This window comes from Anaerococcus senegalensis JC48 (genome assembly GCF_000321005.1).
Classification (GTDB): Bacteria; Bacillota; Clostridia; order Tissierellales; family Peptoniphilaceae; genus Anaerococcus; species Anaerococcus senegalensis.
The window spans coordinates 976,399-1,034,069 of record NZ_HE578907.1; the positions used below are offsets into that span (position 1 = coordinate 976,399).

Below are 57,671 nucleotides of genomic sequence, written 5' to 3' on the forward strand. Positions count from 1 at the left end.
TCATTTTTTATATCTAGAGTGTATGCGATAACACCTATATTTAGGAAATTTCTTTTTAGCTCTTCTGCCAAATTTTTTTGAATATACCCTGTATATATTAAATATATTTTATTCGTATTATATAAGCTTTCAAATAAGCCATCTAAATTTAATCCTTTTATCATGTTCATAGATAATGATATATCGTTATAAGTATAGTCTATTTCATTCTCATCAAAATCAACTATTTTTTCTCTTTCCCATTTTATTAGATATTTTAATTCTGAATATCCATCAAGACCTATTCTATTAGCAAAGTTTACTATGGATGATTGACTAAAGTTCGATTTTTCTGAAAATTCTTTTAAAGTTTTTTCTACAAAATCAGTTTTTTCCTGCATTATATATGAATATAAGTTTATATCATTTTTGTCTAATTTATTATAATTATCTCTTATTAAATCATTTATTTTCATTTTTAATCCTAAATTCTTGATATTTTATAAAGAAATTTTCTATTTCTTCTAATTTTTTTGCAATTGAATTTATTTTATTTTTCTCTAATTTTTTTATATGTATAGTATAATCTGATAAAAATGATTTGGAATACGAGTCTGTTATTAGGATTTTTTTAGTATTTAAGTTTGATATTAAACTTAATAATTCTAAGCTGTCCGGATCTTCTGATAAGTCAATTATAAATATTGTTGAATCTTTTAGTGAATTTTTGTTGAAGGTACTAATTTCATCCCTTCCTTGAAATGTTTCTGATAGTTTACCTAAATCTTTTAGATAGGATTTTATAGAATTTTTTATTATATCTTCAAAGTCTCCATTTCCATAAATAAAAATATTATTAGATTTGTCTAATTTTTCCAATATTTCATTTATATTTTCATCATTTTCTTCTGTTTTTTCATCTTCCCTTTTTACTTCATTTTGGTTTAAATAATATTTAAATTCACTATAACCATCAAAACCAATTTTTTGGGTAAATCTTAATATACTAGTTCTTGATGTAAGACATTTTTTTGCAAGTTCGTTTATAGATAAATCTAGTTTTTCATTCTTTTCATCTATTAGAAAATCTGCTATAGCGAGGTCTGTCTGAGTAAATTTTTCTTTATTCTTCTTAATTATTTCTTCTAACTTCAATTTTATCTCCTAAATAAATATTTCAATAAAAAAATCCTAGTAACATTATACTGCTACTAGGATTTATTTTTAATGAAGTTCTGGCCAGAAGTCTTTGTTTGCTTCGATTAAATCGTCTAAGATTAATTTTGCAACTTTCGCACTTGGAACTGTTTTTGATAAGGAGATTGCTTGCCATAATTTTTGGTAAGATCCTTCAATCCAAGCTTCTACTGCAAGTTTTTCTACTGAAACTTGCTCTTCCATCATACCTTTTTGGAATTGTGGAATTTTACCTTGACAGATTTTTTTGTACCCAGATTTGTCAACTATACATGGAACTTCTACCATTGCTGTTGGATCAAAATTTGATACTGCTCCGTCATTTTCTACTATTAATAAGAATACTTCTTTTGTATTTTCAGCTAGAGCAATTGCAAGGTCAACTATATATGATGCGTGAGCGTCAATTTCAAAGTCGATTCCTTCTGCAGTTCCTCTATCTGTTATTGTCTTACATAAACCAAACACTTCTTTTTCTCTTCCTTCTTTTACTTCATCAACTCTTGTGTGGTTAATGTCTGTATGTTCCATTACAAAGTCTGGATAAAGATAGTATTTTAAATATGTGTTTGGAATTGTTTCAGGATCTAGAGCATATACATCTTTTGCTTTTGTAAATGTTTCAACCCAAGATTCATCAAGGTGTTGTGCTGTTCCAATTCCATCAGCAAATCCTGTTTTTGAAACGTGTTCTTTGATTTGTGGCATCAAATCATTTCCATCTTTATCTTTTATATCTGTAAACCAACCAAAGTGGTTAAGTCCATAATAAGAGAAATCTAAATCTTTCCAATGGTTAAGTCCTACCATATCTGCCATTTTATACATTAAGTCAATTGGCATATCACAAATATTAATGATTTTTGAATCTGGTCTTAATCTTCTTGTAGCTTCTGCAACTATAGCTGCTGGGTTAGAATAATTTAGCATCCAAGCATTTGGAGAATATTTTTCCATATAATCTAAGATTTCAATTACTCCACCGATTGATCTTAATCCATAAGCAATTCCACCTGGTCCACAAGTTTCTTGTCCGATTACACCATATTTTGGTGGGATTTTTTCGTCTTTTGATCTCATTTCATATTTACCAACTCTGATTTGTGCCATTACAAAGTCTGTATCAGTAAAAGCAGTTTCTGGATCAAGGGTATGAACAAATTCAATTTCTGGATGTCTTTCTTTCATAAATATATGGAAAGCATTTCCAATTTTATCTTGTCTTTCTTTGTCGTTATCATATAATTTTATAGATCTAATTGGGAATCTATCAAGATTGTCCATAAGCATTAGAATCATTCCTGGTGTAAATGTTGATCCACCACCTGCAATTGTTATAGCATATTTTTTCATCTTTTTTCTCCTTATTTTTATTTTTTATTATTCCTTCTTTTCTTACTCTTTTTCTTTTCTTATTCGTTTTCTAAAATTTGTCCAAATTCATCTGCAACATATTGGATATTTGTTCCAACAATTACATGGACAGAATTACCGTTTCTACTTGTACCGTAAGTTCCAATTTGCTTAAAGTATTCATTTTCCATAACTTTTTCAGGATCTTTTACATTTACCCTAAGTCTTGTTACACAGTTTGTAAAATCTTTAATATTTTCAGCTCCACCTAGTCCAATTAAGATTTCATCAGCCATAACTTGAAATTCGTCTTTTGCATCGACTTTTGTAGCATCTTCTGCCTTAGCTCCACCTTTTTTAGCCCTATAATCTTTTTTAGAGTATAGCTTAACATCACTTTTAACCTCTCTACCTGGTGTTTTGAAGTCAAATTTTTCGATTAAGAAAGTAAATACTAAATACCAAACTGCAATAGCAACAATTCCAACTATAAGCATCTTCAAATAAGTTGACCAGTGATTTGCCATAAGTGGTATCCAGTTTAAAGAAGCCATCTCTATTGCTCCTCCTGAAAATACTCCTACAACTCCCAAATAATACATAACTGTTGAAAGACAAGCCGCAAGAACAGCATGAACAACAAATAATGGTGGTGCAATAAACAAGAATGTATATTCTATTGGTTCAGTAACTCCAGCCATTACAGCTGAAATTACGATTGGAATCAAAAGTCCTGCAACTTTCTTTTTATTTTCAGGCTTTGCAGTTTTATAAAAGGCAAGACCAATACCAACACAACCAAAAAGTTTTGACCAACCAGTAGCTGTAAATGCAGCATAAGGAGCAAGATCCAAAAGTGGTTTAGTACTTGCCGCAAGCTCTGGAAGTTGTTTTGCCCAAGCAGCATAAATTCCGCCAGAAACTAAAACTGAATCATAATATAAAGGTGCATACAATAGATGGTGTAATCCAAAAGGTATCAACAATCTTTCAAGTAAGATAAATACCCATACTCCAAGACCTCCAGAACTTGTTACAAATCCTTGGAAACTAGAAATTCCCATTTGAATTTTAGGCCATATTAAACAAGCAAGAAGAGCTATTGGGATCATAACAATAAATCCGAGCCCAACTACGAAAGCAGATCCTCTGAAAACTCCAAGCCATTCAGGAAGTCTTGTATCAAAATATTTATTATGTAAAAATATTGCAAGTCCTGAAATTAATAAAGCCCCCATCATACCCATATCTAGGGTTTTAATATTGGCAATATTTGCAAGTCCAGAATCTGCCCCTGCTTCAAGTGCATAATCAACACCAAAAACTGATCCCCAAGTTCCTAGTATGGAAGCTACATAATAATTGAATATTAAATATATAACCAAAGATTCCATACACGCTCTAGCATTTTGTTTATTTGCAAGTCCAATTGGAAGTGAAACTGCAAATAATAGTGGCAACTGATTAAATACGGTCCATCCACCAGATAAAACCATATCCCAGAATCCTCTCCAGAAAGTTCCTTCTGCTGCGATAGATCCTAGTATTTGTTCATTAGTAAACAATATTCCAAAACCAATAAGCACTGCTGAAACAGCAAATAACATTACTGGAGTAAACATCGCTCCTCCGAACTTTTGAATTTTCTCCATCATTTTTAAGTCCTCCTTAGGTAAACGGTATCTTATGCTTATATAATATCCTCTTAAAATATTAATGTCAATAATCATTGAAATTTAGATATTCTTAACATCTTTATAAATTTATTTTTAAAATGTGAATATTCACATAAAAAAGTAATCACAGTTCCGGTATAATTTTCTTATAATTAAAGAAAGGAAAAATTTATGAACACAAAAGAAAATTATAGACAATATATTTTAAGCTTACCATTCACAGCAATTTTAGTCTTATTAATTCAATATTTAGCTTATTTTTACATTTACAATAACAATCAAGCCGATTCATTTAAGAGATCTCTTATTTTTTCTATAGGTTTTTTAATTTTTTCCTTATTTCTAGCAAAAGTTCAAAAAGTTAATTTTAACTTTAAAGAAATGAAATATAAAAAATCTACACTAATCTTATTACTTATTTTTATAGTTTTAAATATCATAAATACAATATAAAAGAGCCGGCAATTGCCGACTCTTTTATATTATTCATTCAAAGTTTCTTTTTCTTTATTTTCTATTTCTTCTATATTCATTTGAATTTGTGCATCTTCAAGATCTTTATTTTCATAGTCGATATTAAAGTCATTATAAACTTTCATACCTGTACCTGCTGGTATTAATTTTCCTATAATTATATTTTCTTTTAGACCTTTAAGATCATCAACTTTTCCTTTAATAGATGCATCTGTAAGAACTCTGGTTGTTTCTTGGAAAGATGCTGCTGATAACCATGATTCTGTAGCAAGTGATGCTTTTGTAATTCCAAGAAGTTGTTGGCTAAATTCACATGGTTTTTTGCCTTCTTTTTCCATTTTTTCATTTATAACTCTTACTTCTCTAATTTCTTGTAAAGAACCTGGTAAAAATTCTGTATCTCCAGCTTCTTCTATTTTTACTTTTTTAAGCATTTGTTTTGCTATAACTTCTATATGTCTATCATCAATTTCTACACCTTGAAGTCTGTATACTTTTTGAACTTCTTTTGTGATGTAATCTTGAACTCCAACTTTTCCTAGAACCTTTAATACATCGTGTGGATCAAGGGAACCTTCTGTTAGTTGTTGTCCTTTTTCAACTACATCGCCTTCTGATACTAAAAGTCTTGCTCCAAATGGTATATTATATTTTTTAGAATATCCATCTTCTGATAAGATTTCAACGTCAGTTTTCTTTTCATTTTGAATTAGTGAAACTGTTCCAGAGTTTTCAGCAATAAATGCAAGTCCTTTTGGTTTTCTTGCTTCAAATAACTCTTCAACCCTTGGAAGACCTTGAGTAATTCCTACTCCTGCGATTCCTCCTGAGTGGAAAGTTCTCATTGTAAGCTGAGTACCCGGTTCACCGATTGATTGGGCAGCTATAATTCCTACAGCCTCACCAATATTTACCTTCTTACCAGTTGCAAGGTTTCTACCATAACATTTTTCACAAACACCATGTTTTGATTTACATTCAAGAACTGAACGTAATTTAACTTCTTTGATGCCGCTTGCAACAATGTTATCTGCCTTATCTTCATCAATAATTTGATTTTTAGCAACTATTAGTTCCCCATCATTATCAAAAATATCTTCGAATGATGTACGACCTACAATTCTTGTGTACAAGTTTTCTATTAACTCGTTTCCATCTTTAAATTCACGAGCTATTACATATCCATCTGTACCACAATCATCTTCTGTTACTATAACATCTTGAGAAATATCTACCATTCTTCTTGTTAGATAACCTGAATCGGCAGTTCTTAAAGCTGTATCAGTAAGTCCCTTACGAGAACCGTGAGTTGAAATAAAGTATTCTTGTACTGAAAGTCCTTCACGGAAGTTAGCCTTTATAGGAATTTCTATGATTTTTCCATCAGCTCTTGACATAAGTCCACGCATTCCACCTAATTGTCTGATTTGGTTTGTAGAACCACGGGCTCCGGAATCTGCAAATATTTTAATATTATTATCAGATTTCAATTCATCAAGAAGAGCTGCTGTTACATCATCAGTAGCTTCTCTCCAAATATCTATAACTTTTTCATATCTTTCGTTATCTGTTATAAAACCACGTCTATAAAGTTTTTCATACTTATCAACTTCACTATCAGCCTTTGATACTATATCCCATTTTTGGTGAGGGATTGTAACGTCTGACATAGAAACAGTAAGTCCAGAAAGAGTTGAGAACTTATAGCCTGTTGATTTTATATAATCTAGGACTGAAGCAGTCTTTATATTTCCATGTTTTCTAAAGCAACGATCAACAATTTCTTTTAAAACACCTGATGATGTAACTTGATCAACTTCTAGTGAGTATGGATCTTCTTTTCTATTAACATAACCTAAATCTTGTGGAATTCCTTCGTTATAGATAAATCTACCAACTGAAGAATTTACAATTTTTCCAGGATCATTTTCATCTTTTCTTATCCTAACTCCAACTTTTGTTTGAAGGGTTACATTGTGGTTTAGTAGGGCTTTTTTCATTTCTGAAATATCTTCAAAAATCATTCCCTCACCCTTAGCGCCTTCTTTTATAGTTGTAAGATAATAAGCACCCAATACCATATCTTGGGATGGAGTTGTAATAGCTTTACCATCTTTTAGACCAAGAATGTTATTTGTTGACATCATTAGAAGTCTTGCTTCGATTTGTGCTTCATTTGATAAAGGTAAATGTATTGCCATTTGGTCCCCATCAAAGTCAGCATTGAAAGCAGGACAAGCTAATGGGTGAAGTTTCATCGCCTTTCCTTCTACCAAAACTGGTTCAAAAGCTTGAATACCAAGTCTATGAAGTGTAGGGGCACGGTTTAATAAAACTGGATGATCTTTAATAACTTCTTCTAAAATTTCATAAACCCTAGGGTCTTTTTTCTCTACCATTTTTTTAGCAGATTTTAAATTATGGGCAAGGTCTTTTTCTACAACCTTATTCATAATAAATGGTTTAAATAATTCTAAAGCCATTTCTTGAGGCAAACCACATTGGTTAAATTTAAGGTTAGGTCCAACTACAATTACAGAACGACCAGAATAATCAACCCTCTTACCAAGTAAGTTTTGTCTAAATCTACCACTTTTACCTTTTAGTAAATCTGATAGAGATTTCATATTTCTATTTGATGCACCTGTTACGGCACGACCACGTCTACCATTATCTATTAAGGCATCAACAGCTTCTTGAAGCATTCTCTTTTCATTTCTTACAATAATTTCTGGAGCTCCAATATCAAGAAGTCTTTTTAATCTATTATTTCTATTTATAACTCTTCTATATAAATCATTTAAATCACTTGTAGCAAATCTTCCACCTTCAAGTTGAACCATAGGTCTAAGTTCAGGTGGCATAACTGGAAGAACATCAAGTATCATCCATTCTGGTTTATTTCCACTTGTTAAGAATGAATCAACTACTTCAAGTCTTCTAGAAATTCTTACTTTCTTTTGTCCCTTTGCATCTTCAAGTTCTTTCATCAAAGATTCATATTCTTTTTTAAGATCCATGTTAGCAAGAAGCTTTTTAACAGCTTCTGCTCCCATTTCAGCTTGAAATTCTGTATCATCTGGATAATTATCTAGAGCTTCTGAGTATTCACTTTCAGATAATTCTTGTTTTTCATAATATTCAGTTTCACCTGGGTTTATTACTACATATGATGCAAAATATAATATTTTTTCCAAAACTCTAGGACTCATATCTAATAAAAGTCCCATTTTTGAAGGAATTCCCTTGAAATACCATATATGACTTACAGGAGCTGCAAGTTCAATATGTCCCATTCTTTCACGTCTTACTTTAGACTTTGTTACTTCAACACCACATTTTTCACAAACAACACCTTTATATCTTATTCTCTTGTATTTACCACAAGAGCATTCATAGTCTTTGGTAGGTCCAAAAATTTTCTCACAGAATAAACCATCTTTTTCAGGTTTTAGTGTTCTATAATTAATAGTTTCTGGTTTTTTCACCTCACCATGGGACCATGATCTGATTTTTTCAGGAGATGCTATTTTCATCCTCATAGCACCAAATTCTTGTAATTCTGACAAAAAATCCCCCTTAATCTTCTAGCTCTTCTACACCTTTATTTGTAGATTCTGTACTTTCTACTGTTTCTTCTTTTTTAGAAAGATTTGCTCCACTAAGTTTTTTTGATTGACTTCTAATTTTTGATGCATCAATTTTTTCAACTTCAGAGAACTTATCTTGCTCATCTATATTTTCTTTTATTTCAATTACATTTCCATCTTCATCTAAAAGCTCAACATCTAGGGCTAGAGATTGTAATTCTTTTACCAATACTTTGAAAGATTCTGGAGTACCTGGTTCTGGTACATTTTCTCCTTTAACAATAGATTCATAAGTTTTAACTCTTCCAGTAACATCATCTGATTTTACTGTTAAAATTTCTTGAAGAGTATGACTTGCACCATATGCTTCTAAAGCCCAAACTTCCATTTCTCCAAATCTTTGTCCACCAAATTGTGCTTTTCCTCCTAGAGGTTGTTGAGTTACAAGTGAATAAGGTCCTATACTTCTTGCATGAATTTTTTCTTCTACCATGTGGTGAAGTTTTAGCATATACATTACTCCAACTGTAACTGGATTTTGGAACTCTTCTCCAGTTCTTCCATCACGAAGTCTAATTTTTCCTGTCTTATTTACATATGAAGCAGTTTTTTTAGCTTCTTCTAAAGCTTCTTCTATTTCTGTATCTAATGCCCCATCAAATACTGGAGTTGCTATTTTCCATCCCATAGTTCTTGCTGCAAGACCCATGTGTACTTCCAAAACTTGTCCGATATTCATACGTGAAGGGATACCTAATGGGTTAAGACAAATTTGAATTGGAGTTCCATCTGGTAAGAAAGGCATATCTTCTCTTGGCATAATTCTTGAGACAACACCCTTATTACCGTGTCTACCACACATTTTATCTCCAACCATAATTTTTCTTTTGGTTGCTACAAAAACTCTTATTACTTTATTTACACCTGGTGATAATTCATCGCCATCTTTTTTGTTGTATTCTTTTACGTCGACAACAATACCACTTTCTCCATGTGGAACTGTAAGAGATGTATCACGAACTTCACGAGCTTTTTCTCCAAAAATTGCTCTTAATAATCTTTCTTCTGGAGATAGTTCTGTTTCTCCTTTTGGTGAAACTTTTCCTACTAAGATATCTCCACTTTTAACTTCAGCACCGATTCTTATTACACCATTTTCATCGAGATTTTTCTTCATGTCATCTCCGACATTTGGAATATCTTTTGTAATTTCTTCAGCACCAAGCTTTGTCTCTCGAGCTTCACATTCATGCTCTTCTATATGAACTGATGTAAGAACATCATCCATTACTAATTGTTCATTTAAAAGCATAGCATCTTCGTAGTTATATCCTTCCCAAGTTGTAAAGGCAATAAGAATATTTTTACCTAAGGCAAGCTCACCTTGTTCTGTTGAAGGACCGTCCGCAATTATTTCATTTGCATCTACATGTTCTCCAAGTTTTACAATTGGTCTTTGATTAATTGTTGTTCCTTGGTTAGCACGTCTAAATTTAAGAAGTCTATAATAATCAATTTCTCCATCTGAATCTCTTTTGATTCTAATTTTTTCATCTCCAACATACACAACTTCTCCGGCGTTTTTGCTTACTACGCAAACTCCAGAATCTTTTGCAGCCCTATGTTCAATTCCTGTAGCAACTATTGGTGCTTGGGATTTTAATAATGGAACTGCTTGTCTTTGCATGTTGGCACCCATTAGAGCACGAGTTGAATCGTCATTTTCTAAGAAAGGAATCAAACTTGCTCCAACTGATACAATTTGTTGAGGAGAAACGTCCATATATTCTACGCTTTCTCTTGGATAAATATCATTCTCACCATTAATACCACGGCCTGAAACACGATCATTTATAAATCTATTGTTTTCATCAAGTGGTTCGTTGGCTTGAGCAATTATGAAATTGTCTTCAATATCTGCTGTTAGATAATCTATTTCATCTGTTACATGTCCATCTTTTCCAACTTTTCTGTAAGGAGTTTCTATAAATCCGTACTTATTAATTCTTGCATAAGTTGTTAAAGATGTAATTAGACCTATGTTTGGTCCTTCTGGAGTTTCTATTGGACAGATCCTTCCATAGTGAGAATCGTGAACGTCTCTTACTTCTACTCCTGCCCTATCTCTTGAAAGTCCACCTGGTCCTAATGCTGATAATCTTCTTTTGTGAGTTAGCTCACTCATTGGATTTGTTTGATCCATAAATTGTGAAAGCTGACTGGATCCAAAAAATTCTTTTATAACAGCTGTGACAGGTTTTATATTGATAAGTCCTTGAGGTGTTGCAAGATCAGGATCTTGTGTTGTCATTCTTTCTCTTACAACTCTTTCCATTCTAGCAAGACCAATTCTAAATTGATTTTGTAATAATTCTCCAACTCCTCTTACTCTTCTATTTCCTAAGTGATCAATATCATCAACCTCACCTATTCCTTCAAATAGGTTAAATTGATAATTAACTGCTGCAAGGATATCAGATTTTACAATATTTTTTGGACAAAGTTCTTTTTTTCTTCTTTCAATTTCATTTATAATTGATTCTTTGTCTTCATTTTCATCAAGTATTTCTCTCATAACTGGATAATATACTTTTTCTGATAATTCAATATTTGAAAGATCAATTCCTTCTAATTCTTCAAAGGAATTTAAATAAACAAAGTGGTTACCACAAATTCTTAATTCTTTGTCCTCACCATCTTCTTGTTTTACAATGATGTCTACAACATTGATTCCACTTTTTTCTATATTAAGGGCAGTTTGTCTATCTATCATTTCGCCTGCCTTAACAAAAAGTTCTCCTGTTTCATCATCAATAACGTCTTTTGCAGAAATTTGATCAATTAGTCTATCATGTAAGGCTAATTTTTTGTTGTATTTATATCTTCCTACTTTAGCAAGGTCATATCTTCTATCATCAAATAAAAGATTATTTATTAAATTTTGTGCAGATTCAAGACTGGCTGGATCACCTGGTTTTAATTTTTTATAAATTTCTATTAAAGCTTCTTCGCTTGTTTCTGAATTTTCTTTTTCTAAGGTATTTCTTAAATGCTCTGTATCTCCTAAAGCTTCAATGATTTCTTCATCATTTTCGAATAATAAAGCTCTTACAAGAGTTGTTGCTGGAAGTTTTCTTGTACGATCAAGTCTTACATTTACTGTATGAGATGCATCTGTATCGAATTCTATCCATGCTCCCCTGTTAGGTATAACTGTTGAAGAATACATTTTGTTTCCTGATTTATCAAGCTCTGATGCATAATAAACTCCAGGACTTCTTACTAGCTGACTTACTATAACTCTTTCAGCACCATTAATTACAAAAGTTGCTGAATCAGTCATCATTGGGAAATCTCCCATAAATACTTCTTGTTCTTTTACTTCTTCAGTTTCCTTATTAATAAGTCTAGCCTTAACTTTGAGGTCTCTAGAATATGTTGTATCCTTATATTTTGCTTCTTCTATTGTATATTTTGTTTCATCATCAAAATCATAACCTACAAATTCAAGTATTAAATTGCCATTATAATCTTCAATTGGGGAAATATCTTCTAAAATTTCTCCTAAGCCCTCTTCTATAAACCACCTATAAGAATCTTTTTGTACTTTCAATAGGTTTGGCAAATCAAGAACTTGAGGAAATTTAGAAAAGCTAACACGTTCAGTTTTACCAAATAACTCTTTATGATATTGCACTATAAATTACTCCTTTATCTTGCTTTTAGCCTAAAACTTTCTTTTGACTTTTATGTAATTTTAGGGCTTTTCAAACTTTCTATAAGCCTTTTTTACATAAATAAAAAAATCTCGCTAAATTAGAATTCTAGCAATTGTTTATTATATCACTACATGCTAGTAAGTGTCAAATAATTTAGGAGATTTTTTATCTCGATTTATGAGTTTTTCTTACTATATTTTTTTATTTATTTTTGTCAAATAATTTAATCGATGTAGTTTGTTTTGATTTTATGATTTTTCCCTTTTAATTCTTCTTTAGGATAACCTAAAATTAATCCGTGAACTGGATAAAAATCTTTTTCTATATTTAATTTTTCTATAAATCTTGCATTTTTATCAAATCTTTCAAACATTCCTCTTATATAGCATGATCCAATACCTAGATCTGTTGCTTTTAGGGACATATTTTCTATAATACATGCTGTATCTTCAAGTTTTGTAACGTGGCCCTCTTTTGCTGAAATTATAATTAAATATGGTGCAGAATATATAGGGTTTGCTTTTGGATCATTTGCAATTTCTCTTGCTTCTTCTAAAATTTCTCCAATAAATTCTTTATTTGTTATTACAGTAATTGCCATATTATCATATTGACTTCTACCAACCGGAGCTTTTATTCCAGCTTTTACAATTTTTTCTAAATCATTTTTTTCAATTTTTTTGTCTAAAAATGATCTTGTTGAAACTCTTGTTTCTATTACTTTATCAAAATCCATAATATCTCCCTTCTTTATTTATATTATACTATAAATAAGCCTTCAAAACTTGTTTTTTGTCTTCATAATTTTTAATTGTTTTGGTATAATTAATTAAATAGGAGGATTTGATGAAAAAAATTAGTAAGTTTTTCTTAAAATTAGCATCAATTTATTATTTGTTTATTAGCCTTGGTCTTTTTTTGATATCTTTATTTTCTTTGTTTGTTGATAGAAAATATGTTTTTGCAATTTTTGATCTATTAGGTTTTTCTAATATAACTCTTGAAATTATTAAACCAATTTCTTTTGTTATGCTTTTTTTATTATTTATAATTTTTACTTATATATCAAAAAAGATTTTTGATTCTATAAATAAAGAACAAAACTATCTATTTAATATTTTTTCAGGTTTTTTCTTTATTTTTGTTTCTGTTATAGGGCATATTTTTATAAGAGATAATATTTTTATTATTTCATATATTTTTAATGTCTTTTTAATTATAGGTTCTATGTTAGCGCTTAGAGAAAAAAATAAGTTTTACCTTGACGATGAAATAGAACAGACTAATGATGTTAAATATATTAGTTATAATGAAGTTAATAATGATAAAAAGGTTGAAAATAAGAAAGAAAAACTTGAAAATCCTGATAACACTTTAAATGTAGAAAAAAGTTATGAAGATAATAAATTAGAAACAAACCAAGATTCTAATGATCAAGTAGAAAATAAAAAATCAGAGTATAATTCTGAAAGTTAAAATTTGTAGTTTGTTATGTACTAAAAAGTGAGGTTTACCTTGCTTTTTTTTGAAACTTATGAAAGGGTTTTTTATGAATGAAAAATATTTAAATATTTTAAGAGAAAACTATCCAAGTAGAACTGATTTAGTTGACGAACTTATTAGCTTAAATGCCAAGCTTTATCTACCAAAAGGAACTGAATACTTTTTTTCTGACCTTCACGGTGAAGCAAAGGCTTTTATTCATCTTTTAAGATCTGCCGCAGGAAATATAAGAGATAAGACTAGGCAATATTTTGGTGATACTCTTGTTAAAAAAGACCAAGATGATTTAGCAAATTTAATTTATAATCCTCAAAGAGAACTTGTTAGACTTAAAGAAAATAATATTATCGACGATGATTGGTACACAATAAATATCCATAGGCTTGTGAACTTATTTAGGTTTGTTTCTACAAAGTACCCAAAAGAGATTGTAAAGGAAAAATTTCCTTCAACTTATAGAGAAATTATCGATGAGCTACTATATACAAATGATTCTGAGTTTAATAAAAAATTATATTATGAAAAAATAATTGAATATATAATAAAGTATGAATCTGCCGATGATTTTATTATAGTTTTGTCAACCTTAATCCAAAGAATTTCTGTTGATAGTCTTCATATAGTAGGTGATATTTACGATAGAGGCCCAAGTGCCCATATTATTATGGATGAATTAATTTCATTTCCAAATGTTGATATACAATGGGGAAACCATGATATGGAATGGATGGGAGCCTGTTCTGGAAATAAAGCCTTAGTTGCTGCTTGTATTTGTTCTTCTATTTCTTATAATAATTTTGATTTTCTTGAAGAAGGTTATGGAATTAATTTAAGACCCTTATATGAATTTTCGATGAAAACTTATAGGAATGATCCATGTCTTAGATTTATGCCTAAAATTTTTGAAGAAAATATTTATGACAAAATAAATAAGGAAGTTGCTGCAAAAATGCATAAGGCAATGAGTGTCATAAGATATAAACTTGATAGTCAGCTTTTGGATAGAAATCCAGATTTTAATATGGAAGATAGAAACTCTCTAAAATTTATAGATTTTTCTAATATGACTTATAAGGGAGCAAAACTTCTTGATACAAACTTCCCAACAATTGATCCAAAAAATCCTAGTAAATTAAGTCCAGAAGAAGAATATATTATAGATATTTTACAAAAAGAATTTTCCAAAAATATTCTTTTGAATAAACACATTAATTTTATGTACACAAATGGTTCTATGTACAAAAAGTCTAACGGATCATTGCTATTTCATGGCTGTATTCCAATGGATAAGGATGGAAATTTTCAAGAAATATCAATAAAAGGTAAGTCTTATAAAGGACGTGCTATGCTTGATATTTTTGATAAACTTGCAAGAGATGCTTATTTTTCAAAAAATCCTAAAGAAAAACTTTTTGCTCAAGATATTTGCTGGTATTTAGTTTGTGGAAAAAAATCTCCAATTTTCGGCAAAAGTCAGTATTCGTATTTTGAAAATTCCTTGGTTGATGACAAAGATTTGAAATATGAAGAAATGAATCCTTATTACGATTTAAATAAAAAAGAAGAAATTTGTAATAAAATTCTTGATGAATTCAATTTAAAAAGTGAAAGAAGAAGGATAATTAATGGACACGTTCCTGTTAGAGTAAAAGAAGGCAAAAAACCTGTAAGGGCAAACGGAAAATTATATGTAATTGATGGAGGAATTTCAAAACCATATCAAAAAAAGACAGGTATTGCAGGCTATACTTTGATGTATAACTCCCACCATATTGCTTTAGCAGAACATCTTTCTTACACTAATATTAGAGATAATATGGGCTCTTATACTCCAAAAATTTATGAAACTGAAAAATTAATTCCAAGAATGTTAATAAAAGATACTGACGAAGGAGAGAAAATAAAAATTAGAATAGAAGTTTTAAAAGAACTATTAGAAGTAATTGATGAAGGTAAAAAATTTAAGTAAAGAAAAAATCTTCAAGTTTATGGCTAAAACCAAACTTGAAGATTTTTTTATCTTTTATTTTTTATCTTTTTTTGAAATGAAAAAGTAAGATGCAAGTGCAATTATTAATATAGCTAAGAAAATCCATACGGATTTTACTCCAGTTCTTACAAAAGAACGACTTTTCTTAACTTTTGGACTAGATTTTCTTACACCAATTTTACTTTTTCTAACTGGGACTAAAGATCCTGTCTTTCTTCCATCTTTTTTAATATCTTTTTTAATATCTTTTTCAATAGATTCTTTTAATTCACTAATGTTATTTGTGCTGATATTTTCGCTATCAATTAAATCTTTTACAAGCTTATCATATTTTTTTTGATTTTCTGATGATAATTTATCCCTATTTTTGTTATAAAAATCAACTAGATTATTATATTCTGATAGATTTTTTCCACCATCTAATTTATCAAAAGAATTATTATAATTATCAATTATTTTATCAACATTGTTTACTTCTACTTTTTTGTTTAATTTTTGATAGGCATCTTTTGCAGCTTGCACACTCTTATCAAAGTCTTCTTTCAAGTTCTTCGTAGCTCTTTTATATTTTTCTGACTGTTTTATTGAATTTTCTCCATCAATAATTTTTTTAAGAGTTTTTAAATATAATTTACTATTTTCTTCATCTACTTTTTTATTATATTCATCAATCTTATCATTTAAACTTTCTATAGCATTATCAATATCAGAAAGTTTTGATTTTTCATTTTTTAATACAGCTTCTTCAGCCTTAAAGTTAATTTTTAAACTCTTATTAGCCTCTATTGCTTTTCTTAGATTTTCTTTATGATCTTTTAAATCTTTATTGTAAGTTTCTATAGATTTTTTTGTGTTTTCTAGATTAATTATTTTCTCTTCATATTTTTCATAAGATTCGTATTCATCCTCATATGAATCGAGTTCTTTAATCAATTCGTCAGATAAATTATCAGCTTTAAGCTTCATAACTTCTTCTTTTAATGTAGTGTATCTGTTAGAAATATATGATAAATTAATTTTATCCATCTCTTCTTTAATTAATTCAACTTTTTGATCGTCAAGATTTTCAGATTTTAAATCACTAGTTAAATCTTTAAAATTATTTTGATCTTCTTTATCTAAGGATTTAAATTGATCAGAATTCATAAATTCATTTATCTCTTTTATAAATTCATCATAATTTTTCTCATCTTCTTGGATAATATCTTCAGCATAAACAAGATTAGCATTATTTGTAATAAAGCTACTTACTGGTGTAAAAAGTAATGATAATCCAAGTCCCAAAGCTATAATTTTATTATTCTTTTTCATAATTCCCCTCTCCTGTTTAAATTCTATTTATGATTATATCAAATTTTACAAAAAAATTATAGTAAAGAGTGAATTTATCATACATATATTTTTATGTTATTATTTAAAAGAAGAGTAATAAAGAATATTTATTAAAGAAAGGAATAATATGCAAGACTTACATTTACACTCAAAATTTTCTTTCGACTCATATACTGACCCAGAAGAAAATATTAAAGCAGCTATTAGAAATAATATAAAAATTATGGCATTTACAGACCACATAGACAATTTTTGCCAAAATGACAGAGATATATCTTTTGAACTTGAAAAATATTTTTCTACTATATATAAGTTTAGAGAAAAATATAAAAATCAAATAAAAATTTTAGCAGGAGTTGAAGTAGGATTAGCTTATGAAAATGCTGATAAAATAAATCAATTTATTGACGAAAATCCTTTTGATTTTATAATAGGATCAATTCATGCAGTAGAATTTAATGATATTTGGTCAAACAGGAAAAGCATCGAAAAAAATCCTAAATATTATTTTAAAAAATATTATCAATATATGCTAGAAAGCATAAAATCATGTAAAAATTTTTCGGTTTTAGGACACATTGATTACATAGATAGATATATAAAAGATAAATCAGTAATTCCAGACTTTTCATTTTATGAAGATTTGATAGAAGAAATTCTAAAAGAGTTAATAAAAACAAATAGAGGCATTGAATATAATACAGCTGGATTTAGAAATAATTTATCTTATGCAAATCCAAAAGATAAAATCTTAGAAAAATACAAGGATTTAGGTGGAAAAATAATAACACTAGGATCAGATTCTCATTACCCTGATACAATATCCTACAAAATAAATGATGGAATAAAACATTTAAAATATTTAGGTTATAAGAACATATCCTATTTTGAAAACAAAAAAGAAAAAATAATTGAAATTTAAAAAGGCTCATAATGAGCCTTTTATTCGTACATTTTTTTATATTTAGATACATCTCCTCTGTGAGTTACTATATTATATCCAGCTTTGTTTATTCTAAGCTCTAAACACTTCCTACATTCAGCCGCCTCATCTCCTGTACAAATTTTATTATCATATAAAGAATAAAGTTCTCTATAAGAAGTAGGAGATAAATTTGGCATTAATACATTTGCTCCTGCTTTTAATCCTTCCTCTCTTCCAAAAGGATTTATCGTTCCAAGAGCAGTAGTTGCTGGAATTAAACAATAAGGAAACATAAGTCTTAAAATTGAAACTAATCTTAGGGTTTTTTTGTAAGATCCATTTTCCATATCTTTAAATGGAGTATCATGTTGGGATAAATATGGACCAATCCCAATCATATCAGGTTTTAATTCTTGCAAAAATCTCAAATCAGAAATTAAATCTTCGTCTTTTTGATAAGGAGATCCAACCATAAAACCTCCACCAACTTGAAATCCAATTTCCTTTAAATTAAAAAGAGCCTCTCTTCTATTTTCAAAAGACATTTCTTTAGGATGAAGTTTATAATAATGATCCTTATTAGAAGTTTCTTCTCTTAATAGATACCTATCAGCTCCTGCATTATAAAAAGATCTATAAGCCTCTTTTGATCTTTCTCCTATAGACAAAGTAATAGCACAATCGGGGTGAATTTTTTTTATTTCTTCTACAATTTTACAAATATCCTCATCTTTAAAGCTAAGATCTTCTCCTCCTTGGAGAACAAAAGTCCTATATCCTAATTTGTAACCAATTTTTGCACACATAATAATTTCATCAAAGCTTAATCTATATCTATCTACATTTAAATTAGACTTTCTTATTCCACAATAATAACAATTATTTTTGCAAAAATTTGAAAACTCAATAAGGCCTCTTACATAAACATCTTTTCCATAAATTTCTTGTCTAACTTTATCAGCTTTTTTAGACAAATATTCATTATATTTATCATCACCAATCAAATCCAAGAGTCTTTGATCACTAAAATTTTCTGCTTTTATAAAGCTCATAACTTATTCACTCCTTTTATATTCATCTATTATAACAAAAAAATAGTTATAATAAAATAATAAAATTTATTTTTTTATGATATCTACATATTTTCTACACATTCATGAGTTATTATAATGTTTGTAAAAAATAGTTGTAAATCTTTTGTAACCTTTGTTACTAAAAAGAAATAATTAATAAGATAATGACTAAAAAATAGTTACAATACATTAAAAATTTATTAAGGAGAGTAATAATTATGACAAATTTTAAAAAATATGCCCTAGCAGCGGCAATAGTAATACCTACAATTTTTACAGCATCTAACAAATCAGAAGCTTCTGTTGCAGTTAAAGATGCAAATAAAGCTAAAGGAGTAAATGTTAGAGATAATGCAGGATTAGATTCAAACGTAATTGGTGGAATCAATGATAGCACAGCTTTCAATGTTATAGAAGATAACAATGGATGGTTAAAAATAGAATTTAACGGAAAAGAAGGATTTGTTGCAGGATACTTATTTAACGTAACTGATCAAGCTGAAGTTTTAAATCCAGCAAATTTTAGAAAATCTGATAATTTAAATTCTGAAATTTATTCAGTTCTTCAAAAAGGAAATGTTGTTGAAGTTATTGCTATAGCAAACAATGGTTTTGTTAAAGTTTCTTTTAATGGAACAGAAGGATACGTTCATCACACACTTTTAAATATTCCACAAGAATTGATTAATCAAAGTGTAAGAAACACAAGAGAAAATAAAGAAGAAAATAACAATTCAAAAGAAAATAATAATACAAAACAAGCTACACAAACTCAACAAGCAAAAGCTCAAACTTACCAAGCACCTAAACAAACATATCAACAACCTGCACAAACTCAACAAGTTCAACAAGCTCCAGCTAAATCTTACACAGCTAATAATTCGTCAGCAAAACAAATTATAGCTCAAAGAGAATCTGGTGGATCTTACAACGCTAGAAACGGACAATATATAGGAAAATACCAATTATCTTCATCTTACTTAAATGGAGATTATTCACCAGCTAACCAAGAAAGAGTTGCTGACCAATATGTAGCTCAAAGATATGGTTCATGGGATAACGCCCTAGCATTCTGGAATAACAATGGTTGGTACTAAAATTAAATAATAATATAAACTAAACCTTCAAGCTTAGGCTTGAAGGTTTTTTGTATTCTTAATATTAATAAAAAGGTATTCATTAAATTATAAATATAGATTAATAAATATTATTTGTAAATTTTTAAAAAATATCTGTATTTTCTAATAAAAAAGCAAATTAAAAAACGCCAAAATCATTTTAGGCGTTTTATTGATATATTTATTTTTCCCAAATATCATAAGGATATAATCCGTCGTCAAACATTTTTTCAAATGATTTTTGAGCTGGAATTAAATCTTCTTTGTAGGTTATTCCTATCCATTTATCATTTGTAGAAATTATTGTTACATCAGCTTTATTTCCTCCAATAAACTCCCCTATCATTTCTGGAAGAACATATTCACAAGAATCTAATCTTTCTTTATTTTTTTCTAGATATTTTTTAAAATATTTTTCGCTCATATCAATAAATTCTGGAAATGATGCCCAAAGATTCATTGATACTGTTGATTCTAGGTTTAGTATATTTTCATCGAGATTTTCTTTGCTTGATATTTTTCCATCCTCTTCTAATTTGATTTCATGAGTTTCTATTATGTCCACAAGTTTATTTTCTTCATTTCCTATAGAAACTCCTCTTGTTACAGTTCCTTTATCTGATAAGGTGTTTTTTAATTTATATCCTGCCATAGCAACTTGTAACTTGTTATCAATTTTTTTATCGCTTTTTACAAGAAATTCATGAAGCGAATCAAACACACCTTTTCCATAGTAATCATCTGCATTTATTATTAAAAATGGTTCTTTTACTATATTTTTAGTAGAAAGCAATGCATGAACTGTTCCCCATGGTTTTTTTCTGTCTTTTGGACTTTCAAATCCATCTGGTAATTCCATATCTTGATATGCGTACTCTACATCTATAATTTTTTCAATTCTACTTCCTATTATTTCTTTAAAATCTTTTTCTATATCTTTTCTAATTATAAAAACAACCTTATTAAATCCAGCTTTTATTGCATCATAAATTGAATAATCAATTATTGTATAACCATTATTATCCATTTTTGCAAGCTGTTTTATTCCTTGTCCATATCTTGATCCAATTCCTGCAGCAAGAACTACTAGTGTTGTATTCATTTTTACTCCTTTTCTTTATAACCATTAGGATTTTGTGATTGCCATCTCCAAGAATCCTCACACATTTCATCAATATCCTTTTTAGCTTTCCATCCTAAAACTTTGTAAGCTTTACTTGCATCAGCAAAACATTTTGCAATATCCCCTTCACGTCTTTGTACAATTTTATAGGAAATTTTCTTTCCACAAGCTTTTTCAAAAGCTTTTAAAACTTCAAGAACAGAATAGCCCTTTCCTGTTGCAAGATTAAATATTGAAACTCCTTTTAATTTATCAATTTTATCGACAGCAAGAACATGACCTTTTGCAAGATCTACTACATGGATATAATCTCTAACTCCTGTTCCATCAACTGTGTCATAATCATCTCCAAAAACACTCAAATAATCAAGTTTTCCAACTGCAACTTGAGCAATATATGGTAAAAGATTATTTGGAATTCCTTGTGGATCTTCTCCAATTTTTCCAGATTTATGTGCTCCTATTGGATTAAAATATCTTAATAGAACAACTTTCCATTCTGGATCTGATTTTTGTAAATCTGTCATAATTTGTTCCATCATAGATTTAGTCCATCCATATGGATTTGTACAAGTTCCTTTTGGAAAATCTTCAGTGATTGGAACACTTTCTGGATCTCCATAAACTGTTGCTGATGATGAGAAAATAATATTTTTACAAGAATATTTTCTCATAATTTTTAACAAAGATAAAGTTCCTGTAATGTTGTTGTGATAATATGCTAGAGGTTTTTTTACAGATTCACCTACAGATTTTAAAGCTGCACAATGAATTACCACATCTATTTTTTCTTTTTTAAAAACTTCGCTTAATTTTTTTTCATCAAGTATATCAGCTTCATAAAAAGTTATATTTTTTCCAGTAATTTCTTCAACTCTTTTTACTGAAATTTTTGATGAATTTGTTAAATTATCATATACTATAACCTTGTAATTTTTGTTTAATAATTCAACTGATACATGACTCCCAATGTAGCCCGCTCCACCAGTAATTAATATATTTTTCATTTAAAATCTCCTTATATAAGAATATTTTTTTGACTATTCATATCAATAAATGTATTTTTCATCGTTAAACTTAATATAAGCATATTGTTGATCTAGTAAAAACTCTACATAATAAACCTTTACTATTAATTTTGAATTATTTTTCCTAAATTTCATTATATTTGTTCAACTCATATACGAGAAAGAAATACATTTTTGATAAACATCATAATTCTTAAAATTTTAATAATTTTTCTTAACTACTATAACAAATTATTTTTTTATTTTCAATATAATAATTGTAATCTTCTTTTACTATTTTACCACTTATTAGACTTCTTTGTGGAAAACCTTTGAAAGTTTTTATATACTAATTAAAAATAATAAATAACTATCTTAAAATGTATCTTATAAATCATAGAAGCCATCTTTATATTTTTTTAAAATTGATTTATATAAAAAAATTATAGAAATTAAAATTAAACTCATTACAAACATAAAGCCAATATAAATATTTGTAAACTTATAGACTAAATAAGCAAAAACGCCAACTATTGTCACAACTATTCCACAAATCACATAGTATCCTACATTTTGTGATGAGCCTTTTATTAGATCTCTTTCTTTATTCCAATGAATATTAACTGAATTAGCATCCATCAAAAGCCCCAAAAGTGATGAGATAAGGCTTGCAAGTGTAAAACCTAAAAAGATAGCAAAAATCAGAAAGATGTTAATTTTTATGATAAATTTTACTATCAAGCAAAAAGTGAAATTTATTATTAAATTTACAAGATTTATTGATAAAATTCTTCCCAAAATATTTTCTTTTGGACTTATTGGCAAGGTTAGAGTTTGATACAAACTTTCTCCTTCTCTTGACAAGGATGAATTTAAGCCTAAATCATTTGCCATAATTAGAAATCTAAAGGAAAAAGATCCTAGAATTATTAATAGATATACTTCTACATTTAAGAAATCAAGCTTCTTTATTAAATCAAAAAGTTGGATTGTCCCAAATCCCCATATAATTGTAAACATTATTAAATTTAATACAATTGAAAATATATAAACTGGACTTTTTATAATAGTTTTTAAGTCTTTTTTAAAAATCGCCTTTATTGTTGAAGATTTTTTGTTTGAGAATATTTTATTTTTTTTATGAATTTTTCTTTTTTCTTTTCCAATTAATGAGTCAAAATATATTTTTGAAGCAAGTTTTGCCAGTATATACAAAATTAAAAATGTATATGCATAAAGAAACAGACTATAAATTATAAAATCTATACTACTTCCTCCTAGACTTTTTCCATAAATTTTTGTATGAAAAAATAACAATGATATTTTATCTAAATTTTTATTAAAAAATTTCATTGCTGTATTTATAATATCTCCACGGCCATTTTCTTTATAAGAATAATAATAAATAAGTCCAAAAATTAAAAGTAAAAAGCCATAAGCAATAAATTTCAAACTAGTCTTATAAGAATTTATAGTAAAATATCTCATAATTATCATGATAAAAATAGAAATTATAGCAACTGAACTTACAAATATTGGCAAAGAATTTAATATCATTGCAAATAATTTTATTAGAGAAAATCCCATATTAAATATATAAACTAAAATCATCAAAATATAAAAATAGAATATTTCAAATTTGGATAAAACTATAGCTAGAAATTTTGACAAATAAATTTCCTCATCTCTTATTGGCATGGTCATCAAAATATTTGTTTCTTTGCTTTTTGAATAATCTGTAACTAAATCAACTGCTGATAAAATTATTGTAAAAATACTTATTATTAAACTTGAAGATAAAAAATATGTATATTCATCATTTTTATTTAAAAATGAATATGCCAAGCTAGAAAATATTGTTAGTCCCATAAAAGTATAAAAACCATAAATCAAAAGTAAATATAAAACTCTTCTTGTGTAATCATCTGGAAGTCCTATAACTTTTGTACCTGGCAAATACTTTTCTATCTCCTCCTTAAAATATTTATTAAATAATATTTTTAATCTTTTAGTTTTCATCTGTTAACTCCAAAAATAATTCTTCTAGAGATTTATTTTCATTAAGATTAGCTCTAATCTCAAAAAGAGAACCTTCTGCTACAATTTTTCCTTTAGAGATTATAGCAAGTCTATCACAAATATTTTCTGCAACTTCCATTATATGAGTTGAAAAGAAAACCATCTTTCCTTCTTCTTTTCTTTGTTTCATTATTTTTTTAAGATTGTATGAAGATTTTGGATCAAGCCCAACCATAGGTTCATCCAAAATTAAAAGATCAGGATCATGAATTAGAGATGAAATTATAGCAAGTTTTTGTTTCATTCCGTGAGAATAAGATGAAATTAAATCCGCCATAGCCTCTCTTATGTCAAAATAATCAAGATAGGTATTAAGTCTTTCATTTCTAGTTTTCTCATCAATTCCATAAATATCCGCCACAAAATTTATGTATTCAATTCCAGTAAATTTGTCAAATAAATCTGGATTATCAGCAAGATAGGAAAATTTATTTTTATATAAAATGGGATTATCTTCTAATTTAAACCCATCAATACTAATATCTCCCTTTGTTTTTTTAATAAGACCAACAATAGCTTTTATAGTTGTAGATTTACCAGCTCCATTTGGCCCCAAAAATCCAAATATTTCTCCATTATTTACAGTAAATGATATATTATCAACGGCAATGTTTCCATTTTTATATTTTTTTGAAAAATTTTTAACTTCTAACAAATTTCCCTCCTTATTATATAATTTAATATTATATAATTTAATGTTCATGGTTTTCCTACCCTAATATAAAAATCAATAAACAAAAAAAGCCTACAGGTTAATTTCATAACCTATAAGCTTTTATATTAATTTTCTGTATTTAGTTTTACAATTTGTTTTTCATATTCATCGTGAACTTTTACAGGATCAACTGTTAGACGAGCTATATTAAATGCGTGGTCACCAATTCTTTCAATAGTCGATGCTATATCAACAAAAACAGAACTTGTTACAGTAGATAATTTTTCACCATGTGCAAGTCTTCTATAATGAGATCTTCTTAAATTTTGTTCTAATCAATCTAGATTTGCTTCGTCTTCTTTTAAAGTTTCATACAAAGCTGAATCTTCACTTTCAAAAACTTCAATAGCATTTACATAGTTATTTATAACTAAATCATAAATTTTATTTAAATCTTCTAAAGCTTCTTCATTGTATTTTTCTCCTGCTTCATTAATCTCATCAAAATATTCTCCAAGATTTTGAGCAAGGTCAGACACCCTTTCTACATTTATTTGAACTTGCAAATAATTGTGAATATCCCCTTCAAGTTCATTTACAAGATTTGATTTTGAGATATCCAAAATATATTTTTGTATTTTTGTATCCATTTCATTTACCAAGGCTTCAGCTTGATTTACTGTAGAAAGATCATTTTTATCTCTAGAATTCAAATATTTTTTTGTTGCTTTGATAGTTTCTAGAGCGATTTTACTTTCTTTTATTATAGCATTTTTAGCTTGATCAAGAGCTGCTGCTGGGAAAGTATTTATCAAGCTTTCTTCAAGTTCAATTTCAGAAACATCTGAGAAAATAGAATCTTTTCCTGGAATAACCTTGTGAAGTATTATTGATACTTGTTTAATAAGTGGAACAAATAAAATCATACCAATAAAGTTGAAGGTAAAATGTCCCAAAGCAATTGTCATCATAGGATTAAAGGAAAATTTATCAGAAACAAAGGAAATAAATCCTCCATAAGGTACTAATAATATCAAAAATATTGCTGAAATCAAAACATTAAACAATACATGAAATAAACTTGTTCTTTTAGCAGATAAAGATCCACCCAAAGATGCAAGAATACCAGTAATACATGTTCCAATATTAGCTCCAAATAAAAATCCTAATGAAAGATTTAATCCGATAGCTCCTGATGCGTACAAGGATTGGACTATACCAATAAATGCTGATGATGATTGGATTAAAGCTGTTAAAATTGCACCAACAAATACAGCAATAATAGGATTTTTACCAAGATCTGTAACTATATTCTCAAAACCTGGAATATTTTTAAGCTCAGATAAGCTATCTCCCATCATTTTTAAACCAATAAATAAAAGTCCAAAACCTATAAGAATTTCACCAATATATTTTCCCTTTCTTTTTTTAGAAAAAAGAAAAATTACCACACCGATTAGACAAATAAAATAAGATAAATAGTCCAAATTAAAACCTATCAAAACAGCAGTAACAGTTGTACCTATATTGGCACCCAAAATTACACCAATTGCTTGTTCAAGGCTCATAACACCTGCCCTAACGAAAGAAATTGCTATAACAGTTGTTGCTGATGATGATTGAATTAATCCTGTAATTACAATTCCAACGAGGACTCCTTTTATAGGATTAGAAGTATATTTTTCTACATACCCCCTTAGTTTAGGTCCAGCAAAATTTGTAAGAGAATCTCCCATCAAATTTATACCAAACAAAAAGATTGCAAGGCCACCTGCAATCAGGTTCCATTGCAATGATGATAATGCCGATAATTGCATAATTCCTCCATATAAAAATATAAATTTAAAAGATTTTACTAAAATCTTACTTAAATATAATATTATCATAAAAAATACAAAACAACAATTGAAAAATTAATATTTCTTAGTATTCATAAAAATAAAATTAGACAAATATTTTCCTTTTTTTTATTTAAAAATTTTTAAAATTATTTCAATTTAAAATCAAAAAGTATTTAAAAATAAATATAATTGATAGCTAATGATTATTAGCCTATAATGGATTTAAGAAATATTTCTTAGGAGGATTTATGAATACAAAAGAAAAAATTTATTTAAATTCTTTGGAATTATTTTCAACATATGGATATTCGGATGTGTCTATGGAAAAAATTGCAAAAGAAGTTAGAATCAAAGCTCCTTCTATTTACAAGCACTTCAAATCAAAAAAAAACAATTTTTGAAACTATATTAAAAGATGCAGTAATTAAAATAGACCAGAAAATTGATGATGTAGAAGATTATAAAATTATTAAAAATAATCAAAAAACATTAAATATAGAAAAATTATCTATAGATATTTTCAAATATTTACTACATGATTCATTTGTTTCAAAAGTTAGGAAAATGTTATCTATAGAAATGTACAAAAATCCTCAAGCCATGCAGTTTTATGTAGAAAAATTTATCCATAACCCAATGACTAAACAGCAAAAGATTATTGATTATTATGGACTAAGCAAATTTGGTGATTTGAAAGTTTTATCAACAATATTCTATTCACCTATTTTGCTAGCAGTAAAATTATATGACGCAGATCCTGAAAAAGAAGATGAGTTAATAAATTTATTAAAAAATTCTTATAAGCAATTGGAAAAAATTATAAGCTAATATTTTTATATTTTCAAAAGGAGGAATTATGAATATAAATAACAAAGTTAAGACATATGGTGTTGAAAAAACTTTAAAATATGTACACAAAAATCCAGAGAAAAATCTTAAAAATGCAATTAATTTAGCAAAAAAAATTTCACCAAATGATTATAGATCACAAATAGAAACAATTGATAAAGTTATAAGTGATCCAGACGATGTTTTTCATAAATACATATTAAATATGTTAAATACTATAGATCCAGATGTATTTGACAAAACAGTTATTAACTTTCTATTAAACTCTGTATTATTTAGTGAAGATTTGAAAAAAGAAAGCAGAGAAAAATATAATTGTAATATTCCTTGGACCATACTATTAGATCCAACAACAGCATGCAATTTAAAATGCAAAGGTTGTTGGGCAGCTGAATATGGAAATAGTCTAAATTTATCCTATGAACTAATTGATAATATAATTAGTCAAGGAAAAGAACTTGGAATTTATTTTTACATATTTACAGGCGGAGAACCACTTGTAAGAAAAAAAGATATATTAAAAATTTGTGAAAAACACAACGACTGTGAATTTTTAATCTTTACAAATTCAACCCTTATTGATGAAGAATTTATTGATGAGATGCTTAGACTTAAAAATATAGTTCCTGCTATATCAGTTGAAGGATCAGAATTTACAACAGATGCAAGAAGAGGAGATGGAATATATAATAAAGTAATAAAATCTATGAAATTACTAAAAGATAACAAACTTCCATTTGGAATATCTTGCTGCTACACTTCTCAAAATTACAAGTCAATAATTAGTGAAGAATTTGTAGATGAAATGATAGAAAAAGGATCTTTATTTGCTTGGTATTTCCACTTTATGCCAGTAGGAAAAGGTACAGGCAAAGAACTATTGCCAAAACCAGACCAAAGAAAACACATCTACCATCAATTAAGAAAATTTAGAAAAACAAAACCATTATTTTTCCTAGATTTTCAAAATGATGCCGAATATATTGGAGGCTGCATAGCAGGAGGAAGAAATTACCTTCATATAAATGCAAACGGGGACTTAGAACCCTGTGTATTTATCCACTATTCTGATTCCAATATAAAAGAAAAAACTCTAGTAGAAAGTTTGCAATCTCCATTATTTATGGCATATCACGATGGACAACCATTTAATAAAAATATGCTAAGACCATGTCCAATGCTAGAAAATCCAAATTTATTAAGAGATATGGTAAAAAAATCTCAAGCAAAATCTACAGATATACTAGAGAAAGAAAATGTAGATGATTTGTGCGATAAATGCGAAGACTACGCAGAAGATTGGAAGCCAGTAGCAGAAGAGTTGTGGAATAATTAAACTCTAAAAAAATTCGATTTAGCAAAACTTATTTAAAATAAGCAAAAAAAGTGCCAGAAATGGCACTTTTTAAAATCAATATTTCACTTTGTTAAAAATAGTAAATCCAATAAAAAATTAAGTTTAAGAAAATAATTCATCAAACAAATCATCCTGACAATCAAGGTGGGTAACAAAACCAACAGGAATTTTCCCTTCTGTTGCATCAATAATCTCCCTTGCCCCACTTTCCTCAAAAGCTCCACAAAGCTCAATCACATCAGCAAGGCCAATTAAAGATCTTGAAATCTCTTTAGCATCTTCAAGATTTTTAACACCAATAATTTCAGCATTATTATTTTTCCCAATGGACTTTCTATCAATCTTTGGATCAAAAGGTCCCATAATTATATAAACAAATTTCATTTTTTTCTCCTTATTAGTATAATCATAAATTTAAATTTTCAAGTATTTATATAAGTTATCATCATTACTATAATATTATGATTACATAATTATACAAGTTTTAATTTAAATTTATATCAAATCTTAGCTAATGGATTTAAATGTTTTTATAAATAATCTGTAAATAAGTATTTATTTCTCTCTCATGTAAAATTTATTAGAAAAATGGGCTATATTATGTTATTTAAAAGAGAGTGACTGCTCACTCCCTTTGCTACTTCGACATTATGTTCAACACTTCGTTTTTATTCATCTCTATATGTTTCAACGAATTATTTAACATATCTACATCTAATTCTTTACAATATATACCTTCTTTCTGAAATTTAATAAACATAAATCAAGGAGCTTAAAAACTTATAAAATAATTTTAATGTACAAAAACCTCCTATTAAACATAAATTTAAACAGGAGGTTTTGCTAATATTAAAATAATTATTTTATTTTGCCATTACTACATTTTTTGTTTCGCCCTTAGTTAAAACTTCATTGAAATTATCGTATGAAATTTCAATCATATTTTTCAGAGCTTCATCTGTATTTGAACCTACATGAGGTGTAACTAAAACTTTAGGATATAAATCTACCAATTTTCTTGCTGACTGATCTTCCATTTCATCACCAGATGCAAACTCCTTGAAGAATGTTTTAGTTTCATTTGGAAATACATCTGTGCCAAATCCTGCTAATTTACCAGATTTTATAGCATCATAAATATCCTCATTATTTTGCAATTCACCACGAGCTGTATTTATTAATATTGCTCCATCCTTCATTTTTGAAATGAAATTTTTATTTATTAATTCATCATTTTGTCCTTTAAAATATGGAATGTGTAAACTTACTATATCTGATTCTTTCAATAATTCATCTAATTCAACATATTTTAAAATTTCTTTTGCATTTTCATTTGGATAAGGATCATTACCTAAAATTTCAGCTCCTAATCCCTTGAATAATTTAGCTTCTGTCAATCCAATTTTACCTGTACCAATTATACCAACTTTACAATTTCTAATCTCTTTGCTAAACATTTGAGCATCAACTTTGAAATTATAATTTTTTGTTTTATTTGTTGTATACGCTGTATTTCTTAATAACATCATTGCTAATGTTAAAGATAATTCTGCTACTGAATTTGGTGAATAAGCTGGCACTCTAGCAACCATTAAATTCATTTCTTTACATGCTTCTAAATCTATATGATTAAAACCTACCGTTCTTGTGAAAACATATTTTATTCCATAAGATTTTATTTTTTCAAGATTTTGTCTATCCGCTACACAATTTCCTCTAAGTAAAACAGCATCTTGATCTTTTGCTGTTTCAATATTATCATGTGTAAGTAATTCTTCTACTAGTTTTAATTCATAATTATATTTATTTAGCTTATGAAAAAAATCAACTTCATTTGGTCTTACTCCATATGCTACGATTTTTAATGTCATATTATCTTCCTTTCTTAAGCAAATACTCCTATTTTACCAATCAATTCTATTATAACAATCCAAACTGGAGCCATCAAAACTGCTCCTAGTGTGCACATTAGTGACGCATTTGATGCAAGTAAAGCTTCTCTATCAAAATTAATAGCATAAGCTACCGCTACAGTAGCTGGTGGTGTTGCCATCATTATAACTACAGTTCCCAAACCTACTAAATTTATTGGGAATCCTACTAAATTTAAAGCATATAAAATTACAATATTTATCGCTGGAATTAATACTAATTTAATGAATGTATAATACCATGTTTTTTTATCTGAAAAAGCTTCTTTAAAGCTTACTGCACCTAATGTTGAACCTATTGCCAACCAAGCTAGTGGTGAGGATAATCCTCCTAGATACTTAAATACTTGGAATAGTTGTGGGAATGTATGGTCAATTCTCAAAAATGCCACCGATTTTTTAATAGTTTCTCCATTTTGTTCTACACTAACAACCACTTGTGGTAAATAATTTTGGAATATCCATACTAACAACCCTAAAAATGTAGCCACTACTATTGGATTTAAAAACATTTTTTTAATATTTTCTTTTTTCATGCTTAAACCACTCATTTTTATATATCCATATGAATATAGGAAAATTCTATATCCTATATTAAAAATAGATGCATATAATGTTCCTTGTGGTCCATAAATTGCTGTTACTATTGGAATACCAAAAAATGTTGTCGAACCTAAAATTGATAAAACTCTTAATGTTGTTTTTTCATCTCCCTTGTATCTTGAGTAAATTGGTAGAGTCAAAAGAATTAAAATAGGATACATTGCTATTCCCCACACTAATAGTCCCATTCCATTTCTTAATGTTTCCTGACTTATATCACTCATAAATGAGTTATAAGCTAAGGCTGGTAATGATAGTGATAATACTATACCTGTTAATACTTTTCCTGTCTTATTATCAAAAATGCCTCTTTTCCTACAAAAATAACCAACTAAAATAATTACTAAACTCGAAAAAATTGCTGTATTAATTTTTTGCGTTTGTAATGTTGTCATGAATACTTCAAAAAAATTCATGCATCCCTCCTAAATACTAATATTTGCAAATTCTAGTATACTTTATTTTAACTTTTTTTACAATAAAAATAAATTATATAAATACATTTTTTTATGTTTTTTATTCAAAACCCCGATATTTCTTACCCAAAAACTCCGTTTGTATATCCTTGGATACCTTTGTCATCAGACATTTCAAGCTTTTTATTAGCCCATATACAATATGTATTGTTTAAAATCCCAACCATCAACAGCACCACACACATCATCAGCAATATCCCAAATTTTCCTATGAAGCTCAGCTCTTTGCAAACTTCATTATTTTCAATTTTTTCTTCATTTCTCAAATGCGTAAATAAAAAAGTAATTATATAAAAATAAATAAACTTCTTACAATTTCAAAGTGACATAATATAAAAATACCAGATAAATTTTTATCTGGTATTTCAACTTAAATATTTTTAATTTTATCAATTTTCAATTATACAAATTTGACTTTTAAAATAATAAATTATTTTTTCATTCTCCCATTACTGTTACTGTAAATTTTCTTTTTCTTTCTCTGGTTTTATCAAAATCTACAAAGTATACATATCCAGTTATTCCGACTGATAGTTTATTTTCCTTCACTACAAATGTTTCACATGATCCAATAATTGAAGATTTAATATGGGCATCTGCATTCCATAATTTTGTACGATTTCCTCTTGGTAACCATTTGTCTACATCAGGCCAAGATTCGACTTCTTGATAATGCTTTTCTCCTGGATATCTGTAGATATCTTTGCTGTCGTGATTTGGGACAATTTTTTGAAGACATTCATCCATATCAGAAAGTAAAAATTCTGTTCCATTTTCATCTACATCGTGGGTAAATTCTTCAAAAAATATTGAACACGTTGTATGACTTGTTGTTACTGTGCAAGTTCCTTTTTGGATACCACTAGATTTTATAGCTTCTTTTACATTTTTTGTTATATCTATAAAACTTACTTGTCCTTCTTTACTTTCCACTTGATAGTCTTTCATGTATACTGTCATATATCACGCCATACTTCCCTTATCAACTGCTTCAATCATATCTCTTATCATTTGTTTAGTATCTTTTGATTTTACAATCCCACTTGTGCATCCTGTTCCATCTGCACCTTGACTTATTGTATTGAACACATCTTCGGCTGTACTTATTCCTGCCGCCTGCATTATAAGAACATCGGGGTTTATTTCTTTAATTGAATTATTTGTTGATTCAACATAATCCCTATCGCTGGTCTTTCCTGTTCCTATTAATTTTGTTGGCTCATACAAAATAATATCTACATCCAAAGTTGCTATTGCCTTGGCTTCTTCTTTTGAGTCTGCACAAATAATTGTAATTATTCCTAATTCTTTTGCTTTTTTTATAGATGCTGCAATTTGTGCTAAAGTCAATGGATGTTCGGCGTGGTTTAAAAATGTCGCTTTTACTCCTGCATCTTTTAATGATTCTGGTAAAACTGCTCCCATTCCACGACCTGGATTTATTCCGTCCATGTGTTGTGCTGTTACAATTATATTTTCTGTTTCTTTATTCAAACGATATAAATCAGCGTAAGGTCCTGTCACAAAAACATATATATTTGAATATTTTTTTGACATTTTATCAGCAACTTTTGCATATTTTATTAGTTTTTCACCATATAAATATGATTTTGGATTAAATACAAAGAAATGATTTTTTGAATTTATCTTCATTTTTATTTCACCTATCTTTCAATTAGTCCAAATACTTTATAATAATTTATTACTTCTTCTTTTATATTTTCTTTAATCTTAATCATCAATGATGGATAGTCTATTACATTTTCATTTTTTATAGCAGCAAAGCCTGCATTTATCATATCTGAAAATAAATTAATTTTTGTTATTCCACCTTGTACACAATTACTTAAATTATCATAACCAGTAGAAGAACCACCATGTAAAACTAAAGGAGTTTCTACTTTTTCTCTTATTTCATACAATCTCTCAAAATTAATCTTAGGTTCTCCTTTATATATTCCATGAGCTGTACCTATAGAAATTGCAAGAGAATCTACATTTGTTTTATTTAAAAATTCTACAGCATCATTGGCTTCAGTATAAATAGAATCTATAACTCCATAGTTTTCAATGTTTTCATTTGCACCTACAAAACCAATTTCTGCTTCAACATCAACTCCATTTTCATGAGCATAATCAACAACTTCTTTTGTTGTTTTAACATTGTTTTCAAAACTTAGCCTTGATGCATCAATCATTACAGAATTAAAACCTAAGTCAATTGCTTTTTTTACAAAAGATATATCTTGACCATGATCTAGGTGTAAAACTACTGGCGTAGACGCTTTTTCTTGGATTTTTTTCCCAATCCAAGCAGCATCTCCTAATGATAGCCATTTTTCATGAGCTTGGGCAAATGATAAGATCATAGGAACTTTAAATTCCTCACAAACTTCTAAATAAGCTTGGGCAGTTATTCCATCAATAAAATTTAATGAGGCAACTGCATAAGAATTTTTTTGAGCTTTTTTTAGAATTTCTCGAGATGATGCTTTCCTTTTATTTTTCCAATTCTTTTTTCAATTGATCCCACATTTGATCAATTCCCATATTTGTTAGTAAAGGAAGGCCAAATATAACCTTGTCCTTGATGCTATCTGGAACAGTTGTTGTTGTTATTACTGCATCATAATCGTCAATATGATTAATTTCTTCTGCAATTTTTGATTGGTAAATTTTCACTTCATCTTCTAAATTATTGTCCTTTAACCATTGTTTAACTTTTCCTGTGGCAACTGTAGAAGTTGCTATTCCTGATCCACACATTATTAATAATTTTTTCATTTTTTACTCCTTAATTTTTTCTTCTTTTTTTCCTTTAACTTTGTTTACATAATATAAGCCTGCTAAACTAACAATAAATATTACACTTAGCATTATCCATGGCATGTGTTTTCCTGACATTATAAATAACCATGTTGGCCATAAACCACCTTCTGCCATTGCTGTTATACTTTTGTTTCCACCTAAATCAAATTCAGCTGCCTTTGCTGCCATTGTTACAAGCGGTGATGCCCAAGAAGTTATATATAAAATAGTAGTCATATATATACTTCCTCCTACTACAGTACGTACAATATTTCCATTAAATACTGCAGACATTAAGCAAACTACAAATGGTATTGTAGCCAAATCTCCAAAAGGTAGTGTTGTATTTCCAGGTAAAATTACAGCCAAAAGAATTGTTATTGGTACTAGTAATAATGAACTTGATAAAACTGCTGGGTGACCTACTGATAAGGCTGAATCCATTCCTATATTTACTTCCCTGCCTGGAAATCTTTTTTGTACAAAAGTATTTGCTGCTTCAGAAATTGGTGCAAGTCCTTCCATTAAAAGTGAAACCATTCTTGGCATTAATACCATAACTGCTGAAGTTTTTACTCCTAATTGTAAAATTCCACCTAAATCATATCCTGCTAATATTCCCATACCTAGTCCAATTATTAATCCTAAAACTGTACTTTCTCCAAATACACCAAATTTCTTTTGAACTGTTTCTGGATCAGCTTCGATTTTATTAAATCCTGGTATTCTTTCAAAAATCCAATTTAGTGGTAAGGCAAATAAAAATCCTGGAGCTGATGTTCCATGTGGGAATGTAATATTTGGAAATCCATAAAATTTTTCAATTCTTGGTGCTATAATATCTGCTAGTAAATATATCATTGTTAAATATGCTATTGTTGCATAAAATCCTAAGGCAAAATCTTGAGTTATTGCATATACTAAGGATGCAACAAAAGCAGCATGCCAAAAGTTCCACATATCTACCATCAATGTTTTTGTTAGTCCTAAAAATAATAAGATTATATTAAGACCAATTCCTATAGGAATTGCTAGACTACCTAAAACTGTTCCATAAGATATTGCTGCAGCTGCTGGCCAACCAACATCGATTGTTGTTAAATTTAGTCCAAATCTTTCTACCATTTGTTGAGCAGCAGGTCCCAAACTATTTCCAAGTAAATCAATTACCATATTTAAACCAACAAAACCTACACCTACAATTATTCCTGATGTAAAAGATTTTTTAGCCTTAGTTCCAAGTATCATTCCAAATATAAATATTAATATTGGCAGCACAACTATTGCTCCCAAATCTACAAATTTTTGAAAAAGATCTAACATTTTTCCCTCCTTTTAATTTAATTCATGTTTTTCTAATAATTCTATTAAATTTTCTACATCCTCTTTAGAATCATCAAATGATTCAATCATACTCATAGCTTCTTTATCTTGTAATAATTCCATTACTTTTTGTAAAATTTTAATATGTTGATTACTATCTTTTAAAGCCAACATAAAAATTGTTTTTACTTCAATTTCTTTATCAGTAGTTGCCATCTCAACAAATTTTACTGGTTTATCAAGGGTCATTATTGCAATTTGAGATTTTATCACATGTTCACTATCAGTGTGAGGCAATGCAATGCCATAACCATCAAACTGAAGACCAGTTGGATAAGAATTTTCACGTTCTAAAACCGCATTTTTAAATGATGATTTTACTATTTTTTCTTCTATAAGACAATCAGATAAACTACTTAACACCTCCTTACTATCTTTTAAATTTTTAACTTTTAATTTTATGATTTTATTTTCTATCATAATCATCCCTCCAATCTATAAACGTTGAAATTAGTTCGTCTTTTGTTTTTGATTTCCATAATTCTTCTATAAAATTTTTATCCTCTATTTTTTTATAAATATTTATCAAAATATCCTTAGTAATATCAAGATCTTCATCTGTTATAGCTATTATAAGGACAACTTTAATTAAATTATTCCCCCATTGAATAGGCTTTTCTAAAGTAATAATTCCCAGTTGAGATCTATTTACATATTTAGGGCCACAGTGGGGAATTGAAATTTCTGTATAAACACTAGTGCTCCCCATTTTTTCTCTTTTTATTATAGAATCTAAAAATAAATTATTTTTTAGATTAAATTTATTCGAAATATTTAAAATTTCTTTGAAAACTTCTTCTTTATTTTTAGCTTTGGACTTTAACAATACATTATCTTCTAAAAGCTCTCTTATTAAATTATTATTGTTTTCAATTTTTTCACTAGATTTTAACAATCTATTCTTATCTAAATCATTATTATAAAATAGACCAATTTCTTTCATTTCATGTTCAGTTATGACTGACTAACCTCAAATACTGGAACTTTAATATCAGGCAATTTTACAGATGATACAATAAAATCAATATTATTTAAGTCTATTTTGTCTAAATCATCTAAATCTACTTTTATTACCTTGTCAGTGTCTAAAATTATTCTTTTTAATTTACTAACTATTAGTTCAGAAGTAGCAATTCCATGTGGGCATATTACTAAAATATTTAAAGATTTTTGAACTTTTTCTACAGCTATTTGAAAATGAATTGCCAAAAAAGCAGCCTCATCTGCTGTCATTTTAATATTAAATTCTTCTGTAAGCTCTCTAACTGAAAGCCAAACAACATTATACAAAACGCTATATTGTTTTTTTACTTCCTCAGCTACAGGATTATTGACTGCAATAAATTTTTGCAATCTAAATATCATGGGCCCTATATGGCTTATCAACATATTTTTTAAATGATAATCATTGGTCAAATCAATATCCAAAATATTTGATACCTTTTTAATAAGATTCGTTACACTCTTATCTAATCTTAAATTATAACTGGCATTATTTATTTTAAAACCTGAAGCAAGTAATGTATATGACAAAGCTTCAATTTCTTGGCTAGGTATTACTTTTTTAGATAAAGTTTCATTCAAAATTTCTTTAGCATAGAAATAAGCCTCAAAATGATTAATATCAAATTTTATGCTTGTTTTATATTCATCTAAAATAAATCCCAATTCAATCATATTTATTTGAACAAGTAAATCTATCAAAAGAGTATTAAAATATCTTTTACTAAGATCATAATCGTATTTTCTTCCCAATTCATTTATAACATTTTTGCAATTTGAAATATTTTCCTTAGTAAAAAATCTTGATAAGGTTTTGATATCTTCAAAATTTAAATCATCAATCAATGAAGTTACATACTCTTTAATAACTTTTCTTATCCTTGACTCATCACCACTTACAAAGTATCTGCCTTTCTCATTTATTAAATGTAATTTTTTTGAAGAAATCTTTTTTTCCAATTGTTTAATATCTCTTCTAGCAGATCCTTCACTTATAAATGTATTATCTTCATAAACATCAATATTTAACTTTTTTCTTTTTAGTAAAATTTCTTTGAACAAATAATCCTGTCTATATTCTATTGACTGATTGTCCAAACTTTTTTTACTATCAATATCCGTTAAAATTAAATCAATTTTTTTAGATTTATAATTATCATTTATCCTAATTCCCTTACGCGGAAATTTCTCAATCTCGATATCATAGTCCTTAAAATATTCATTTATTTTATTAATATCTTTATAGATAGTTTTGGTAGAAACACCAAACATCTCCGATAAGCTCTTAGCAGTAATATATTCATCCTGTAATCTAACAGTCTGTATAATCATAATTTGTCTGCTATTCAAAATTTCACCTCACAATCAATGAAAATGTTATCTTCCTTAACATTAGTATATAATAATATATTTTTTTATTTAAATCTATATATGTCTACATTAATGTGGAAGTTATAAATATAATTATATTTTAATCTAAATTCTTACAAATCATCATTTTTTTTATAGAAAAATAAAAAAATGCAAGATGAATTATCAATCTTGCATTTAATATCCAAAATCCTGAAAGGGTTTTGGAAGACAACTGGGTTAATTTTAATGATTTTTAATCATTTAGTGCCATCTAAAACGTGTATTTTTAGGGATTCTCTTTTCAAATCATCTTGTATTTTTATTCCCATTAGTAATTAAAAAAGCAAAATGATCCTATTCGTTATATTTTACTTTTTTAATTACAGAAGGGTCAGACCTAGAATTTTTGAAATTTTATTTCAAAAATTTTGTCATGACATAAAAATAGCTTCTTAAGCTATTTTTATTCCCATTCTTCTTTTCCAAATGTACGATATATCCCAAACCATTCAAAATACTAGATTTTATTTTTTAGAGTATCACTAAATCCATGTAATTATAAGACGTTTTCAAATTTTTAGTCCTGTCCCAGTACCAGTACCGGACAAAAATTTATAGATTTTTAACCCTTTAAATTTCCCTATCATAAATCTCGAAGGAACTGTCATTTACTTCAGCAAAGCGTTTCATATGTTTCCCAAGTAGATCAAGCATTCTGTACTTATCTTTTTTTCTTGTTCCCTGTCAAAATATACAAGTTCATCATTGTAATTTATTTTATAATGTGATGAATATAAATCTAGAATTTCATTATTTGATTTTTTTGATATACTTGTCATTATCAACTACATCTATTTCCGTAATTAACTCTTTCTTTTTTGCGTCAAAAACACCCTTCCAAAGTAGACGAGATGTAAAATCTAACCTAAAATTTTTCGAGCTTTTTTCTATTTCTTTCTAGTGCTGCATTTAATTTTAGAACATATCTAAAATAAATAATCATTCAAAAATCTCGATATTCAAATAAATATAGAGATTACCAATATTATCTCAATCGTAAAATCATTCAATATATTGAAACAATGCACAACTATTAACTTTAATTTAGAAATATATTTTGCTTACCTAACCACGATCCAATTTCCATCACGCTTTGATCCAATCCTTTCAATCATCTTCTTTTCTTGTAATGATTTAAATGACCTTTCAATAGTCCTTTTAGTTACACCTATTTTTTCTGCAAGTTCAATTGATGTTAGACTTGGATTTTCTATTAAAAGTTCTATAACTTTCTTTTCAGTCTTGTTCAAACCGACATTCAAATCAACATTTTTATTGTCTATTTGGTCAATTACTTCTTGTTCAAAAGGAATAGTACAGCTAATGTAGCTTTTAAATTTCAAAAACATCTTTGACATATTTTTCTATTTCAAAATCAGACTTTGTTCTTATATCTAAGTTTATTATATTGCTAAAAGATATCACCTAATATAAAACACCTCAAGACTTGAGATTAGCCATTTTTTGCTTTTATAAAACGATATTTTTCTTTACCTATCTTAGCTTAACCTAATACTATGAAATTTTTTCTAATAAAAAGTTTCAGCTATTTGCAAATACAAATCAGTAAATATTGAATTTTTACTGGCAACAAGGGATAAATCATGAACTAGATTGAAATCTTCTAGGTCCATAACCTTGAGAATACCTTCTTCTAGTTCTTTTTTTACACAAGATTCAAAAATAAAACTTATGCCACAATCCGATCTGAGCATTTCTACTATGGAACACATATTATTTATTTCTATGATATTTGCAAAATCTTTCGTATCAATATTTTCCATGCTTAGAAAATTTTTTAATATAGCTAAGGTACCAGATCCGTCTTCTCTAATAATAATTCTTTCATCTAATAAGTCTGTTAACTTTTTTACTTGTTTTTTAAACTTGTGGTCCTTGTGGCTAATGCAAACAATCCTATCGCTTTTGTATTTTTTGATAAAATAATCACTAGATTTTATAAATCCCTCTATAATGGCAAAGTCTATCCTCCCACTATCAATATCACTTAAAATCTCGTCCGTATTTTCATAATAAATATGGAAATCACAAGAAGGTTTTTCTTTAATCAAGGCTATAAGCTTATCCAATATTAGATATTCTCCTACCGACCTAGTAAAACCCAGGGAAATTTTTTCACTCTTAGTTTTTTTCTCAGATAATATCATCTTCAACTTATCTTGATCATTTGACATAGAAAGTAAAGCAGATTTTAGAATCTTGCCCTCATCTGTTAGACACAAATTCCTCTTATTTCTATAAAAAAGCTTACAATTGTAATAGGTTTCTAAATATTTAATATGAGTAGATATGGCTGGCTGTGTTATATTAAGACTTTCAGCAGCCCTTGTAAAATTCATATATTTACATACTTCCAAAAAACTTTCTATCCTAAAATCTAACATAGCATCCTCCACATCCATCATAACAAATTTTTATCATATAGTAAATAATTATAATTTTACATTATATCTATTTATTATATAATAACAAAAGTGAAAGGAGAATATATGATAAAATCTATAGAAAAAAATATAAAAGGGATTCTTCTCTGCCTTATAATTGCAATAATATCCCAGATAATCGGCAAAAAAATCCCACTAGTAGGCCCAGCAGTCTTTGGTATTCTAATTGGAATGCTCCTAGGTCAAATTATAAAAGACAAAAAACCTTATATTGGTGGTGTGAGATTTACATCAAAGAAAATCCTTCAATATGCTGTAATCCTCCTTGGGTTTGGTCTTGATCTTGGAATTGTTTTAAAAACTGGTAGACAATCACTTCCAATCATCCTATCTACCATATCAACATCACTTATAATCGCATACCTAGCCTACAAGTCTGGACTTATAAAAGGAAATATCGCAACTCTTGTTGGTGTTGGATCATCAATTTGTGGAGGCTCTGCAATTGCAGCAGCTGCTCCAGTTATAGATGCAGATGAAGATGAAATATCTCAAGCTATATCTGTTATTTTCTTTTTTAATATCTTGGCTGCTATTTTATTTCCAAGTCTTGGTCGTATGATTGGATTTTCTACTACCGATGGTAATGCCTTTGGTATATTTGCAGGATCTGCTGTTAATGATACATCATCAGTTACAGCATGTGCATCAACATGGGATACAATATATAATCTAGGTAGTCAGACGCTTGACAAGGCTGTAACAGTAAAATTGACTAGAACCCTAGCAATAATTCCAATATGCTTAGGACTAGCCTTCATTAGGATGAGAAACGCTGGGCAAGAAGATAATAAAAAAATCTCTATAATACAAATTTTTCCATTCTTTATAATCTACTTCATCCTTGCAAGTTTGATTACAACCATAGCCCTAGCCAAAGGAGTGAATATTGAATTTTTCAAACCCTTTAAAGACTTATCCAAATTTTTTATTGTGATGGCAATGTCAGCCATTGGTTTTAATACTGATATAGTAAAACTATTAAAATCAGAAGCAAGACCACTTGCCCTAGGTGGCGTGTGTTTCATAGCAATAACCTCAATAACCCTAATACTACAAAAAGTACTAGGTATCTTATAAAATAAATCTTTTAGAAACTGACTCCAAAAGTTAGCAATAAAACTAACTACTAGGGCCAGTTTTTTTATTAAAAAAATATAAGACCATTAAGTAGAAAGCTTTAAATTATAACTAATAAAAAAATAATAAACCAAATCCTATCATTTATAGTTATTTTTACTCTCATTATTCTTTTCCAAGAATAAGAAATATTCTAAACCAATCAAAATACCAGGTTCTTTTTTATAATTTCTAAGAGTCTTTGAAACAATTAAACTTTTTCTCCTATCTTTGAAACTTTTTAAATTTGGGCATAGAAAAGCACCTACTAACTACAAGTAAGTGCTTACCTATGATTATTGATATTTATTATTTAGATACTGTTCATTTGCCTTTATAAGCTTCTTATAGTAATTATCATAGCTTTTGCTAAATTTTCTAATAAGTGGAATTCCTATTTCATAATATTGATTTTCATTCATAAAGTTTTTAAGCTTATCCTGAATCTGTTTCATCATGCTATTTTGATACTCTTCACTATTTTTATAGCTTTTATAATGAGAAATTGCATCTTCATTATCTTTCATCCACTTTTCTGGATTCTCAATAGCATCGAGTTTAGCTTGATTTATATCCTTTAAAGTTTTCATATAAAAGGGTGAGCTAATTTTCTCAATATATTTTTTCTCTTCTTCAGTTAATTCAAACAAAGGAAGCTTATCAAGATAAGCTATATATTTGTAAAAAGAATTCTTACCATCATTTTCTAATGGATCATTCAAAAATGGTTGATAGGCAACAAATAATATTTGTCCAAAATATCCTGGAAAAGCAATTTCTAGTTTTTCATATATAGTTTCTTTGATCTCAAGTAGTGAAACTTTCTCATTGATTAGTTCATCGCTTTCACCTTTAACAATCATTTCTAGTATTACTTTTCTTTTTTCATCAAGGTCCAATTGATGCTGCTTTTCCCTTAAAACAGAAGATAGAGTATGGCCATCTGACAATATACACTGATAAATATCTGAGACACTCATTCCCAATTTTCTAAATATAGATACCTTTTTCAGAATTTCCAAATCCTTAGTACTATAGTCTCTATAACCATTCTCAGATTTCGGAGGATGGATAAGTCCTTTATCCTCATAATACTCTATTGCCTTCCTAGTTAGACCCGTTTCTTTTTGAATTTCACTTATTAACATAGTTTCTACCTCCTTTGATTAAAGGATAACACGGTCCCCAACGGACAGGTCAAGCCCCATACACTATATAAAATTCCCACTTATTTATAAACGAAAACAGTGCTCAATATTTTTGAGAAGTGCTTACTTTCTTTTCGTTAAGCCTTATTCAAATCAACACTCAAACCGACATTTTATTGTCGCATTATTTATTTGTTTGCTAAGTTATATAAAATATGTACGCAAAAAGACCGCAGCTTGAAACTACGGTCTTATTTTTGTCCAAATGTAAACAACTTGGAACTATTATTCAATTATTCTTTTTTTCTTCCAGTACCATTTGAGTACCAATAGCCATTTTTTATTCTCTTTATAGCTTGTAATTAAGACATTTTAGAAAATTTTACGACTAACGAAAACCGCAGTTTCACTGCTCTCCGTGCTCCGCACTATTTTTCGGGTAAAATTACCCAATCAAGGATAATTTTACTCCCATTCTTCTTTTCCAAACATACGATATATACCAAATCATTCAAAATACTAGATTCTATTTTTTCTAATATCAATAAATTCACCTAATTATAGGACGTTTTCAGATTTTTAGTTCCGTCCCAGTCCCAGTACCGGACAATAAAGGCAAAAACAATCTATTAAATTTTTAAAGAATCTTATCTTCCTTATGGAATCCTTAAATTTGTATTTTATACTAAGTTTATAAAATGAATAGGAGGTTCATTTATGGACAAATTTATATTAGAAACAAAAAATCTAACTAAAACCTTTGTAAACCAAAAAGCAGTAGATAATATTTCTTTTAAAATAAAAGAAAATTCTATCTATGGATTGCTAGGACCTAACGGTGCAGGTAAATCGACTACATTAAAGATGATTACTGGAATGATTCATAAAACATCTGGTCAAATCTTTTTTGAAGGTCATGAGTGGAGTCGTGACGATTTATCAGATATGGGTGCCTTGATAGAATACCTGCCTTGTATGAGAACTTATCAGCTAGGGAAAATTTAAAAGTAAGGACACTCCTACTAGGGTTACCAGATTCTAGGATTGATGAAGTTTTGGAAATAGTTAGTTATCGCTTATCTTGTAAGTTTGTTTATAAGTGGTAGAATGTGCCTTAATTCCAAGGATCAAATCACTAAGTTTATCATAAGAACTATCTAATCACTTTATATACTCAAAAGAAACAAACTTTAGTATAGGTATATTACCTAAAAATAAAACAAATCCGTTTTCCCTTATACCTTGACCTAGAGTAAAAATAAAAAATAAGCCTATAGCCAAAACCCCACAAGAAAACCCAAGAAGTCTTTTGAGTAATTAAAGCAAAGATAAAAAATAACTAGGACTAAAATAAGACCAACACCTAAGATAAATGGACTTTTCTTAATCCTATAAATATTCCCTCTAGCAAGTTTTATATTATATAATATTTGCTTTGGATTTACTCCTTGCAAATACAATCATCTTGGATATGAAATATAAGCTTTAGGCTATCCTCAATCTCATCCAAACTATCCTTATCTAAAGAGTAGAAAGTATTCTTACCATCTCTCCTGCTAGTTACAAGACTGGCTTCTTCGAGCTTTTTCATATCATAAGATAAGGTAGGCTGAGCAATATCAAATTTCTCAAGAATATCACAAGCACAAAGCTCATCACAAGATAACATATCAATAATCTTAAGCCTCTTAGGATCAGAAATCACTATTATCTTTTTAGATAAATTTTCATAATCAACACTCATAATCCACCTCATATAGAAATATTTCTATATATTGTTTTACTGGTGGATTGGGTAGTGTCAATGGGGATGTAATAAAGATATAAGAGGTGAGAATAACTTCTCACCTATTTTGTTTTAGTTTTATCAAGTATTCCTTATATTCTTCAAAAGCATTAATTTGATCTCTATCTTTAATGTAGTTATTTTTAAAATATTCTAAATCAACACGATGCAGTATATTGTCTATGGATTTAATACTATAATTCTCTAGTATAAACCAATCAAATTGAAAATCTACTCCCTCTACACTTTTAAAATTTATATCATTTATTATATCTTCCTTGTCAAAATCTTTATGAACAAAATGTCTGTACAACCTATTAATAGAAAGATTTTTATTAAAATTTTCTATTATAATTCCTTCTGGAGTTGTAAAATTTGAATAGGTTATTAGTTGGTTGTAAACATCCTCCTTATATTTATTAAAAAAATCATAATCTTTTAGAATAACCAATGATAAGAATAATATATTACAATCATCTATATGTGATTGGGAATATTCTAATAATAATTCTTCTAATACTGAGAGAATATCTTGATTAAAATAATTAACAAGCCCTTCAAAAATAAAGTCAATCTGCTCTAGTTCTTTTATATTCTTCTTACCAGATTTAATTAAATATATATCTTTATTTAATTCGCTCATATTAAATATTACTTCAATCGTTTTAAACTTGTTTATATAATCTAATATTGAAGTAGTTCCATTTATATAAAATCCATATTTAGGATATCCAATTTTAAAATTTTTTTTATCATTAATATATATAAGATTTAAATTATTACTTAAAATATCTACTATCTTTGTATATTCTTCAAATGATATATTATCTAAATTCATGTATATTAATTTTAATAGGATTTTATTTATTTCTAAAGTATAGGTATTAAATACCTGCATACTCTGTAAAACTTCAATTAATCTATTGGGATCATTTAAATCAATATAAGATAAAGAAAATATATAATTATTTAAGTAATATAACTGTCTCAAATTTATACTATTTTCATTAAATAAATATATTAAATTTAATATTTCATTAATAAGATAATCATAAGCTTCTTCTGTAATTCTTATATTATTAATTTTATTTTTATCTAAAAATTCCCTAAAATATTTCCTATCAATATACTTAAATACATAAATAACATCTTCTTTATCAAAGATACTATATACAGATGAAAAATGCATATTATCATTATCTAGTTTTGATAATGTATGTGAATAAATTAGTGTTTCAAAGTAAATATTAACTATACTACGAAACTCATTATAATGCCTTATAAATATTCCATTGCAGTCTATGAATTGATTTAAACTTATAAATTCATTTTTTATTTTCACTATATTTGAATCATTTGATTCGTAATTATGGTATCGTTTAGAACTATCATGAGACTTTAACCAATCTAGTTTTATGCTTTGATATCGATCATATATCCTTCTTTGTTTCCTATATAAATACCTGAAGTTAAAAACTTCATCCCTTAAGAATAAGATTACTTTTCTATCATTATTTGTAGATAATCTAAGTATATTATCTAAAACTTGGCCAAAATCATCTCCCAAATAGTAATCTTTTAGATTTTTATCTTTTGAAGAGTCTGAGCTATCTGTTTTATTGCTTTTATTATTTTCCAATTCTTCTTCCAAGTAATTATAATTCCGTTTTTTATTATTAATATTATCAATATTAAACAAAGCTATTAAATAATTTATATAATCTTTACTTTTTAAAAATTTATTCGCTAGTATCTCTAATTCTTCTTCAGCAGATTTGTAGTCGCCCTTATCATAAAATTTATAAGCAGTGTTGAAATCACCATTCTTTTCATATTTTCTATTAGAATCTAACTCCTCATTAAATAAAAATAAGCTATCCGTTTTTGAGCTCAAAAATTCTTTAAGTTTCAATTTTGTATTTTTGTCAATTTTGGGAGGGGTTTCATCATTATATTCAAAAATAAAATGGTGTAAGTTCATTTGACGTTTATATTCAACATTATCAACTCCATAGTTTATAAGATCGCTATATTCAATAAATTTCAAAGAGTTAAAAGGTTCGATCTCTTTATAAATATCATAGTAACTTTTAATTCCATTTGATATACATTTTAAAAACTCGTAAGTTCTTAACCCTTTTTCACTTAATCCATATTTTAATTTTGTTTTAGTGGATTCGCCTCCAATTACTTTTATATTTAAATTGTCATAATATCTAACCTCGAATTCATTTAGATTATCAGTAGTAAACAGATAAGCATTATTGACATTATTTCCTAGCTGATTTGAAATTAATCTGTAAATCGAATTAAAAGTTGTATCTGATAGTGAGTATCCTATAAAAAGTAACGTATTGTTAACTATAAGTGATTGTATAAGATGAGATATAACTGGAAAATCATTATTATAATTATAGTAATCATCTTCTTTTAACACAAAATTCCTCTCATTAATATCCCCATGCATTTTTATTATATAATTACCTAGTTTAGAATTTGGTACGTCTGAATCTTTTTTTATGACTTCATATTTTAAAATCCCTGAATTTAGTTGATCTTCTAGTAATGTATCATAGTTGGTAGTTATGATATGCTTAGGGGCAATTCTGTCTATTTGTTTGTGGATAAGATTAGGTTTAGCGTTATGTTCATTAAATGATTCTAAAATTTTTTCCTCATACTTAATTTTTCCAAAAGTATTATAATAATATTGAGGAATTTTTAAGTAGTCTAATTCATAATTATTTTCTTCTCCATATAGATCATCTCCAAAACTTTTGATAACCTCTCCCCATAATGGATAACCTGAATCTTTTGATATTCCTGCTCCTACAAATAGTATTAGCTTATTAGCTCTTGCAGCTTCAATTATATGATCAATATGTGTGTCTGTATACATTTTAGTCCTTTCACTATATAAAGAAACAGTATTTTAGTATATTTTTATAATATTTTAGATATTCCCCTAGTCCAAGTACCCCAGCACTTCCCCTTCCACAAAATCAGCTGCAGCAGTTCTTATTAGCTTTCTATATCTTAAAAGACTAATATTTTCTCCATTTTCTTTGTTGTAGGCGTCTTTGTCTGCGTTTTTTATTAGCTCATCTTCTCCTAGAGGTTTGTTGTTTTCTTTTTTGTCTTTGTAGTTGATAGTGTAGAATACCAAGTCGTCTACCTTTACCTTGTAGTGGTCGGCGAATTTATTTATTTTTTCTTCTATGATTTGATTTATTTTGATTCTTGCCAACTCTTCGATATTTTGATCTACAAATTTATCTGGATCTTTTGTCATTTCTTGATAAATTTCTCTGTAGATTTCTGCTTTTTCTGGGTTGGTTTTTGATAGTTCTTCTATCGTTTTTTCTATTTCACTATCTTGTTTTGCATCATTACTTGACCTATTTTTGGCCTTTTCTTGCATGAGGTTTGCTAGATAATTATAATCTATGGTTCCTTGGTGGATTGAGATTGGTTCATAGTACAGGTCTAGTGGGAGATTAATGTCTGTTTCGTCTGTTGTTGGTAGCAATGCTTTTATATAATTATATTGGTCAAAATATTTTTCCAAGGTCTTCTTATCTATAGCGTTTTTGTAATATCCTTCATCCTCTTCATATTCACTGTAGACCATTACAGATGCATTGGCCTTGTCGAATTTTTGAAAGGCCGAAACAAATTCAACCATTTTTTCTATGCCGTACTCGATCTCTGGGCTTTCTACTAGCTCATAGGTCAATAGTTCTTTTACACTTTGGTCAAATTTCTCTTTGGATTCTTCATAGGTCGGTGCAGTCACATAGTTTTCCCCACCGTTTGAATAAAGTTTGAAGGCATTTTCGATTGCTTCTTCATAGGCTTTTGGCGTCCTAAATGTTATTATTTGCCCATAGGCCTTACGGTCATCATATAGTCTATTGGTCCTAGAAAATGCTTGGATAAGCCCCTGAGGAGTCATAGGTGCCCTGTCTATCAAAAGTAATGACATACTTGGAGAGTCAAATCCTGTTAGGAGCCTATCGACCACTATAACTATATCCACCTGCTCAGCTCTAGACTTATACTTATCTTTTTTCCTGGCAAGCCTTTCGTTTAGGTTGCGGTTATAAGAGCCTATGGTTTCTAAGGAGAAACTTGTTCCATATTCATCATTATAGTAAGCCAAGGCTTCTTTCATAGCTTCGTTGTTTTCTATTATTCTTTCATCATTTTCTACAATAGAATATGTCATGGCAATCTTTGGGAAATCAGCCACCATAGACTTTATCCTATCGGAAACTTTCACCTCAGACCTAGCCTCAATCACTTGTCTAAAGAGCCTATAATAATCCTTAGCATCTTTGATAGATGATGTGGTAAGTATGGCCCCATAGGTCTTGCCTCTACCCCTATCTAGGGCAAATCTTCTGGCCATTCCATTAATAATTTTGTCTATAACAGCAAGCTTGTATTCATCATTTTCATAAACCTTGTCTGGTATATATGGCTCTAGGTCCTCTCTCTCGTATTTGTAAACATCCATATCTGGCTTAACATTTGCCACTATTTCATATACACCTTCGCCAATCATATCCATATTTTCTACTTGAAAGCCTAGCACTGCCCCATCACCTATGGCTTCCTTGACTGTGTACTCGTGAAGCCTTTTGCCAAATTGTTCTTCTGTAGTCTGTGGCAAATTTCCCACGGCAGCCTTTTTGTTTTCAGCAAAAATCGGTGTTCCGGTAAAGCCATACCACAAGGAATTGATGAAAAATTTCTTCAAAATATTTTGCTGGGATGGAGATATAGCCCTGTGACATTCGTCTATAACAAAGGCTATTTCTAATTTCCTAAGCTTATTTACCTGACTATCTGTTAACCACTTATCCCTGTTATTAATCATATAGTTAAGCTTTTGGACAGTTGTCACCACCACCGACCTATCATCTGATAGGAGATGAGATTTCAAATTTTTGACATTATCAGTTGATTCTATATCCACAGTATCGTTGGCAGCATAGGCCAAAAAGGAAGATGTGGTTTGCTGGTCCAAATCCACCCTGTCTACTATAAATATTGTCTTTTCAATCCTTGGTATCTGATATAGATTTCGACTGGCCTTGTATGAAGTTAAGGTTTTACCAGAACCAGTTGTATGCCAAACATATCCAGACTCGTGCTTACTTGCCGCCTCTTTCAAGGCCTTGATGGCGTGGATTTGGTAAGGGCGAAGGATTATAATATTTTCTCCCTCATTATCTAGCACACTGTAGTGACTGATTAGCTGGTGAGCTTGGGGAATGGAAAGGACATCTCTGGCAAAGCCAAAGAGGTCATCCACTGAATTATTATCCCTATCATTCCATCTGGTCAAAAACTTTTTGTTAAGCTTAGTATCAGTATTGGCAGCAATGTATCTGGTAGTCGACCCATTGGAAATCACAAAGCATTGAAGGCAGGAAAAAAGTCCTCTGTACTTATCAGTTGCTATGTAGTTTTTGATTTGATTGTAGGCATCCATATGAGAAACTGATCTCTTCTTTAGCTCTATTTGGATAAGGGGAATCCCATTGATAAGGAGGGTCACATCAAAACGAGCGTCTCGGTCTAGACCCATGGTCTTTGGGGCGACAAATTGGTTGATAACCTGGTAGACAGAAGATCCACCAGCCACATCCTCTCTTTTGAATACTACAAGTCTGACGGTACCCAGGCTGGCATCTTCTCTTTGGACAGAGACTTTTGCTATGCCATTTTCCCCAACCAAGAACTTACCCGCTTCATAAAAGGAAGAAAAAGTCATGGCATTTTGGATTTGGCGAAACTCAGAATCAGTCAAAGGGTAGTCTGCAAGGACAGACTTGTTGTTAGTCTCAAGTATCCTTCTAAAGTTATTCCAAAGGTCCTCATGAGTCTTGATAGATGGCTCATAGGTCCACTGGCTCTTGCCTGAAATAAGCTGGTTAATCAGGTCTTTTTCTAATTTTAATTCATCATCAAATTTTATCTCTACCATAACATCTCCTATACAAACATCTTTTGGAGTAGGGATTTTTTCATCATTTTATATGACTCTAGTAATTTTTCTTCGGCCTCGATTTGGCCGTCTAGGTTTTTAAAGAAGTTTCCTATTTTTTCTTGTTCTTCTATAGAAGGAATTGATAATTTTATTTCATAAAACTCATTAATTTCTAAGTTTCTTCTGACAACACTAGCGCCTTGACTTGAAGCATTTTTGTAGTTTTCCAGCATGCGCTTTGTTCTAATCTGGGGTTCTATAAAGTTAGGCTCTAACTCATTTATTTTAAATGTGTAGTAGCTTGGGGATACTATACCATCTTCTAAATTATTAAAATTTATATTTCCCAACCATAAATTTTGAGGAGACAAAACCAAATCATTTTTATATATTATTTTATAACCAGCATTAGTAGCAACACTAACATTTCTTTCTCTATAAGTCATCCCATTGTTAGTGCTAGATAACATTACTAATTCATTTTCATTATTTGTTTTTACTTTATATTCTTTAAGAAATTCTTTAAATTTCACAGTTTTCCACTCTCCATCAAATCCATCAAACCTAAAGTCAGGGACAAGCTTGTCTTTTTTAGGGAACATTTTTTGGACCATGGATTTCTTGTAATCTCTCATCTTGGCAACTTTACCTTCTTGGATTTCGATTAGGTAATCAATATTTTTAAATAAATCTCCGATTTTTTCTTGTTCTACAAGATTGGTAGATGTTACTAATTTAGTATTGCTGAATTCAGTCTTATTGATAATTGGCATTGTTTGTGTTGATACTATTTTAATTATCTTATCAGAATTATAATTGAGAAGAGTGAATACATAATCCTGATCATAGTTATTATTAGATACAACGCTGTTAATTTGTTGGTTAGTAGCCATATCAATAGGGGCTTGTGCCATTTTTCCTACAGTCGCTCCTATACTAACAAACAAACTTGAACCCTTGGGTAATAATCTAGATTTCTTGAAGCCTTGTTCGCTTAATGTTTTATCAGTGTTTGTTATATAACGTTGTCCATACATATCACTAGGTGAAGCAAACAAGTATTTACCATTATAATTAGATGCATCCGATGTTTTTGGGGTTGTTCCAGTGATTACACTTCCTAGAGTTCTAATCTTCTTTTCTTCCCACTCCCCATCAAAGCCAGCAAACCTTAGCTCTGGAACCTTTCTCATAGGTCTCCTCCAAGGATTTCCATAAATCCTTCAAGCTCCGCCTTGGCCTCATCTGTATTTGCCACAAGGTTTTTCATATCAGCTAGGATTTCTGCTTTTAGCTTATCAGCTTCTTCATTGATAGACTTGATATCTTTTGATACTTCTGCCAGATCTATGGGATCTTCTTCTTCGAAGGTGTCGACATATCTTGGGATATTTAAGTTGAAGCTATTTTCTTCTATCTCATCAAACTTGGCCAGGTGGGCGAATTTGTCAATTTCTTCCCTGGACCTTAGGGCCTTGTATATCTTTTGGATATTGTCTTCGGTTAGTTCGTTTTTGTTGCCTTTTTTGACAAATTCGCAGCTTGCATCTATGAAATAAACACTTCTGTCTGTCTTGTCTTTCTTTAGTATTATAAGACTTACTGGAATTCCTGTAGAGTAGAATAGATTTGGAGCAAGGCCTATGACTGCATCTATGGATCCATTTTCTAGCATGATTTTCCTAATCTTTTCCTCTGCCCCCGACCTAAAGAGCACTCCATGTGGGAGGAGGATTGCCATAGTTCCTGTGTTTTTTAAGTGGTAAAAACCATGGAGGAGAAAGGCAAAGTCCGCCCTTGATTTTGGTGGAAGGACTCCGTATTCAGAAAATCGTGGATCATCCAAAAATCCCTTGCTCGCATCCCATTTGGCAGAATATGGCGGATTCATCAAAACAGCATCAAAGTTAGTTGGCTCATCTACTGGCCAATCATCTGATAGAGTGTTACCTTGGTTTAAGCTCTGATACTCTAGTGGCACATCGTGGAGGATCATATTCATACGAGATAGGTTGTAGGTAGAATTGTTTAGCTCCTGACCAAAATATCTAATTCGATTTGCTTCATTGGAGAAGTTTCTTACATTTAAAAGCAAGGATCCAGACCCAAGGGTCGGGTCAAATACAGTTAAACCCGCCTTATCTTCTTTGCCATCCATAGCTATCATAGCCATAAGCCTTGATACAGGCTGTGGGGTATAGAATTCTCCTGCTTTTTTGCCTGATTCTGAAGCAAAGTTTGCTAGCATATATTCGTAAACATCACCAAGGACATCGCCAGAATAGTTTGCAAAATTGACTTCTGCAAATTGCTTCATAACATTTGATATGCGTTTGTTCTTCTCTTGGGGAAGCTTGCCTAGCTTGTTTGAGTAGAGGTCTATATCTTCAAACAATCCATTGAAGTCCTTATCAGCTCGCTCGATTTCATTAAAGGCCTGGCCAAGGTCATCTAGTTGGAAGGTGCCTTCTTCGATTTGCTTTATAAAATTAGTAAAGGTATGGACTGGGGATATTACAAAGGAAAATTTATTCCTAAGCTCATCAACAATAAGGTCAGCATCATCTCCTTGCATCTCTTCTTGATAAATTTGCTGAATAGTTTTAAGGTCGGCATCATCAACTTCAAGTAACTTGCCAACCTCATCAAGCATCTTATCTGATAAATATTTATAAAAAATTATTCCTAATAAATAGTTCTTATATTCATTGGCATCCATCTGAGACCTAAGATCATCAGAAGCCTGCCATAGTTTTTGGTAAAGATTAATAGTAGTTTCCATATATACACTCCTTGTTAGTATAATTATAACAAAAAAGGCTATTTTTAGCTAAAAAAAGCAGAGTAAGTTTTAACACTAACTATGCTAGTAGATCCAAGTTTATGGGGTCTCCTTATAACTCCTCTTTCTTATTTAAGGGACTTAGATTAAATCACTTATAATAAGCAACTAAAAAAAGTATACATCTCATTCAAATAAATTTTTAAACTCTTCTTGTAAATCATCATATACACGGTCAGTTAGCGGAGTATTTCCGACATTTCTATATGAAAATAAGGTCATAGTAAAACCTGTTGAAGCCAGCGTTTCTTTTTCACATACTTTTCCATGTTTTTGAAAACTACATCTGATATGTTTAAATATTTCTTCATCACTAATCTCTAATTCTTGTTGTTGAATAACAATATCAGGTGTATTGTCTTCATTCTGATCAATTGCAATTCTATAATACTTTATACTTGGTTCAGAAAATCTTCCATCACTATTATCATGAAATTTTAAATGTACTCTATACTTATAGGGATAATCTCTTGAAAGAGAAAAATAATTTTTCATAGAAGGAAAATTTCGATTTACCATTTCATAAAAACTTTCTTGCCTCCACAAAAAATATGTTTCAAGACGATTTATAACTTGTTTTTCTGAAAACAAGTTCCAAACGTATCCTGATTTCATAGGTAAGTCCGAAGGTGGTAATGAGAGTTCAATATCAGTTTTATTCTTTGCTACAAGATAATTTGTTATTTTCTGCAATTCAAGAACATTAATATTACCATATTGTATCTCTACTATGTCCCCTACATGTGACCATTTATTAAAAAAATCTAACGTTTCTTCAATATAATCTTTTGCCCATTCTGAAATTTCTCTAACCGACTTATCTTTAAATATTTTTTCATTTCTTATCAGCGAACGAAGTTTTTCATAAATAATGTAATCACTCTCATATAAACTTCGTCGTTCAAGTGCCCTAGTGATGTTAGAATAAATTTCTTCGTTTGCAACATGCCTAGATGTGTCTCCCATTAATCGAGATGATTCTAAATTTATATATTTTTTAGTTATATCACGTCTTTCTATAGCAGCTCTTCTTTGAAAATCTCTATATTCAGCAGAAATATCCTTCAATTCAATTAATTGGACCGATTCTGAGCTATTATCTTTCCAATCAAACCAAAAATCTAGTCGTTTTCTATCAGATGATATACTCCCAACTAAACATATCTTTTTACCCTGGCTTGAACTTTCATTCTTACTTTTGAATGGTGGAAAGATTTCATAAATATCATTAAAATAATGTTCAATAATAAGCGTATAACTTCGATACAATGTATGAAGATAAAGCTTAGAATATTCTTCATGATTAAGTTTCATTAGTTTATTAGATAAATCATTTTTTAACTTAACACATTGAATATAAGTTTTTAAGTTCATTACTAACATCATATCTAAGAAAACATTTTGTTCATCAATATCTGATATAAGTCCTGAAGCAAAAATCATAACTTCTTGCCAGTTCTTATTTCTCATTAAATTTTTATAAATATTTCTATCATTATCCATATTAAAAGTTTTCACCATATAATAAGCAGCAAAAAACTCTTTAAATTGTTTATGAGCAAAGGATATAGTCGAATCAATTTTAAAAATATCGATTCTAAAAAGGTCATAAACTGTGATTGCGGTATATTCGCACTGCTGAGAAGTAAAAAACTCATCAAATTCTGAAATAGATAGGGCACTTTTATCAAAAGTATTAAATGCCAAACCTCCTATCGTCATTAATACATCGAAATAATTCTTCACTACTGTTTCAGGAAGTAGTTTCTCTTTATCTCTTTTGTAACAAACCTCTTCAAAATAAGCATTAAACAATTGGCTTCTATTATAAAATTTTGTATTAGAATCTTTTAATACCTCAATTCCAATATTTAAGAATAAAGGATTAGTAAATAACTCATAATAATCATGTTGGATAGGTATTTTAATATTGTTTTTATCGAGCTCTTCACGAATTTGAGTTTGAGACAAATCTTTAATTTTGTACTCATGAACATTTTGAATATTCCCATTATAAGAGTTAACTCTTGAAGTAATATAAAAATATGCATTGGTATTACACAAAAGGTCATTTGCTTCGGAATAGAATTTAATTCGATTATTTATATCTACTATTTCATCAATCCCGTCTAATACAATAATAATTTTTTTATCACATAACTCCTTTTTTATTTTTTCGTCCGTAATTCCTTTCCAGAAAGGGGCTAATATAGATTTAATATAGTCAAATATTGAATCATAAACTATCCCATATTCAAGCAATTTAACAAAAATCGGAATGTAATCACTATATGTTTCATCCATACATAACTCTTTAATTAAATTTATAGACTCGTACGTCTTTCCCGATCCTGGATCTCCTAATAATAGGATACGCTTATCTCTTAATAAAGAATCAATTGAAGAATATAGTTGATTGTCTTTAGTATAAATATCTCTAGCTAAATAGCTTGTTTGATCTATAAAAAGTGCTGTTAATGATGCTTTATAAGCTTTCAAAGCTTCATCATTATCAATTTGAAAGCTTTGATTTTTTTGATCACCCAAACTTGTTTCCATTACTTGGATAATTTTCTGATTTTGTTCACTAATAACCTTAAGCTGCTCTTGAAGTGGTTCTTTTATATTTATTACAGCTAAGCGTACAGTTTCATCATGAGAAAAATCATTAAAAGTACTCAATACTATTTCAGACAAGTAATACAAGTCTTCGTAAATTAGATTTTTTTTAGTAGTTAGTTCTTCGTTCCCATCAATGAATTTCTCTAGAAGAAATTTTAGATACGTACTAATTGATTTATATGTAAATTCTTCTGGGTAATAGCTAAAGTTCACTAAATTTTGAACAAAATTCTCACTAATTAAAAAAGAATCTAATTGGTTCACATAGTCTAATTCTATATATCTATTATTCCCTATATCTTGCACTTTTTTCAATAATGCTTTTTTTGCTTTATTCTTTTTAAAGTGAAAAGAAATTTTATTTAATATTCCTTTTCCGCCAGCACAAATAACTTCCTCAACAATAGATAAAACAATTCCTTCGAACATAGGTCCTCCTTTCATCAAATCATTTCAAACGATATAATCTACATTTATTATATCCATATTGTTTTTTATATTTCATGTATATGATTACAAAAAACTAGCTCTAGACTCTTCTTAGAAACAATAAAGAGATCATTTGAGTTAATATTTATAATAATGTTCTTTATTTCAATTAGTTATCCATTTACTATAATTATGAATCACTCATACCATTGAAATATTCAATAAAGTCAATGTTTACAGAACATCGAGCAGTACTATCATTCTCATTTTTCAAATTTTGTCCTAACTAAGTCCCAGTTCTACAAATTACTTTATATATCCTTCCAAACCTCTTGACTTTATTAGTTCAATCGCCTCTCTATCCTCTTTTGTAAGTTTTGTTTTATTTGTATTATTTATGTCAGCAGTCCACAAATCAAATATTTCTAAAATTCTATCAGAAACTCTGATATCTCTTTCCCTTATCTGCTCTAATTTCCAGTCTTTTGAATGAAATTGTGAAATTTCTTGAACCATAGCTATTTTTGATTCTTTATACAGAGCTTTCTTCTTTTCAAAATATCCATTACTAGCCACTATATTTAGCCTTTTTTCAAAAGGTATTTTATTTCCAAGGTGTTCAATAATCTCATTTACCTCTTCTTCTGATGAATTTGGGAAATAAGAGTCCTGCCATTTTCTAGGCAGAATGTGTTCGATTTCCCATTTTCCCGGCAATAGTTCATCTTGTAAGTCTTCATCATAAGCTAGTAATTTTAATAACATCCTAATCACGTTTCTATGAGGATTTTTTAATTCAACTTTTA

General features: G+C 28.9%; 45 protein-coding genes and 2 pseudogenes (2 of these 47 only partly in view). 10 read left to right on the forward strand and 37 right to left on the reverse strand.

Translation table 11 applies throughout. From position 1 onward, the window contains the following. From ASHG_RS04890 to ASHG_RS04905, 4 genes are all read right to left on the reverse strand, one after another. Positions 1 to 455 carry the 5' portion of a MurR/RpiR family transcriptional regulator gene (locus ASHG_RS04890; RefSeq protein ID WP_040397894.1) on the reverse strand. 310 nt of this gene lie to the left of the window's left edge, so the window shows 455 of its 765 coding nt (coding positions 1-455); the start codon lies at positions 453 to 455; the stop codon falls past the left edge of the window. After that, positions 442 to 1,134 carry a MurR/RpiR family transcriptional regulator gene (locus ASHG_RS04895; RefSeq protein ID WP_051145885.1) on the reverse strand — a complete coding sequence of 231 codons (693 nt, stop codon included), beginning with the start codon at positions 1,132 to 1,134 and terminating at the stop codon, positions 442 to 444. The genes ASHG_RS04890 and ASHG_RS04895 overlap by 14 nt, the downstream gene beginning before the upstream one ends. A 69-nt stretch (positions 1,135 to 1,203) precedes the next feature. Beyond that, positions 1,204 to 2,529, reverse strand: coding sequence for a 6-phospho-alpha-glucosidase (locus ASHG_RS04900; RefSeq protein ID WP_040397896.1), 1,326 nt, complete (start codon positions 2,527 to 2,529; stop codon positions 1,204 to 1,206). A 59-nt stretch (positions 2,530 to 2,588) separates the two neighbouring features. Further along, positions 2,589 to 4,184, reverse strand: a complete 1,596-nt coding sequence (locus ASHG_RS04905) for an alpha-glucoside-specific PTS transporter subunit IIBC (RefSeq protein ID WP_040397897.1) — start codon at positions 4,182 to 4,184, stop codon at positions 2,589 to 2,591. 192 nt (positions 4,185 to 4,376) lie between these two features. Here ASHG_RS04905 and ASHG_RS04910 point away from each other — a divergent pair, with 192 nt between their 5' ends. Continuing rightward, positions 4,377 to 4,658 (forward strand): hypothetical protein, encoded by a 282-nt coding sequence (locus ASHG_RS04910; RefSeq protein WP_040397898.1) that lies wholly within the window; start codon positions 4,377 to 4,379, stop codon positions 4,656 to 4,658. A gap of 29 nt (positions 4,659 to 4,687) precedes the next feature. Here the strand turns inward: ASHG_RS04910 and rpoC are convergent, their stop codons facing one another. From rpoC to ASHG_RS04925, 3 genes are all read right to left on the reverse strand, one after another. Continuing rightward, positions 4,688 to 8,248, reverse strand: coding sequence for a DNA-directed RNA polymerase subunit beta' (gene rpoC, locus ASHG_RS04915; protein WP_040397900.1), 3,561 nt, complete (start codon positions 8,246 to 8,248; stop codon positions 4,688 to 4,690). A gap of 10 nt (positions 8,249 to 8,258) precedes the next feature. Then, positions 8,259 to 11,966: a DNA-directed RNA polymerase subunit beta gene (gene rpoB, locus ASHG_RS04920; RefSeq protein WP_040397901.1), complete on the reverse strand. Its 3,708-nt coding sequence runs from the start codon at positions 11,964 to 11,966 to the stop codon at positions 8,259 to 8,261. 245 nt (positions 11,967 to 12,211) lie between these two features. Further along, the gene (locus tag ASHG_RS04925; RefSeq protein WP_040397902.1) at positions 12,212 to 12,724 is read right to left on the reverse strand and encodes a nitroreductase family protein; all 513 of its coding nucleotides are present in this window, start codon (positions 12,722 to 12,724) and stop codon (positions 12,212 to 12,214) included. Positions 12,725 to 12,834: 110 nt separating this feature from the next. Here ASHG_RS04925 and ASHG_RS04930 point away from each other — a divergent pair, with 110 nt between their 5' ends. Together ASHG_RS04930 and ASHG_RS04935 are read left to right on the forward strand one after the other, a co-directional pair. Beyond that, on the forward strand, positions 12,835 to 13,464 hold the full coding sequence (locus tag ASHG_RS04930) for a hypothetical protein (protein WP_084689280.1): 630 nt from the start codon (positions 12,835 to 12,837) through the stop codon (positions 13,462 to 13,464). Positions 13,465 to 13,537: 73 nt separating this feature from the next. After that, on the forward strand, positions 13,538 to 15,460 hold the full coding sequence (locus ASHG_RS04935) for a fructose-bisphosphatase class III (protein ID WP_040397903.1): 1,923 nt from the start codon (positions 13,538 to 13,540) through the stop codon (positions 15,458 to 15,460). A gap of 54 nt (positions 15,461 to 15,514) precedes the next feature. On the opposite strand, the gene ASHG_RS04940 is transcribed toward ASHG_RS04935, so the two are convergent. After that, complete coding sequence (locus tag ASHG_RS04940) at positions 15,515 to 16,792, reverse strand: hypothetical protein (protein WP_040397904.1); 1,278 nt, start codon at positions 16,790 to 16,792, stop codon at positions 15,515 to 15,517. A gap of 148 nt (positions 16,793 to 16,940) precedes the next feature. Here ASHG_RS04940 and ASHG_RS04945 point away from each other — a divergent pair, with 148 nt between their 5' ends. Beyond that, a complete protein-coding gene (locus tag ASHG_RS04945) occupies positions 16,941 to 17,735 on the forward strand; it encodes a histidinol-phosphatase HisJ family protein (RefSeq protein ID WP_040397905.1) in 795 nt (264 codons plus the stop codon). Between the two features lie 20 nt (positions 17,736 to 17,755). Here the strand turns inward: ASHG_RS04945 and hydE are convergent, their stop codons facing one another. Then, the gene (gene hydE, locus ASHG_RS04950) at positions 17,756 to 18,790 is read right to left on the reverse strand and encodes a [FeFe] hydrogenase H-cluster radical SAM maturase HydE (protein ID WP_040397906.1); all 1,035 of its coding nucleotides are present in this window, start codon (positions 18,788 to 18,790) and stop codon (positions 17,756 to 17,758) included. Positions 18,791 to 19,029: 239 nt separating this feature from the next. Between hydE and apf the strand changes: the two genes are divergently transcribed. Continuing rightward, a complete protein-coding gene (gene apf, locus ASHG_RS04955; RefSeq protein ID WP_040397907.1) occupies positions 19,030 to 19,908 on the forward strand; it encodes an aggregation-promoting factor in 879 nt (292 codons plus the stop codon). A 202-nt stretch (positions 19,909 to 20,110) separates the two neighbouring features. On the opposite strand, the gene ASHG_RS04960 is transcribed toward apf, so the two are convergent. From ASHG_RS04960 to ASHG_RS04980, 5 genes and pseudogenes are all read right to left on the reverse strand, one after another. After that, the gene (locus ASHG_RS04960; RefSeq protein ID WP_040397908.1) at positions 20,111 to 21,031 is read right to left on the reverse strand and encodes a sugar phosphate nucleotidyltransferase; all 921 of its coding nucleotides are present in this window, start codon (positions 21,029 to 21,031) and stop codon (positions 20,111 to 20,113) included. Between the two features lie 2 nt (positions 21,032 to 21,033). After that, entirely contained in the window at positions 21,034 to 22,059 is a 1,026-nt protein-coding gene (gene galE, locus ASHG_RS04965; RefSeq protein WP_040397909.1) for a UDP-glucose 4-epimerase GalE, read from the reverse strand. Between the two features lie 387 nt (positions 22,060 to 22,446). Further along, a complete protein-coding gene (locus tag ASHG_RS04970; protein ID WP_040397910.1) occupies positions 22,447 to 24,078 on the reverse strand; it encodes an ABC transporter permease in 1,632 nt (543 codons plus the stop codon). Continuing rightward, a complete protein-coding gene (locus tag ASHG_RS04975; RefSeq protein WP_040397912.1) occupies positions 24,068 to 24,793 on the reverse strand; it encodes an ABC transporter ATP-binding protein in 726 nt (241 codons plus the stop codon). Before ASHG_RS04975 ends, ASHG_RS04970 begins: the two co-directional genes overlap by 11 nt. Before the next feature lie 125 nt (positions 24,794 to 24,918). After that, positions 24,919 to 26,610, reverse strand: a pseudogene (locus ASHG_RS04980) (Na/Pi cotransporter family protein). A gap of 272 nt (positions 26,611 to 26,882) precedes the next feature. Here ASHG_RS04980 and ASHG_RS09335 point away from each other — a divergent pair. Genes ASHG_RS09335 through ASHG_RS04990 form a run of 3 tightly spaced genes read left to right on the forward strand, consistent with a single transcriptional unit; the run spans position 26,883 to position 28,819 of the window. Then, positions 26,883 to 27,035, forward strand: coding sequence for a TetR/AcrR family transcriptional regulator (locus ASHG_RS09335; RefSeq protein ID WP_244264249.1), 153 nt, complete (start codon positions 26,883 to 26,885; stop codon positions 27,033 to 27,035). Continuing rightward, a complete protein-coding gene (locus ASHG_RS04985) occupies positions 26,965 to 27,462 on the forward strand; it encodes a TetR/AcrR family transcriptional regulator (protein ID WP_244264250.1) in 498 nt (165 codons plus the stop codon). Before ASHG_RS09335 ends, ASHG_RS04985 begins: the two co-directional genes overlap by 71 nt. Positions 27,463 to 27,490: 28 nt before the next feature. Further along, complete coding sequence (locus ASHG_RS04990; RefSeq protein ID WP_040397913.1) at positions 27,491 to 28,819, forward strand: radical SAM/SPASM domain-containing protein; 1,329 nt, start codon at positions 27,491 to 27,493, stop codon at positions 28,817 to 28,819. 123 nt (positions 28,820 to 28,942) lie between these two features. On the opposite strand, the gene ASHG_RS04995 is transcribed toward ASHG_RS04990, so the two are convergent. The 15 genes and pseudogenes from ASHG_RS04995 to ASHG_RS05060 form a co-directional block, all read right to left on the reverse strand. Beyond that, positions 28,943 to 29,224, reverse strand: a complete 282-nt coding sequence (locus ASHG_RS04995) for a DUF6506 family protein (RefSeq protein WP_040397915.1) — start codon at positions 29,222 to 29,224, stop codon at positions 28,943 to 28,945. 479 nt (positions 29,225 to 29,703) lie between these two features. Continuing rightward, positions 29,704 to 30,711 carry a 2-hydroxyacid dehydrogenase gene (locus ASHG_RS05000; RefSeq protein ID WP_040397917.1) on the reverse strand — a complete coding sequence of 336 codons (1,008 nt, stop codon included), beginning with the start codon at positions 30,709 to 30,711 and terminating at the stop codon, positions 29,704 to 29,706. 14 nt (positions 30,712 to 30,725) lie between these two features. Beyond that, the gene (locus ASHG_RS05005) at positions 30,726 to 31,790 is read right to left on the reverse strand and encodes an AEC family transporter (protein WP_040397919.1); all 1,065 of its coding nucleotides are present in this window, start codon (positions 31,788 to 31,790) and stop codon (positions 30,726 to 30,728) included. 198 nt (positions 31,791 to 31,988) lie between these two features. Then, a pseudogene (locus ASHG_RS09580) lies at positions 31,989 to 32,081 on the reverse strand (type I restriction endonuclease); the annotation flags it as partial. A gap of 207 nt (positions 32,082 to 32,288) precedes the next feature. Then, positions 32,289 to 32,810: a YjbQ family protein gene (locus tag ASHG_RS05010; protein WP_040397921.1), complete on the reverse strand. Its 522-nt coding sequence runs from the start codon at positions 32,808 to 32,810 to the stop codon at positions 32,289 to 32,291. A 3-nt stretch (positions 32,811 to 32,813) separates the two neighbouring features. Further along, a complete protein-coding gene (locus ASHG_RS05015; RefSeq protein ID WP_040397923.1) occupies positions 32,814 to 33,503 on the reverse strand; it encodes a triose-phosphate isomerase in 690 nt (229 codons plus the stop codon). Between the two features lie 11 nt (positions 33,504 to 33,514). After that, positions 33,515 to 34,327, reverse strand: coding sequence for a class II fructose-bisphosphate aldolase (locus ASHG_RS05020; protein WP_040397924.1), 813 nt, complete (start codon positions 34,325 to 34,327; stop codon positions 33,515 to 33,517). A gap of 22 nt (positions 34,328 to 34,349) precedes the next feature. Then, positions 34,350 to 34,634, reverse strand: a complete 285-nt coding sequence (locus tag ASHG_RS05025) for a PTS sugar transporter subunit IIB (RefSeq protein ID WP_040397925.1) — start codon at positions 34,632 to 34,634, stop codon at positions 34,350 to 34,352. Between the two features lie 3 nt (positions 34,635 to 34,637). Next, positions 34,638 to 35,981 carry a PTS galactitol transporter subunit IIC gene (locus ASHG_RS05030; RefSeq protein ID WP_040397926.1) on the reverse strand — a complete coding sequence of 448 codons (1,344 nt, stop codon included), beginning with the start codon at positions 35,979 to 35,981 and terminating at the stop codon, positions 34,638 to 34,640. Between the two features lie 12 nt (positions 35,982 to 35,993). Next, on the reverse strand, positions 35,994 to 36,461 hold the full coding sequence (locus ASHG_RS05035) for a PTS sugar transporter subunit IIA (RefSeq protein ID WP_051145886.1): 468 nt from the start codon (positions 36,459 to 36,461) through the stop codon (positions 35,994 to 35,996). Continuing rightward, positions 36,448 to 36,984 (reverse strand): PTS sugar transporter subunit IIA, encoded by a 537-nt coding sequence (locus ASHG_RS05040; protein WP_040397928.1) that lies wholly within the window; start codon positions 36,982 to 36,984, stop codon positions 36,448 to 36,450. The genes ASHG_RS05035 and ASHG_RS05040 overlap by 14 nt, the downstream gene beginning before the upstream one ends. Before the next feature lie 11 nt (positions 36,985 to 36,995). Then, positions 36,996 to 38,393, reverse strand: coding sequence for a BglG family transcription antiterminator (locus ASHG_RS05045; protein WP_084689282.1), 1,398 nt, complete (start codon positions 38,391 to 38,393; stop codon positions 36,996 to 36,998). Between the two features lie 689 nt (positions 38,394 to 39,082). Next, positions 39,083 to 39,235 carry a hypothetical protein gene (locus ASHG_RS09215; protein WP_208853625.1) on the reverse strand — a complete coding sequence of 51 codons (153 nt, stop codon included), beginning with the start codon at positions 39,233 to 39,235 and terminating at the stop codon, positions 39,083 to 39,085. Between the two features lie 282 nt (positions 39,236 to 39,517). Then, positions 39,518 to 39,799 carry a MarR family transcriptional regulator gene (locus ASHG_RS09220; RefSeq protein WP_040397932.1) on the reverse strand — a complete coding sequence of 94 codons (282 nt, stop codon included), beginning with the start codon at positions 39,797 to 39,799 and terminating at the stop codon, positions 39,518 to 39,520. Positions 39,800 to 39,985: 186 nt separating this feature from the next. Then, complete coding sequence (locus ASHG_RS05060; RefSeq protein ID WP_040397933.1) at positions 39,986 to 40,861, reverse strand: LysR family transcriptional regulator; 876 nt, start codon at positions 40,859 to 40,861, stop codon at positions 39,986 to 39,988. A gap of 105 nt (positions 40,862 to 40,966) precedes the next feature. On the opposite strand from ASHG_RS05060, the gene ASHG_RS05065 reads away from it, so the two are divergent. Next, positions 40,967 to 42,001 (forward strand): YeiH family protein, encoded by a 1,035-nt coding sequence (locus ASHG_RS05065; protein WP_040397935.1) that lies wholly within the window; start codon positions 40,967 to 40,969, stop codon positions 41,999 to 42,001. A 335-nt stretch (positions 42,002 to 42,336) separates the two neighbouring features. Here ASHG_RS05065 and ASHG_RS05070 read toward each other — a convergent pair whose 3' ends face one another. Further along, positions 42,337 to 43,188, reverse strand: coding sequence for a MerR family transcriptional regulator (locus ASHG_RS05070; protein WP_040397937.1), 852 nt, complete (start codon positions 43,186 to 43,188; stop codon positions 42,337 to 42,339). A 717-nt stretch (positions 43,189 to 43,905) separates the two neighbouring features. Between ASHG_RS05070 and ASHG_RS05075 the strand changes: the two genes are divergently transcribed. Continuing rightward, on the forward strand, positions 43,906 to 44,193 hold the full coding sequence (locus ASHG_RS05075) for an ATP-binding cassette domain-containing protein (protein WP_425277228.1): 288 nt from the start codon (positions 43,906 to 43,908) through the stop codon (positions 44,191 to 44,193). Between the two features lie 436 nt (positions 44,194 to 44,629). Here the strand turns inward: ASHG_RS05075 and ASHG_RS05080 are convergent, their stop codons facing one another. From ASHG_RS05080 to ASHG_RS05110, 7 genes are all read right to left on the reverse strand, one after another. Next, on the reverse strand, positions 44,630 to 44,932 hold the full coding sequence (locus tag ASHG_RS05080) for an ArsR/SmtB family transcription factor (RefSeq protein ID WP_040397938.1): 303 nt from the start codon (positions 44,930 to 44,932) through the stop codon (positions 44,630 to 44,632). Positions 44,933 to 45,032: 100 nt separating this feature from the next. Beyond that, the gene (locus ASHG_RS05085; protein WP_040397939.1) at positions 45,033 to 47,873 is read right to left on the reverse strand and encodes an SIR2 family protein; all 2,841 of its coding nucleotides are present in this window, start codon (positions 47,871 to 47,873) and stop codon (positions 45,033 to 45,035) included. A gap of 66 nt (positions 47,874 to 47,939) precedes the next feature. Next, on the reverse strand, positions 47,940 to 50,969 hold the full coding sequence (locus ASHG_RS05090) for a type I restriction endonuclease subunit R, EcoR124 family (protein WP_040397941.1): 3,030 nt from the start codon (positions 50,967 to 50,969) through the stop codon (positions 47,940 to 47,942). A gap of 8 nt (positions 50,970 to 50,977) precedes the next feature. Then, entirely contained in the window at positions 50,978 to 52,165 is a 1,188-nt protein-coding gene (locus ASHG_RS05095; protein ID WP_040397943.1) for a restriction endonuclease subunit S, read from the reverse strand. Beyond that, complete coding sequence (locus ASHG_RS05100; RefSeq protein ID WP_040397945.1) at positions 52,162 to 53,754, reverse strand: type I restriction-modification system subunit M; 1,593 nt, start codon at positions 53,752 to 53,754, stop codon at positions 52,162 to 52,164. The genes ASHG_RS05095 and ASHG_RS05100 overlap by 4 nt, the downstream gene beginning before the upstream one ends. Before the next feature lie 186 nt (positions 53,755 to 53,940). Beyond that, the gene (locus tag ASHG_RS05105) at positions 53,941 to 56,865 is read right to left on the reverse strand and encodes an NACHT domain-containing protein (RefSeq protein WP_040397947.1); all 2,925 of its coding nucleotides are present in this window, start codon (positions 56,863 to 56,865) and stop codon (positions 53,941 to 53,943) included. A 306-nt stretch (positions 56,866 to 57,171) separates the two neighbouring features. Further along, positions 57,172 to 57,671: the end of a DUF262 domain-containing protein gene (locus ASHG_RS05110; protein ID WP_040397948.1), read on the reverse strand. 1,279 nt of this gene lie beyond the right edge of the window; only the last 500 of its 1,779 coding nucleotides appear in the window; the start codon falls outside the window, past its right edge; it ends in the stop codon at positions 57,172 to 57,174.

Excerpts from the sequence above, each read along its gene's own strand:
- ASHG_RS05100 (WP_040397945.1), bottom strand. The coding sequence starts at position 53,754 with ATGGAAACTACTATTAATCTTTACCAAAAACTATGGCAGGCTTCTGAT.
- ASHG_RS05035 (WP_051145886.1), bottom strand. The coding sequence starts at position 36,461 with ATGATAGAAAATAAAATCATAAAATTAAAAGTTAAAAATTTAAAAGAT.
- ASHG_RS04990 (WP_040397913.1), top strand. The coding sequence starts at position 27,491 with ATGAATATAAATAACAAAGTTAAGACATATGGTGTTGAAAAAACTTTA.
- ASHG_RS05090 (WP_040397941.1), bottom strand. The coding sequence starts at position 50,969 with ATGGTAGAGATAAAATTTGATGATGAATTAAAATTAGAAAAAGACCTG.
- ASHG_RS05075 (WP_425277228.1), top strand. The coding sequence starts at position 43,906 with ATGGACAAATTTATATTAGAAACAAAAAATCTAACTAAAACCTTTGTA.
- ASHG_RS05080 (WP_040397938.1), bottom strand. The coding sequence starts at position 44,932 with ATGAGTGTTGATTATGAAAATTTATCTAAAAAGATAATAGTGATTTCT.
- ASHG_RS05025 (WP_040397925.1), bottom strand. The coding sequence starts at position 34,634 with ATGAAAAAATTATTAATAATGTGTGGATCAGGAATAGCAACTTCTACA.
- ASHG_RS04970 (WP_040397910.1), bottom strand. The coding sequence starts at position 24,078 with ATGAAAACTAAAAGATTAAAAATATTATTTAATAAATATTTTAAGGAG.
- galE (WP_040397909.1), bottom strand. The coding sequence starts at position 22,059 with ATGAAAAATATATTAATTACTGGTGGAGCGGGCTACATTGGGAGTCAT.
- ASHG_RS09215 (WP_208853625.1), bottom strand. The coding sequence starts at position 39,235 with ATGACAAGTATATCAAAAAAATCAAATAATGAAATTCTAGATTTATAT.
- ASHG_RS05065 (WP_040397935.1), top strand. The coding sequence starts at position 40,967 with ATGATAAAATCTATAGAAAAAAATATAAAAGGGATTCTTCTCTGCCTT.
- ASHG_RS05060 (WP_040397933.1), bottom strand. The coding sequence starts at position 40,861 with ATGTTAGATTTTAGGATAGAAAGTTTTTTGGAAGTATGTAAATATATG.
- ASHG_RS05000 (WP_040397917.1), bottom strand. The coding sequence starts at position 30,711 with ATGACATTAAAAATCGTAGCATATGGAGTAAGACCAAATGAAGTTGAT.
- ASHG_RS05085 (WP_040397939.1), bottom strand. The coding sequence starts at position 47,873 with ATGTATACAGACACACATATTGATCATATAATTGAAGCTGCAAGAGCT.
- ASHG_RS09335 (WP_244264249.1), top strand. The coding sequence starts at position 26,883 with ATGAATACAAAAGAAAAAATTTATTTAAATTCTTTGGAATTATTTTCA.
- ASHG_RS05015 (WP_040397923.1), bottom strand. The coding sequence starts at position 33,503 with ATGAAGATAAATTCAAAAAATCATTTCTTTGTATTTAATCCAAAATCA.
- ASHG_RS05040 (WP_040397928.1), bottom strand. The coding sequence starts at position 36,984 with ATGAAAGAAATTGGTCTATTTTATAATAATGATTTAGATAAGAATAGA.
- ASHG_RS04960 (WP_040397908.1), bottom strand. The coding sequence starts at position 21,031 with ATGAATACAACACTAGTAGTTCTTGCTGCAGGAATTGGATCAAGATAT.
- ASHG_RS05005 (WP_040397919.1), bottom strand. The coding sequence starts at position 31,790 with ATGAATTTTTTTGAAGTATTCATGACAACATTACAAACGCAAAAAATT.
- ASHG_RS04945 (WP_040397905.1), top strand. The coding sequence starts at position 16,941 with ATGCAAGACTTACATTTACACTCAAAATTTTCTTTCGACTCATATACT.
- ASHG_RS04905 (WP_040397897.1), bottom strand. The coding sequence starts at position 4,184 with ATGATGGAGAAAATTCAAAAGTTCGGAGGAGCGATGTTTACTCCAGTA.
- ASHG_RS04930 (WP_084689280.1), top strand. The coding sequence starts at position 12,835 with ATGAAAAAAATTAGTAAGTTTTTCTTAAAATTAGCATCAATTTATTAT.
- ASHG_RS04940 (WP_040397904.1), bottom strand. The coding sequence starts at position 16,792 with ATGAAAAAGAATAATAAAATTATAGCTTTGGGACTTGGATTATCATTA.
- ASHG_RS04900 (WP_040397896.1), bottom strand. The coding sequence starts at position 2,529 with ATGAAAAAATATGCTATAACAATTGCAGGTGGTGGATCAACATTTACA.
- ASHG_RS05010 (WP_040397921.1), bottom strand. The coding sequence starts at position 32,810 with ATGACAGTATACATGAAAGACTATCAAGTGGAAAGTAAAGAAGGACAA.
- ASHG_RS04995 (WP_040397915.1), bottom strand. The coding sequence starts at position 29,224 with ATGAAATTTGTTTATATAATTATGGGACCTTTTGATCCAAAGATTGAT.
- apf (WP_040397907.1), top strand. The coding sequence starts at position 19,030 with ATGACAAATTTTAAAAAATATGCCCTAGCAGCGGCAATAGTAATACCT.
- ASHG_RS05105 (WP_040397947.1), bottom strand. The coding sequence starts at position 56,865 with ATGTTCGAAGGAATTGTTTTATCTATTGTTGAGGAAGTTATTTGTGCT.
- ASHG_RS05095 (WP_040397943.1), bottom strand. The coding sequence starts at position 52,165 with ATGAGAAAGGTTCCAGAGCTAAGGTTTGCTGGCTTTGATGGGGAGTGG.
- ASHG_RS04925 (WP_040397902.1), bottom strand. The coding sequence starts at position 12,724 with ATGGATTTTGATAAAGTAATAGAAACAAGAGTTTCAACAAGATCATTT.
- ASHG_RS05070 (WP_040397937.1), bottom strand. The coding sequence starts at position 43,188 with ATGTTAATAAGTGAAATTCAAAAAGAAACGGGTCTAACTAGGAAGGCA.
- ASHG_RS05030 (WP_040397926.1), bottom strand. The coding sequence starts at position 35,981 with ATGTTAGATCTTTTTCAAAAATTTGTAGATTTGGGAGCAATAGTTGTG.
- ASHG_RS04910 (WP_040397898.1), top strand. The coding sequence starts at position 4,377 with ATGAACACAAAAGAAAATTATAGACAATATATTTTAAGCTTACCATTC.
- ASHG_RS04935 (WP_040397903.1), top strand. The coding sequence starts at position 13,538 with ATGAATGAAAAATATTTAAATATTTTAAGAGAAAACTATCCAAGTAGA.
- hydE (WP_040397906.1), bottom strand. The coding sequence starts at position 18,790 with ATGAGCTTTATAAAAGCAGAAAATTTTAGTGATCAAAGACTCTTGGAT.